The organism is Candidatus Omnitrophota bacterium, from assembly GCA_028716565.1.
Taxonomy (GTDB): Bacteria; Omnitrophota; Gorgyraeia; order Pluralincolimonadales; family Pluralincolimonadaceae; genus Pluralincolimonas.
The window spans coordinates 57,672-115,342 of record JAQUPL010000003.1; the positions used below are offsets into that span (position 1 = coordinate 57,672).

Genomic DNA, 57,671 nt, shown 5'->3' on the forward strand with positions numbered 1-57,671 from the left:
TCCGATCTCGGGATAACGCCGGTGAACGACGGGAAGCTCATCCGCCTGCAGATACCGGACCTCTCGAAAGAGCGCCGCATCGAGCTGGCCAAGGTTGTAAAGAAGATGGCCGAGGACGGCAGGATATCCGTAAGGAATGTCCGCCACGCGGCGATAGAGCATTTGAAGAAGATCGAAAAAGAGAAGATCATCACGGAAGACGAGAAGTTCACCGGCCAGGACGCTATCCAGAAGCTGACCGACAAGTATATCGCCAAAGTCGAAGAGCTATTGGCAGCCAAAGAAAAAGAGATAACAGAGATTTAGCAAGTGAGCCGCTAGCTCATCCGGTAGAGCAACGGCCTTTTAAGCCGTGGGTGCTGAGTTCAAGTCTCAGGCGGCTCACCAATTTTTTTACGGCGAACCAGACATGCTAGACTTAAAATTCATAAGAGATAATCCCGATAAGGTAAAGAAGGCCTGCGAAGAACGCGGCAAGCCCGCGGATATCGACGGTCTTTTGTCGCTTGATGAGAAACGCCGCAAGGCCCTTAAAGAGACCGAGGATATCAAGCGCAGCAAGAATATCGCCTCGGACGAGATAGCGAAACTTCTTCGCGAGAAACAGGATGCCAAGGCGACGATCGCCGGGATGAAGGCGATCTCGGAAAAAGAAAAATCTCTCGACGAGGAAATAAGGGTTATAGAGAAGGATATCCAGGCCGCGCTGTATAATATCCCGAATATCCCGCACGAGTCCGTGCCTGTCGGCAAGGACGCCTCCGCAAATAAGATAGTAAGGGCATGGGGCAAGGAGAGGAAGTTAGGTTTTAAGCCGCTCACGCATATCGAACTGGGCGAATATCTCGATATATTGGACTTCCCGCGCGCCGCGAAGATAACCGGGAGCAATTTCCCGCTCTTTAAGGGCGACGGGGCGAAACTTGAGCGTTCTTTGATAAATTTTATGCTGGACCTTCACACGAAGGAGCACGGATACAGGGAGATCTTCCCGCCGTTTTTGGTCAACCGCGCCTCGATGACAGGGACGGGCCAGCTGCCTAAATTTGAGGAAGATATGTACCGGCTGAAAGACGAGGACCTGTTCCTTGTCCCGACCGCGGAGGTGCCACTTACGAACCTTCACATGAATGAGATCCTCGATGAAGAGATCCTGCCGGTCTATTACACTGCCTATACGGCGTGTTTCAGGCGCGAGGCCGGTTCTTACGGCAAGGATACCAAGGGCCTGATGCGCGTCCACCAATTCGATAAGGTCGAATTGGTCAAGTTCGTGAAACCCGGCACGTCCTATGATGAGCTCGAAAAACTCGTCGTGAACGCCGAGAAGGTCCTCCAAAAACTTGACCTGCAGTACAGGATCGTCGCGCTATCTACCGGCGACCTGAGCTTTGCGGCGGCGAAATGCTATGATTTTGAGGCATTCGCCCCCGGTGTCAACGCCTGGCTTGAGGTCTCGAGCTGTTCCAATTTCGAGGATTTCCAGGCGAGGCGCGCCAGCATAAAATTCCGTTCCAAAGATACGGGCAAGTCCGAATATGTCCATACGTTAAACGGCTCGGGCGTGGCCATGGCGCGCACGGTCATCGCCATACTCGAGAATTACCAGAACAAGGACGGCAGCGTGACTATCCCGGAGGTCCTCCGGCCGTACATGGACGGAAAAGACAAAATAGTCCCGCCGAAAAAATAATGGGCCGCATTACAAAATTCATCGTCTCGATACTCGCCATACCGTTCGTCATCTCCGCCTCTTATTCGCTGTATCATGAGATAGGAAAGATCTATTCGGTCGACAGCAACCAGTGGTTTTTCCTGCTCGGCATCGTCGTCTACCTGATAATGCACACGGTGCTCTTCAAGCCGAATGTCGTATATATCTTCGGGCACGAGCTGACGCACGCGCTGGCGATGTTCGTCTCAGCCGGGAAAGTCAAGAGCTTCAAGGTCTCGAAGAAAGGCGGGGAGGTCAAGGGGACGAAGGCAAACCTGTTCATCAGCCTCGCGCCCTATTTCTTCCCGACGTATACCCTGGTGATGATCCTCATCTGGTACATCGCCAAGCAGATCTGGGATATAAGGGATTTTATCGGCGTCTTCCTATTCGCGGTCGGACTGACGCTGACTTTTCATTTCGTCATGACCGTCGAGTTCCTGAAGACGAAACAGCCGGACCTCGTGAAGAGCGGTTACCTATTTTCGATAGTCCTGATATACCTTATAAATTTAAGCATCGCGGCGGCCATACTGAATTTCGTGTTCTTTGATTTCTCGTTCAAGAATTACGCGATAAACGCTTACGAAGTCGGGAGGGATATGTACCTGTGGCTCTTCAGGCAGATGTTTTCCTTGAGGGGCGCGTAAACTATATGATATAGTTGTTGCATGAGATACTTTTGGATGTACCAAGGCGAGTACCCCGACGAATATGTCGTCGGGATCCTGCTTGCTACCACTAAAATAGAGCGAGCGGAGAGGTGGCTGAGCGGTTGAAAGCGGCAGTCTTGAAAACTGTTGTGGGTGTTATGCCCACCCCGAGTTCGAATCTCGGCCTCTCCGCCAGAGTCGTTAATTTCTAAGTGCGCGAGTATCCCGCGGAATATATCCGCGGGATCCGCTGCGCTTCTCCCATAATGTAGCTTGCGGAGAGTTGGCAGAGTGGTCGAATGCGGCGGTCTCGAAAACCGTTGTCGACGTAAGTCGACCGGAGGTTCGAATCCTCCACTCTCCGCCATCCTTTCCGGGTAACGGAAAGGATGGCGGATGCCGCAACGAGCGTAGCCGAGCGACAAGCGAGGCAGTGAGTGCAGCGCCGCCCAAGATTTACATCTGTCATATTGGTGTGCCCCGCTTGAAAACTGTACCACTTTTAGCTGGGGCAGTTCACTTTGCATATGAATCTGTTCAAGAAATTATTTCTACTAACAGGAGATAAAAATATGGACACGTCCTCTCACAAAAAATGGCCCGCCAGGGTATTCATTTTGTTTATTTCCTGCCTATTGTCCTTCTCTGCATCGGCTAATGCTACTGATATCACCGTTCCTCCGGCAACCGCTCCAATTAATCTTCCCACGGGAAGTCCCCCGGATACAGTTACTATTAATAGCGGTTCTACTTTAGCCGCCACAGGTACTACTGAGGCAATTCACGGCCCATCGGCAAATGGCGTAACGGTGACCGTGGGAGGAACAGTTTCGGCTGAGGGGGGGAGTGGCAACACGGCAGCATGGGCTATTGATCTGGGAAATAATGCCAATGTCACGGTGCAAAGCGGAGGAGAAGTCAAAAATTTAGGATATGCCGTCAATGCGAATGGCGATGCCATCCATACCGGGACCGGTGCCATAGTCGATGTGGCCGGTACCATTAATGTCCTTAGGCAGGGTAGCGGTTATAGCAACTGGTCGAACGGCATTACTGCAGGATCCGGTTCAGCCGTTACTATTGAATCAACGGGACATATTAATACTTATACGTTTGGTAGCGCCGCTGTTTCTTTGGCGAACGGCGGGACCGTAACGAATCACGGCACATTGACCACAACCAACGAAGGCGGATTGATTTATGGTGTGGTTTCCATAATGTCCGGTAACAGTAAGATAATCAATAACAATACTATAACAAACAATGATGGTACTTATGCGATCTATATGGGCACCGGTTCATCTTCTACCGGCAACGAGCTTGATTTATACGGAAATTCGGCGATCACGGGGATCTTGTATAACGCCGGCGCCGCGGGCGGCGCTACCGTGAATTTCGGATATGATGGGACTGCGGCCGATGCCACAGCCAACACGGTTACAACCGGAAATATCGGCAGCTCTGGCAGTGCCTGGAACGGCCGGGTATGGGGTGGAGCGAATCACGTTACGGGCACCTCCACATTTAACACTCTACAGGTTGACCTGGACGCTGCTTTGACCCTTGACGGGGCATCCGTGACTACAGGGAATCTTACAGCCGATGGTATGCTGAATATTGCCGGCGGCGCGACAGTAGGTTCACTTTTCGGATCGGGCACCGTTGCTAACACAGGAGCGATAGACAGGACCCTTACGGTAGGAGACGATACTTCAACGACATTTTTCGGAACCATTGCAGATGGCGGAGGCGCAGGTAAGTTATTCCTTACTAAACAGGGCGCGGGAACCCTTACTCTTAGCGGCACAAGCACCTACACCGGAGCCACGACGATTAATGGCGGTGTAATAGATATCACGGCGGATAATGCTCTCGGAACCGGCGCTGTGACGATAAATGACGGGACTGCTCTCTTGTTTGGAACAGTGGGATACGACGCAGGCAGTGTAGAAATATCGAATAGCATCAATGTGGCAGGCGCGGGTGATACCGGCATAGGGGCTATTAATAATGCCGGCGGGAATAATACCATCAAGGGCGCAATTGTTACGACCGGGGACGCGTCTATCGGTTCAATCAGCAGTACGTTGACCATAACCGGTAATATTACCAGCGCGGACAATTATGACCTTACCTTTACCGGTGAAAGCAACATATCTGTAGAGGGCGTGATAGGTATCGGATCCGGCTCCGTAATAAAGGAAGGGACCGGTGGTCTCTACTTGTCGGCGGCCAATACCTATACGGGTAACACTACCATCAATACAGGGGGTATTATTGCCAGGAGCAGCGATGCGTTGGGAGTGGATAGTGATATAACCGTTGCCGACCGCGCCACGCTGGTCCTTGAAACTGATTTGACGGATGTAACCATAGCTAACAATATTATTTCGGTACAGGGAATAGGCCCGGGCAACTACGGCGCAATCGTCAATTCGGGCGATAATAATACCATCTCGGGCTCAATTACCCAAGCCGGCGATACGACCATTTATTCGGATAACGGTAAGTTAACGATAAGCGGGGCCATTGGCGGCGTCCATGCCCTTACGCTGGCGGGCGACGGCGATATCGATATTTCAGGCGTCATAGGTGAAGTCACCGGACTTACCAAAGACGACGGAGGCATTCTTACCTTAAGCGGCGCCAACACCTACACCGGCGCAACTACGGTAAATGCCGGTATTCTTGAGGCAGGTGTCGCGACCCAGGCGTTCGGCGATATATCGGAAGTGACGGTTGCCACAGGAGCGACGCTGTCTTTGAATAATTTTGACGAAACCATAGCTTCACTTTCCGGATCGGGGACGGTAAATAACGGAGGAGCGGCGGATAAGACCCTGACAGTAGGGAATATCCCGTTAGCGCGCGGCAATACCTCAACGACATTCTCCGGGCTTATCGCTGATGGCGGCGGCGGAAGATTTGCGTTGGTCAAAGACGGGATCGGCGTTCTTATCTTAGATACCGCCAACACCTTCACCGGCGGAACGACAATTACCGCCGGCACCCTACAGGTTTCTAACGCCAATGCCGTCGGCACAGGCGACCTTACCAATAACGCTACCTTAAGCGTCGGCACGACCGGTCTTTCGGTCGACGGTACTTATACCCAGAACGCGGGTTCTGCATTAGATCTTACCGCGAATTCCTCCTCTGCCTTCGGTAATATTACCTCCCTGTGCGATGCCGTTGTAGATGCAGGAAGTACGGTCAACGTCACCGTCGGCGGCTACATGCCCAATAACACCACCCTTAAGATAATCAACGGCACCGGCGGACTCAACGTAGCTGTCCCGACCACTATCACATCCTCTAATCCCAAATATACGTTTACGGGTTTGAGCTCAAACGGCGACCTCATCCTGACCGTAAGTCGCCTGGGGACAGGATTCGAGCCTGATGGCCGCGATCCCAACGGCAAGAAGGTAGGTAAGGTCTTAGACGATGTCGTTGACCCCACCCCCGATATGAGAGACGTCCTGGATACCCTGGACTCAATGAGCAATACAGACGTCGGCCAGGCACTTTCAACCTTCACCCCGGTCGTAGACAGCGGTGTAACCAACGTCAGCAATACCGCCATCGTCCAGTTTATCGGCGCCTCAGAGGACAGGCTGGTAAACCTCTACGCCCAGGCGCGTCAAGCGGAAGAGACCGGCGTCTCTACCGGAAGCAAAGGGTCAAGCGGCTTTGAGGCCTGGGGCAGGGGATTCGGCCAGGCCGCCCACCAGGATGCCAGGGGTAACAGTAACGGCTATTCCGCCACCATCTGGGGCACAGCTTTAGGCGGTGATATCCCCGCTTTTCACGAGAAGGTAAGGTTCGGCGGAAGCGGCGGCTATGCGGCATCCAACGTAAATTCCAAAGACAACAGCGGAAAGACCTACATCAACAGCTATCAGTCGACTTTCTACGGCGGATACATCGACCCGGAGAAGCCCTACTACGTAAATGGCGCTTTTGCCTTCGCCTATAACACATATAAGTCAAAAAGGGATATCGCCGTAGGCACGATAGCAAGAAGGGCCAACTCCAGCTATAGAGGCCAGCAGTACTCGGTCCTTTTTGACGGCGGCTATACATTTAAGACTAAGCATGTAAACATAACACCTATCGCATCATTACAATACCTCCACCTGCACCTTCAGAAGTATACCGAGACTGGCGCCGACGCCCTAAACCTAAGTGTTGCGAAACAGGACTACGACATGCTCCAGTCAGGCCTGGGCGCAAAACTCGACCATCCATTTGAGTTCGGCTACGGCACATTAACCCCCGAGGTCCACGCAAGGTGGCTCCATGACTTCATAAACGATAACCAGGATACGACCTCGACCTTCGCAGGCGGCGGCGGCTCATTCGCCACTCAGGGGTTCACCCCTGCGCGCGACGCCTTAAACGTCGGCGGACGTCTTACCCTCGTCACTAAAGGCAATTGGAGCGTCGATGCCAACTATGACTTCGAATACAAGCAGGACTACACCTCCCATACGGGTTGGGCTGATATAAGGTATAAGTTCTAAGGCTTGTGCGCCCGCTTGAAAACTGTACGATTCCTGTATAGCGGATGGGTTGCATAATCGTAACTTATTTATTATAATGCCATTGGGAGCGGAGGCATTATCATCCCCCGCTCTCCGCCATCTTCATTAACTAAAGGAGAATATAATAGATGACTGAACTTGCGTTGACGGCGCGCGCCGCACTCTTCGGAGATGGTTTTAATTGCAGGATCAAGGGGTTTTATGGCAGGATAACCAGAAAGTTATCTTCGCGTATCTCAAAGGCCATTTCATCGAACAGTTTCAGGTTTTCTGTTATTGCGGTTATGTTCCTGTCCCTTATCTTGGCAAGGGTAGCGGTGCACTCTTTCGGCGTATCCCTGGGTTATCTCTATTTGATCGTGATATCGCTTGCCGGCATCTGGTTCGGGTCTGTCGGAGGGTTATTTGCGGCGGCGGCCTCCGTACTGATATTCTCCGCGGAAATAATCATTTTCAGGGACTGGCCATTCAGGGACCTCGTACTGAATGGGGCATCTTTCAGGCTGTTAGCTTTTTCCCTCGGGGGCATCATAGTCGGCTACATTTCCGAGATGGAAAAAAGGCTGAAAGAAAGATTAAAGGAATTAGCCTACAAGGACGAGCTTACCGGCTGCGTAAATTACAGATGGACCATGCAAATACTCGAGAACGAGATAGAGCGCAGTGAACGTTATCAAAAAGAGACATCGATAATAATAATCGACATAGACCACTTTAAGGACATTAATGACACGTATGGCCATCAGGCCGGAAACGATATCTTGAAGGCTTTTGTGGATGCGCTCAAAAACAACATAAGGGCTATCGATACCGTAGGCAGGTACGGAGGTGAGGAGTTTATTATCATCTTTCCCGAAAAGAATCCCGAGGAGGCGCTCGTAGCCGTGGACAGGATAAGGGAGCGGCTCTCCGGGCTTCATATGGCGGGCCGGCACTTCAAGCATGGCTTGGATATCCGGTTGACGTTCAGCGCCGGCGTCGCATCTTTCCCCTCAAACGGCAAAAACCTCGATGTCTTGATAGATGCAGCCGATAAGGCGCTTTACAGGGCTAAGAATGACGGCCGCAATCGGACGACCATCGAAAAAAGGAGGTGGATGAGGTTCGATCCCGCCCGCAATATCAGGGTCGAGATCCTCGAACCGTCAGGGAAAGATCGCCTGCAGCCGCTGAAAATAAAAGATATTTCCCAAAAAGGCATGTTGCTTATCTTTCCGAATGATATCCCCGCGGGGGAATTACTGCTGAAGGTCCGTTTTCCCGAAGAAGAGGTTATTTCGGAATTTAAATGTAAAGTGGTCCACAAGAAGAACGAAAAAGGCCTCTGTTATGTCGGCGTTAATTTCATAGATATCCCGGTTGAAGTAGAAAATAAGATAGCGAATTACGGCGCCAGCCCTTAAAAATTTACCCATAAAAAGCAATTTAATTTCCTTGATAAAGCCCGCTTGCATGGTAAAATAGCTTCTATAGTTAAGATGTAACTCGGATTAGCTCTGGTTTTGTATTTTTTTTCCTCAAGATTGCCCTTGTGGGCAAAATAACCGAAATTACCGAAAAATGAAAAAGACATATTTTCTCGTATTGATTGTTGGACTGATCTTTTCCCCGGCATCTCCGGCGCACGCCGGCAATTTGCTGGTCAATCCCGATTTTGAGATGTGGGGGCCATGGGGCGCAGGCGGCGCAGAGGTTCCCGCAGCTTGGTGGAGTATGTTCAATGACCCAAGCGTGATCGGAACAAAGGAATCCGCTATCAAGTGGAGCGGATCTTATTCCGCAAAGGCAGAGTTTGCGGGTACTGCCGGCACATGGGGCGGCTGGGGCCAGAGGATACCTTTTACGGCCGGAAACAAATTATATGTCCGTCAGCCCCTGAATATACCGGCGCCTTTGGGAGGCAACCATTCGCTGGCGACCCTGGAAATAGCGTTTGAAAGCGCGCCTGACGTTACCATAGGCTCTCCGGTTAAGGGATCGGTATCTGAGGCATACGGAAGCGAGTGGGGCGCTTGGTGGTGGGAGACAGTTGCTCCGGCAGGTACGACTTCTATCAGGTATGCCGTTCTTTTGGAGACATGGGGAAACGGCAGCGGCACTGCGTATTTTGACGATTGTTATGCCGGTGATACTCCATGGGCGCCAATTCCGGAACCGGCGAGCATGTTATTGCTAGGCTCCGGCTTACTAGGATTATTAGGTATCGCAAAAAGGAAAAATTAGAGCAATAAATAGACTCCCCGCCGGTATCCCCGCCTAAACGGTTCCCGACTCATTGACTTCTCGACGGTAATATCGTAGTATATTAAGATACGGAGAGCTAGAAAGCCGCCCTCGTTTAACATCGATTTAAATAAAAGGAGATAAGATGAAAAAGCCGGTAATTATTGCCTATGTCTTAGCTTTGGTTTTAGCGGCCGTAATAATTTACCAATTAACGGCGGCCAAACTTCCCGTAGATAATGTCCTTCCCTCCGGCGCAATAGCGTATATCCGGATCACGGATGTGGAAAAACAGATCAATGAGTTCAAGGGCACGCGGCTTTGGAAGAACATCAAAAATATCGATATAGGGAAGTTGATGGAAAAAAGCGGCGCGAGCAAGAAGGACATGGAGGAATATCAGGACGCGAGGAAATGGCTCTCAAGCGCCTTCGGCGGCCAGGCGATAAATGAATTCTTCGGAAAAGAGATGGTGCTCGCGGTATATCCGGGCAACATCAAGGAGATAGGCCCCGGGGCGATACAGGACGCCGCGTCAAACGCTGTCTTAGTGACGAGGACCAGGCCGGAGGCCGATTTTATCGAATTCGTGTCAAAACTCATAAACAGATCGGAAAAAAAGGTTGCCTTATCCGAGGAGACCTATAAGGGCAGGAAGATCACGATCGTCAAGATCAACGATAATACCGATCTTGCCTATACGAATATAAAGGACCTGTTGATAATCGGTGCCGGGAAGAAAGCCGCTGCTTCCTGTATCGATGTCGTCAACAAGGACAGGCCTTCCCTTTCCCAGGACAAGGACTACATCTCTACCATGTTGAAGCTTTCAAAGAACGCGAGCGTCGCTGTCTATGGCAATATCGGATCACTTGTTTCCCATGTCAAACAACCCGCTGCGGCAAACGAGCAGATCAGCAAGATGCTCGGGTTGTACTCGGGTTTCAAGACGATGGGTTATGCCTATTTCGCGGGGAATAAAAAATTAGAAGCCGTATTTTTTTACGATAGAGCGAAGATGATCCCCCTCTATGCAAAATTATACTCCCTTGCGCCCCGGAAGGACGAAACCGTCAAGTTTGCTCCGGAAAATGCCATCAGCTACCAATGGGGAACTTTCGACTTTAAGTCGTATTGGGAATACATCAGCTCCGAAATGGAGCGGCAGTCCGCCCAGGCCGGCCAACCCGATAAGGCATTTCCGCTAAAAGGCCTTGTCTCCGGGTTGGAAGCTAAGATCGGGATGAGCCTTGATAATGATTTGATCCCCGCGCTGGGCGATGAAGCCGCTTTTATCCTTATGGACATCAACGTAGAAGGCCTGCTCCCCATGATGGAATTCGTCGCTTGTTTCAAAGTGAAAAACAAGGCGACCATCGAAAAGGCCCTGGATTCCCTGTTGAAAGACGGCGAAATCTCCCTTCAATCGGAAGGATATAAAGGCGTCGACCTGAAATATATCAATCTGCCCTTCGGAACGGACCTGCAGCCGTCATACTGTTATATGGGGGATTATCTGCTTGTATCGCTGGGGCGAAAACCCATAAAAGCGTCGATAGACACGTCGAAGGGCGACTTAAAGTCTCTCCTGGAGAATGAGGATTTCAAGGCCGTTAATCACGGTCTTACAGGAGAGTGCAATTCAGTATATTTCCTTAAGGCCGACGTCTTGATGTTGAGGGCCAAAAGCATATGCGAATGGCTCTACGGATGGATGGTGATCGCGGAGAAGCAAGCCGAGAAATACAAGGAAATGGCAAAGGCCAAATCCGGCGCTTTGGCATCCGATATAGCCGAGGGCGAGGCGGACTTGGAAAAATCGGCAGCGATCCTTCAGGCGCTTGAAAAGGAGATAGAAGGCCTTAAAGCGCAAGGGGCTGATACGGCTGCGAAGCAAGCCGAATCGGACAACCTGAAAGAAGATATCGCGCTGAAGCGGAATATGCTCGATGAGGATAAGAAGAATCTTGAACAGATGCGGGCATCGGCTGAACGCAAGCCTTCGCAGAAGATGGACCTCCCGCTGGTAAAGCTTTATCTGGATGAGTTGGTTTACCCTGTCATGGACGGCCTGCAGTCCGTGAAGGCCGTGGGGTCAAGGGCCACTTTCGGGAATGATGTTACGTGCTCGGAGACCTTTTCTAAAGTAGTAGATTGACCCTATTGATTTCCCGTCGGGAATAATGTAATATATTGCTTCACGGAGAGGTGTGAGAGCGGTTGAATCAGCACGCTTGGAAGGCGTGTAGGTCCGTAAGGGCCTCCAGGGTTCAAATCCCTGCCTCTCCGCCATTTATTTTATGGCATATCGCGAAAAGAGCTTCCCTATGAAGAGAGTCCTGCTGGTCAATCCTCCTGAAAGCGGCATGGGAGAGCATTCTTCCGCCCCCGCAGGCCTTTTGTATATCGCGGGGGTATTGCAAAAACATGATATCCCGGTAAAGGTCGTCGACGGGTTTTTAGAAGGATGGAAAGGCGTAGAGGAGACGATCAGGGATTACCGGCCCGATATCATAGGTATCACCTGCCATACTTATGCCAGGGCCAGGGCGTTAAAGATCGCCAAACTGGCGAAAGATATCCTCCCTGAAGCAACGGTAGTTGTCGGCGGGGCGCATCCTACGGTAATGCCCAGGCAGATGCTCGAGAATTACCCCTTCATAGACATAGCGGCTATAGGCGAAGCGGATTATGTCCTGCGGGATGTATGCGAAAATAAAAGCTATTCGACTATCCCCGGGATAGCGTACCGCGAGAACGGCCGCGTTGTCATAAATCCGAGGTCAGACGTTATCGCGGACCTGGACACCCTGCCGTTCCCGGCTTGGAACCTCCTCGACCTGAAACGCTACCCTCCGGACGGCCAAGGCGTCTACCGCGGCATAGACCTCGCTAAAGAGCCGCGCATCTCCGTGGTATTTTCAAGAGGATGCGTAGGCGACTGTAATTTTTGTTCCAACAGGCTGATGTGGAAAAGATGGAGGCACCGTTCCCCGGAAAACATGCTCGGGGAGTTGGAGCTTTTGAATAAGACCTTCGGCATAAAGCACATCCATTTCAATGACGACTGCTTTTCAGTGGATAAGAAAGCGGCTATAGGCCTGTGCCGCGGCATCGCGGACAGGAAACTGGATATAGTCTTTGACATCGTTACGCGCACGGATTGTGTCGATGCCGAAATATTACAGGCATTGAAAGACGCCGGCTGCTATAGTATCAGTTACGGCGTGGAGACGGCCTCTCCGATCCTGCTTAAGATCATGGGAAAACCGATAAATACAAAAAAACAGGAAGAGGCCATAAAATTAACAAATTCGTTCGGGATAAGGACCCTGGTCCTCCTCATTGCCGGCTGCGTCGGAGAGACGTGGGAGACGATCAACGAGACCGTGGATTCCATGGACCGGGCGCAGCCCTCGGCGGTCGGCATAGCTAACGGACTGATGATATTCCCCGGCACAAAGGTCTACGATATAGCCAAGAAGAACGGCGTGATCGATGACAGTTTTTGGCTGACAGATTATGCCTGGAAGATGTATACTTTTGAAAACTCCCCTTTATGGCTGGATATCTTCAGCCGCGCGCTTGAGACGAGGCGGAGGTTGTCCCGGTCCCGGATCGTTAATTTGATCAGGAACCACAGGTTCGTCTCGCGCCGGATCGGGCGCAGGATAAAGGACCTTCTTATGGGATTCGGACTGGCGAAACAGGGAACGGCAGGCGGCAAATACAAGGTGGTCCGGTAGAAGCCGCCAATCGCTTACTAAACGGAGGATACATGAGATATATCAAGGTCGTGATGGTTTTCCTGGCGATAACGGTCCTGGCGGCAAATATCTCTTATGCCGCAGGCGCGAACAAAAAAATAAAAGTCGGCGTAAGCGTCGCTACGATGAAAGAGGCGGTATATTCTTTTATGAAGAAGGCGATGATGGATAATAAGGATAAATATAACGCGGAGATCTACTGGGTCGCGGCAAATAACGACGAGATGGCCCAGGTTGCCAATGTCGAAGACCTTCTGGCGCAGGGCATCGACGTCCTGATCCTGCACCCGGTCAATACGGTCGCGGCCGGGAGCCTCGTTGAGAAGGCGAGAAAAGAGAACGTGCCGGTAATCTCGATGGACAGGCTGCCGGTCAACGCCAACGTAAATTGCCACGTCACCGCTAACAGCTTCCTCGTCGGGCAGACGCAGGCTAAGTATCTCGCGGAAAAGCTTAACGGGAGGGGGAACGTCGTCATCCTCGAGGGAGAGTCGGGTAACGATGTTGCGAAGGAGATAACCGCCGGAAATAAAGATATCCTGAAGAATTATCCGGGCATGAAGATAGTCGTGGACCAGACGCATAAGGCGTGGTCGAGGAACCTGGCGATGGCTACAACCGAGAACGCGCTGACGAATTACAATAACGATATACAGGGTATATCGGCCAACAACAGCGGAATGATAATGGGCGCGGTCCAGGCTATCCTCGCCGAGGGCCTGAAAGGCAAGATAATCACGGTCGGCTCGGACGCGGACAAGGACAGCTGCCAGGCGATAATCGACGGCACGAACAGCGCCGATGTCGACAAGATGCCCTATCATCTGGGGTTGATCAGTTTTCAGGTTGCCATCAGCATCGCCAAAGGGGCAGAGATTGAATCCGATGCGATGGTCCAGAACGGAAAATATAAAGTGCCGGTAAAATTCACGCCGGTCCGCCTCATCACAAAAGAGAACGTCAAAGAGATGAAAGACCGCTGGCCCGATCTGAAATTTTAAGGTCATCAAATTGGAAAACCCGGTTATTTTAGAGACTAAGAACATCACGAAAGACTTTCCCGGCGTCCGCGCCCTGGACAGCGTCTCTTTCCAGCTTAAGAAAGGCGAAGTCCTGGGATTGGTCGGCGAGAACGGTGCCGGTAAATCTACCCTCATGAAGATATTCAGCGGCGCGTATCCCGCCAACACTTACGACGGCGAGATCTCCATAGAGGGCAAGCGCTGCATTTTCAACGGCCCGAAAGATTCCCAGGGCGCCGGCATAGCCATCATCTACCAGGAATTGAACCTCATCCCCGAGCTTACGGTCGCGGAAAATATATTTTTAGCCCGCGAGCCGACGGTCGGAAAGACAGACATCGTCGACCGTAAAAAACTTTTCAGCCAGGCAAAAGACCTGCTCGACCTGCTGAATATCCCCATACCCGCCCAAGAACAAATAAAGAACCTGAGTATCGGCAAGCAGCAGATGGTCGAGATAGCAAAGGCCCTCTCCTACCAGGCGAAGATCCTTATCCTCGATGAGCCGACGAGCGCCCTGACCGAGCAGGAAGTCGAAGTCCTCTTGAAATTGATAGATTCGCTGCGCGCCCGCGGCGTCAGCATGATATATATCTCACATAAACTCGACGAGATATTCAAGATCACCGACACCGTGACCGTGATGCGCGACGGAAAGACCGTTGCCTCCAGGCGCACCCCTGAATTGGGCCGGCAGGAGATGGTCGCGCTCATGGTCGGCCGGAACATAGAAGATATGTATCCCAAGAAAGCTGCCGCGGAAGGCGATGTAGTCCTGGAAGTGAAAAATCTGTTTGTTTCCCACCCATTCCTTGCCGGGGAAAAAGTGGTCAAAGATGTGAGTTTTAAAGTGAGAAAAGGGGAGATACTCGGGATATCCGGCCTGATGGGCTCGGGCAGGTCTGAATTGGTCACTTCGATCTTCGGCGCATTCCCCGCGGATTCAACCGGAGAGGTGCATATCGGGGGCAAACAAGTCAAGATACGCTCCCCGTATGAGGCGATAAATTACGGCCTCGGGCTGGTGACCGAAGACCGCAAGTTATTCGGCCTCGTCCTCGGAATGCAGGTAGGGGAGAATATCACGCTCTCCTGCCTGGAAAAATTAAGCTGGCGCCAGATAATAATGCGGCGCCGGGAAAATGAGTTGATAAACAAATATATAGGCGCCTTGAGGGTAAAGACGCGCAGTTCGGAGACGGTAGTCAATACGTTGAGCGGCGGCAACCAGCAGAAAGTCGTCATCGCCAAATGGCTCGCCACCAATCCCAAAATTCTTTTACTGGACGAGCCGACGCGCGGCGTGGATGTCGCCGCGAAAGCCGAGATATACCAATTGATGACCAATCTTGCCGGCGAAGGATTGGGTATAGTCATGGTCTCCTCCGACCTTCCCGAAGTAGTGAGCATGAGCGACAGGATACTGATAATGCACGAGGGCCGGATGGTAAAGGAACTGCAAAAAAATGAAGCCACGCAGGAGAAGATAATGTTCTACGCGACGGGGGGCAAATGAAAAACCAGGGTAAAAGCGGCATCGGCCGGGTCATCATCGGGAAATACGGCAATTTAATAGGCCTTGTTGTTTTGATAGTCCTGACGACGATATTGACGAACGGCATGTTCTTTACCCAGAGGAACCTTATTAATGTCCTGCGCCAGGTATCGGTGAACGGCATACTTGCCGTCGGCATGACGCTGGTCATCATCACCGGCGGCATCGACCTGTCTGTAGGTTCTGTGGTGGCCCTGACCGGCATCATCGCGGCGTTGCTGCAGCCGCAAGGGACCGCGGCGGCGATCGTCCTTACCCTGTTGGCAGGAGCGGCGATCGGAGGATGTAATGGTTTCTTCGTAACGAAATTCAGGATACCCTCATTTATCATTACCCTGGGCATGATGACGATCGCCAGGGGCCTTGCCTTGGTATTTTCAAAGGGCGAGGCGATATCAGGGCTTAACGACAGCTTCTCGGCTATAAGTGAAAGTTATATTTCTCCGTCCGTCTCCCTTACGGTCTTTGCCTTTCTAGCTCTCCTTACCGTATTCTTATTTGTTAAAGAAAGAAAAAGCTCAGGATACGAAAGAAAAATATTTACTTTCAATTTTATCGGCGCGATGAGCATCCTGTTTATTGCGGCTGCCGTCGCCGTCCTGGTATGGCTGATAGGGTTCCGCGGCATGCCCGCCGGTGTCGCGGTGTTTTTAGGTATAGCGTTCCTCGGCGCTTATACGCTTAACCAGACGAGGTTCGGCCGTTATGTATATGCTATCGGAGGCAATGAAGAGGCGTCGCGGCTCTCCGGCATAAACGTCAAACTGGTCAAGTTCCTGGTCTTTCTCATCATGGGCGTCCTGGCCGCGGTCTCGGGCATGGTCCTGGCCGCGCGCCTTAATTCCGGCGTCCCGACTTCGGGAGTGATGTTCGAATTGGACGCCATCGCCTCGGTCGTCATAGGCGGGACAAGCCTCTCCGGCGGTTACGGCAGCGTCGGCGGCTCGATAATAGGCGCTTTTATAATCGGGACGCTGAATAACGGGATGCAGCTATTGCACATAGATCCTTTTTACCAGGAGATCGCCAAGGGCGTCATAATCATAGGCGCGGTCCTGATGGACAGGAAAAAGAAGTAAACCTTTTGTTCCGCCCCGCGTCTAATTTAGCAGGAAAAGGGAAGATTACCACACCTGCTAAAAGGAGGCGGAGATGAAGAGCATAGCGATAGCGTTAGCGGCAGCGGCACTTTTAAGTTTTTCGGCGACGTCGTTCGCGAGCAGCTGGGATATGGTCGGGAAGGTCCTGACCGGCATCGAAGGGGCGAGGATATTAACGGGCGGAAAGTTCGATGTCATCGGCAGCGTTATGGATGTTACCAACATCAGGCAGGACCGCGGCGCGACCGTTGTCGAAAAGCGCGTTTATGTGGTCGAGCAGCAAGCCCCATGCAAACGTGTCTGGGTACCGACGTATTCTTGCAGGGAAGAGTGGGTCCCGGCCCATTGGGAGCGCGACACGAGAAAAGGAAAAATCTTCATCGAAGGCCACTATGTGACGTATAAAGTCGAGAACGGCGGGTATTGGGTGAATGAATACCCCCGGCAGGAGAGGTACGCGAGACAGGGCAGCAGGGGCTGCCGTTAAGAAAAAGCATATATAGTTCTGCAACGGGCCGGATCTAACCATCCGGCCCGTTTTGTTAAGGCCCATAAAAAGCTGGATATGGCCGGAAAAATAAGGTATAATCTGTGCTCTTCTAGCCAAAGGTGAACCCATGGGCGTTTTATCCAATATATTAATAAGTGTTTTTATCGTAAGCGCTATTTCGCTTATAGGTATATTTACGCTGCTGTTCAAGAACAAGTCGCTCGACAAGTTATTCTTCGTGCTGGTGAGTTTTGCTACCGGCTCGATGCTCGGTGCGGCTTTTTTGGACATTCTTCCGGAGGCGGTGGAGAAGGCCTCGCCGGAAATGGTATTCGGGAGCGTGCTTCTCGGCATAATGGTCTTTTTTTTGATGGAGAAGTTCCTCTATTGGTATCACTGCCACGAAGGGGAATGTGATGTCCACCAGTTCACGTATTTGAATCTTGTGGGCGACAGCATACATAATTTCCTCGACGGCGTGATCATAGCAGCGGCCTTCTTAACGAGCACGTCGGTCGGCGTCATAGCGACAATAGCGATAGTGATGCATGAGATACCGCAGGAGCTGGGGGATTTCGGTATACTCGTCTACGGCGGCTTCAGCAAAGTCAAAGCGCTGATATATAATTTCATCACCGCCCTTACCGCAGTCGTCGGGGCGGTAATAGCGTATTTTTTCCTGGACAAGATAACGGGCTTTACGCCTTTCATGCTTGGGATCGCCGCGGGAGGCTTTATCTATATCTCCTGCACGGACCTTATCCCGGAACTTAACAAAGAAAGAAAGGTTACCAAGTCTGCACAGCAATTCGTCTTAATGCTGCTCGGAATGGGACTTATACTGGCCGGTAAGATATTCTTCAAAGAATAGCCTCCGCCTTAACCCAATAAAAATATGATAAAACAGGAAAACATAAGGAACATAGCCATCATTGCGCACGTCGACCACGGTAAGACTACGCTTGTCGACGCCATATTGAGGCAGACGCACGTCCAGCGCAACATCGAGGAGATGGGCGAGTGCATCATGGACTCGATGGACCTGGAGCGCGAACGCGGCATCACGATACGCGCGAAGAACGCGAGCGTCACCTATAAGGGAGTGAAGATCAACATAGTCGATACTCCGGGCCACGCGGATTTCGGCGGGGAGGTCGAGAGGATCCTGCGCATGGTCGACGGCGTCCTGCTCCTGGTCGACGCGAAAGACGGCCCTATGCCGCAGACGCGTTTTGTCCTTCGCAAGGCCCTGGAGCTCGGCCTTAAGGCGATAGTGGTCATCAATAAAGTCGACCTTGCCGACGCGCAGATAGATGACGTGCTCAACAGGACATTCGACCTTTTTGTGGAACTTAACGCGAGCGACAAGCAATTGGATTTCCCGATAATTTACGCTTCCGCCATAAGGGGCACCGCGACCGTCGACATGAGGCTCCCCTCGGAAAATATTTCTCCGCTTCTCGATACAATAATCAAGAAGGTAGACCCCCCGAGTGTCGATCCGAAGGCGCCTTTACAGATATTGATCCTGGCCCTGCTGGGAGACTTTTATAAAGGGAAGATGGGGATAGGAAAGATCACCGGCGGCTCGTTAAAGGTCGGCAGCAATGCCGCGCTGATCCGCAAGGACGGCAGTAAAACAGTATCCAAGATCACGGCGATCCTGACATACGAGGGCCTCGAACGCATCGAACGCGAATCCGCCATAGCCGGAGAGATCGTGGCCGTCGCGGGTTTTAACGATATAGGGATAGGAGATACGATCACCGACCCGGAGAACCCCGTGCCGCTTACCCCTCCGGAGATAGACGAACCGACGGTCCAGATGACCTTCGGTGTAAATAAAAGCCCGTTCGCCGGAAGGGAAGGCAAGTTCGTCACTTCCCGCGCGATACGCGACAGGCTTTTCAAGGAGACCGAGACGAATGTCTCGCTCAGGATCAATGAGACTGAGGCCTCGGACACTTTTCTTGTATCCGGGCGCGGGGAGTTGCATCTCGCGATCCTGGTCGAGCAGATGCGCCGCGAAGGATTCGAGCTCCAGGTATCGCAGCCCGAGGTCATTTACCATGAAAAAGGCGGCATAAAACAGGAACCCTTCGAATTTTTGGCCATTGAAGTACCTGCGGAGTACCAGGGTTCGGTGATAGAAGAGGTCGGCCGCAGGAAAGGGAAATTAAAGCATGTCTCGCAGAGCGCGACCGGTTCGCTCCATCTAGAATACCAGATATCCACGCGCGGGATCATAGGGCTCAAGGGCGCGCTTATGACCAAGACACGCGGCATGGCGGTCATAAACCACGTCTTCGACGAATATAAACCAGTAGAAGAGGGAGCGTTCAATACGGGCTCGCGCGGCTCGCTGGTCGCTATCGAACCGGGCGTATCCACGGCTTATGCTCTGGAGAACGCGCAGCAGCGGGGCGAATTATTTATCGGTCCCAATGTAGAGGTCTATGAGGGGATGATAGTGGGAGAGAACCCGCGCGGCGAGGACATGCCGCTCAGCCCCTGCAAAATGAAAAAACTTACGAACATGAGGTCTTCCACCTCCGATATCGCGGTCGTGCTTACGCCGCCGAGGGAGTTGACCCTTGAGCTGGCTATAGAGTATATCGGGCCTGATGAACTTGTTGAAGTCACCCCGAAGAGCATACGCCTGCGCAAGAAGATACTGGATACGCTGGCCAGGAAACGCGCCGGCAGGGACAATAAGGAGTAGAGAGATGGCCGCGAATTTTTCTTTTGATATCGTCTCGGAGATAGACCTGCAGGAAGTCGATAACGCCGTAAATCAGGCGAAAAAGGAGCTCTCCCAGAGGTTTGATTTCAGGGGCAGCAAATCCTCCATCGATTATAACCGCGAAGAGAAGAAGATAACCCTTATCGCGGACGACGACTTTAAACTGCGCTCCCTCCAGGATATACTTAACGGCAGGATGATAAAACGCAACATCTCGATCAAGGCCCTTACCTATAAGGAGCCGGAGAAGGCGTTCGAGGGGACGTTCCGCCAGGTGATCGAGCTTGTGAGCGGGTTGGAGCGCGAGAAACAGAAGGAACTGGTGAAAATAATCAGGGACTTAAACTCCAAGATCCAGACCCAGATAGAAGGCGAAAAGATAAAGGTCTCTTCCCCGAAAAAGGACGACCTTCAGACAGTGATAAGCCACCTGCGCAGCATCGATTTTCCCGTCGCCCTGCAATTTACCAATTATCGGTAGTGGCAGACAACCCTGTTTTTGTGATATAATTTCATATTACGACGCGCCCGTAGCTCAACTGGATAGAGCGTTGGTCTACGGAACCAAAGGTTGGGCGTTCGACCCGCCCCGGGCGCGCCATTCTTATTTAAAAATGAGCAAGATCGACGAAATATACATGTCCGAAGCCCTCAAGCAGGCCTACGAGGCGTTCGAGGCCGACGAAGTGCCTGTCGGCGCCGTCATAGTCCACGAGGGGCGGATAATCGCGCGCGCCCACAACCAGATAGAGATGCTCAAGGATCCCACCGCGCACGCGGAGATGATAGCCATTACACAGGCCGCCGCGTATCTCAAAAGCGTGCGGTTGCCCGGATGTTCCATATATGCTACAATTGAACCGTGTTCGATGTGCGCCGGAGCGCTCGTGCTCGCGCGCGTGAAACATATATATTACGGCGCGAAGGACCCTAAGACAGGGGCTTGCGGCTCGGTCTTCAATATCGCAGGGGGCAAGAAACTGAACCACAGGGTCAAGGCTACCGGCGGGATCTTGGCCGAGGACTGCGGGTCATTATTGACGGAATTTTTCAGGAAACAAAGGAAAAAAGGGAAGAAATAGCTTGCGCTATCCCTCGGGACATACCCTCGGGATCCGCTGCGCTTCCTCCAAAATTTAGCTTGCGGAGAGGTGGCTGAGTGGCCGAAAGCAGTCGCCTGCTAAGCGATTGACCCGCGAAAGTGGGTCCCTGGGTTCGAATCCCAGCCTCTCCGCCAGTTTTTGAAGTGAACCGTCCGACGAGAACAGGTGGCGGTTTTGATCTGAGTTGTCATGGACGCGAACCCTAAAGATAATAGGAATCAGCGATGAAGCAGTGGTACGAGTCATTATTTGAAAATTACGCCAAGAAATACGACAAGGAATGCTTTGTCCAGGGGACTGTTGGCGAATGTGATTTTATCGAGCAGGAAATAAGCCGGGATAAATCGCTAAAGATCATCGACATCGGTTGCGGCACTGGTCGCCATTCGATCGAATTGACAAAAAGAGGATATAGCGTAACTGGTGTTGATTTATCCGAGTCACAGCTTATAAGGGCAAAGGAAAAAGCAAAAGAACTTGATCTGAACATTGATTTTCAGAAACATGACGCCAGAAACCTTCCCTTTGAAGGCGAGTTCGATCTGGCGATCATGCTCTGCGAGGGTGGTTTTTCTTTAATGGAAACGGATGAGATGAATTTTGAAATATTAAAGAACGCGACAAAGGCGTTAAAAGATAAAGGCAAGTTTATATTCACGACATTGAACGGGTTATTTCCGCTTTTTCATTCCGTCAAAGAATTTTATGAGTCCGAGGCCAAAGAAGGCAATTCAGCGTGTAAAAATTGTTCTTTCGATCTGATGACGTTCCGGGACCACAACACCGTCGTGTTCGAGGACGATGCGGGAGCTAAAAAGGAATTAACCTGTAACGAGCGCTACTATGTGCCAAGTGAACTCACATGGCTTTTAAAGACGCTGGGGTATAAAAAGATCGATATTTTCGGCGCCAAGCTCGGGGCGTACTCAAGAAACGACAAGCTGACGACAGGGGATTTTGAGATGCTTGTTATTTCTCAAAAGTAGAGATTATTGTTCCGTAAGCATCAATGAAAAGAAGCAAAACAAGAGGCATTTAAGATATTTCTTTGGAAATTAATTATTGATGGGGCAGTCTAATGATATTTTCCAGCCCATGCTTCGCTTGCGGTAGATTTTTATAAGTAACTGTATTTCAGGTAGTTGTAGGGTTCGCATTTCGTCCACGACTACCCGCCAGTTTTGAGGATCAAATGAAAAATTACGCATTCTGCAACACCTGCAAGGATGTAGTTCCGGTAGAGCACGTCGAAAAGGACGGCAAGGTCTACCTCCGGAAAAGCTGCCCCAAGTGCGGCACCGAAGAATACCTTATCTCCAGCGACGCAGGCCTCTATAACAAAAAACGCGATTTCATGAGCATCGAATGCGGCGCCTGCGCGCTCAATTGCCCGTCATGCAACAAGCACAAAGAACCGGACATCGTATTCATAGACACGACCAACCGCTGCAACATGAATTGCCATATCTGCCTAAACAACGTCCTTTCGATGGGGTTCAAGTTCGAGCCGAGGATGGAATATTTCGACAGGATATTCAAGCATTACGCCCACCGCGACCCGAAACCCTACATACAATTATTCGGCGGCGAGCCGACGATGAGGAACGACCTCTTCGATATAATAAAGCTCGGCAAGTCATACGGCTACTCGATGAGGGTGGTCACCAACGGGCTCAAGCTTGCCGACGAGGAATATTGCAACAAGCTTGCCGACCTCGGCGCGATGATAAACATCGCTTTTGACGGCCTCAACCGCGAGATGTACACGAAACTGCGCGGGCATCCCGAGGCGCTCGACCTGAAATTAAAGGCTCTTGGGAACCTCGCCAAGCGAAAGAAGGCCAAGGTCGTCCTGATGAGCGTCGTAGATAAAGAACTGAACAAGAACGACATGGGCGAGTTCCTCAGTTACAGTCTTAAGAACCAGCATGTCATCAGGGGCATATATTTTATGCCTTTGATACACATGTGGGACGCTAAACAGCTCGATTACGACCCGGAGAGGACAACGCACGAGGATGTCGAGCATATGGTCGAGGACGCGGTCGCCGGAGGTAATGTCGAGTTCGTGCCGCTCGGCTCGCTCTTCCTGACGAACCTCTACAAGATCTACGGTATCAAGAATATGCCTTTCCTCGGGGTCCATCCGAACTGCGAAAGCATAACTTATCTTATATCGGACGGCGAGAAATACGTATCTTTCTCGAAGTATCTCAAGACGTCGCTCTTCGCCCTCATAAACGACCTCAGGGCGCTTGAGAAGTTCGCCGCGGGAAAATATAAAGGCGGCAAAGCCGGCTTCTCCGGGAAACTGGCCCTGGACATGAAACTTTTTAATATTTTCAGGAAACACCTTAATTTCGGCGCTATCGTAGGGAAAAAGGGCCCGGCGGCTTATATCAAATGGGCCGGGATGATAGGGAAGCTGCTGACAGGGAAGAAGGCGAAAGAGGTATTAAAGAACGACACCAAACTAAAAGGCGTCCTGCAGATAATGATCCTGCCGTTCGAGGATTCCAAGACGACAGAATCGGAGAGGCTCTCGATGTGTTCCTCGTGTTTTGTTTATGTCGACCCGGACACAGATAAGATCAGGACACTGCCCACCTGCACGTGGGAAAAATACAAGAAACCCATCATGAAGAAGGTCGCCGAGAAGTTCAATGTTTAATAGGACCGTAAAGACTATATGCCCCGCCTGCAACAAGGACCTCGACGGGAAGTATTACGAGGAGGACGGCAAGATCCTTCTCGAAAAGATATGCAGCGAACACGGTAAGGTGGTCGACCTCGTCTCTTCCGACGCAGAGATCTTCAAGGATAAGATCAGCCTCTTCGACCATCTTAAAGATTACGGCTGCGGCATCCCCAAATGCCGCGAGGGTGTCTTTAAATGCGCGGTCCACCAAATGCGCAAATCCGAGCTGTCATTCATCGAGATAACCACCCGCTGTAACATGAAGTGCCCGGTCTGTTACGCCGATGCCGATTCCAAAGGCAAAGACGTCCCGTATGACGACATCGTGCGCATGCTCGAGACGATAGCGAAAGAAGACAAGGATACCCACGTCATACTGACAGGCGGCGAGCCGACGATACATCCGGATTTTTTTAAGATAGTCCAAAAAGTGACAGAGCTCGGGCTCCTGAGGCGTACCTTCATTGCTACAAATTGCATAACAATTGCTAATAAAGATTTTTGTAAAAAGGTATACGACGCCGGAATAAGGAAATTCTACTTAGCCTTCGACGGGACCGACCCGGAGGCCTGTATAAAATTAAGGGGAAGCCTTATCGCGTACGAATCCGTGCGCAAGGCGCTGCAGAATATCCGCGAGTTGGGCAAGGCATGGATAATACTTTCGTTTACCACATCGAAAGAATGGAACCTTAACAATCTTCCGGAAGCGATAAAGTTCGCGATGGACAACCAGGACGTCGTCAAGCGCGTTATGGTGACGACCGAGTGTTATTCCGGCCGCGTTACTGATATAAAGGACCTGGTCAATAAAAGGCTTACCGGCGACTGCGTGGAAAAATTCCTCTGCGAAAAGATCGGAGCGAAGGCGATCACTTTTCCGCTCGCTGCCATTTATATTTTGATGAAACCGCTTAAATACGCGGGACTAATAGATGCGGGTAAATCGGCCTCATCGAATTTCAGCCCGATGTGCGGGCAGATGGGCATGATAATTTCGGAAAAAGGCAAATTATATTCGATGGTCGACCTCGTGGTGAACGACCCGCGCAAAAATATTTACAAATGCGGAAGGGAGATAGACGCGCTCGCGGAAAAGATGGAAAAAGCAAACCGCCTGGCGGTATTCCTCTGGTACCTGCCGGCATATTTCTTCACTTTATTAAAATACATCAACAAGAAATTCCTTTTAAAGGCGATCGGGGCTTCGATCGCGTGCGGATTCAACTCCAAGAAGATCGCGAAGGCCATCCTCGGGGAAAAAAGAGTGGAACTTTATTACCTTTTGGGTTCGGATAAATATAATTTCGTTTGGGACAGGATGCCGTACTGCGCGACCCACCATTACCGCATCCACCCGACGACAAAAGAGATCATAAAAGTCCCCGGATGCCTTGTTTTCGCCTTCAGGGAAGAGCTCCAAAATTATTAATTGACTAATCTATTTATTAGGATTACAATTTAGGCTGTTACTTGTCATCATAAGGAAATTATTTTAATGTCTTATATAGTCTTCGCACGCAAATGGCGGCCGAAAGACTTCGATAGCGTCCTTGGTCAAGAGCATGTCACGACCACCCTCAGGAACGCGATAGCCCAGAACAGGGTCGCCCACGCGTACATCTTTTCCGGCCCTCGAGGTGTAGGAAAAACTACTACCGCGCGCATATTCGCCATGGCCCTGAACTGCAAGAACGGGCCCACGAAGGAGCCGTGCGGCGCCTGCGACTCCTGCAAGGAGATATCGAACGGCACGAACCTCGATGTCATCGAGATAGACGGCGCCTCGAACCGCGGCATCGACGAGGTCCGCGCCCTGCGCGAAAATATCAAGTTTGCCCCGACCCGCGGCAAATATAAAGTCTACATCATCGACGAAGTCCATATGCTCACCGAGGAGGCCTTCAACGCCCTGTTGAAGACGCTCGAGGAGCCGCCGGCGCACGCGATATTCATCTTCGCGACGACGCGCCCGTATAAAGTCCCCTCGACGATATTGTCACGCTGCCAGAGATTTGACTTCAAGCGCCTTACCGTAAACGAGATCACAGGAAAACTTAAAGAGATAGCAAAGAGCGAGAAGCTCGAGATAGAGGAAGAGGCGCTTTACACTGTTGCGCGCGCCGCCGAAGGCGCAATGCGCGACGCGGAATCGATGCTCGACCAGCTCGTATCTTTCTGCGGGAAGAAGATAGACGCGGAGAGCGCCACCGCCGTATCCGGGACGGTGGGCCATGAGGTCCTCTTCGATTTCACCGAGAAGGTGATAAATAAAGATACGGCCGGGATATTGAAACTCGTAGACAGCGTGATCGCCAGCGGCAAAGATATCCCGCAGTTCGTGAATTCCCTGGTCGTGCATTTCAGGAATATATTGATCGCCAGGACTTCCGACGACCCTGAGGGGCTTATAGACCTCCCTAAAGAGATGATCGGCAGGCTGGCCGTCCAGGCGAAGTCTTTTTCCAACGAGACGCTGCTTTACATCCTCACGGTCCTGATGGGCGCGCAGGATTCGGTAAGGCGCGCGATATCGCAGAGGATCCCGCTCGAACTCGCGGCGATCCGCCTTACCCGTCGCGACGACCTGGTCTCGCTTACCTCGATGCTGGACAGGATCGAACAACTTGAGAAGAAGCTGGGGAGCGGGGCCGGTAAACCCGAATCGAAAGCAGCGCCGCAGCCGCAGCATAAAGGCGAAAAGATATCCGAACCGGCCAAAGACGCGGAAAAGAAAGAGCATTTTGATGTAGAAGTAGAGGTCGAGGCCACGGGACTTTCATTCGAAAGGATATGTGAAGTCTGGCCGAACCTCCTGCGCGAGATCCTTTCGAAGAAGATGTCGCTCGCCTTATTCCTCCAGCCCGGACAGCCGCTGAAACTCCAGGACAGCGTCCTTACAATAGCTTTTTCCAGGGAACACGTGTTCCACAAGGAGGCGCTTGAGACGAACGGCAACAGGAAGATGATAGAGAACGCCTTGAGCGGTATCCTGAAGCATAATGTGAGGATCGACATGAAGGTAGTCGAGGCGCTTGAGAAGAAAGTTTCGGTAGAAGACCTCCTGCAGGAAGAGCGCCAGGAAGAGACCCACGAAGTCGTGAAGTCCGCGCTCGAGATATTCGGCGGAAACCTCAAAAGAAACGATGCGTCACACCTGACATAATCTAACGCATCCCGCTAAATCAAGGTAATCACATGCCCGGTTACACCAGGACTATGGAAAAATTGATATCCGAGTTTACTAAACTGCCCGGTATCGGCCAGAAATCCGCGGAACGCATCGTCATGCATATCCTCAAATCCCCCCGCGAGAACGCGGCCGCCCTCTCCGAAGCGATAATAAAACTCAAAGATACCATCGTTTTCTGCAAAAGCTGTTTTAATTTAAGCGAAAGCGATACCTGCCACATCTGCGGCGACCCGATGCGCGATAAAACGAAGATACTGGTGGTGGAAAGCCCCAAGGACATCCTCGCCATAGAAAAGAGCGGGGCATACAGGGGCCTATACCACGTCCTCCTGGGAGCTATCTCGCCCCTGGACGGGATAGGGCCGGATGAGCTTAAAATAAAGGAGCTTATGCGCCGCGTAAAGTCGGATAAGATAAAGGAAGTGATCCTCGCGACCGATGCCGATACCGAGGGCGAGACGACAGCCCTGTATATTTCGCAACTCCTTAGGAATCAAGGCGTTAAGACGACTCGCATAGCCTACGGCCTGCCTGTGGGATCCCATCTCGAATACGCCGACCAGGCGACCCTCGCCAGGGCGCTCGAAGGCCGGAATCAAATTTCTTGACACAAACCCCCGCCTCTGGTAAAATTTAGTCCTAACCTACCCGTTTTCATCCAATAAGGAGGCCTTTTTGAGGGTCATTAGGGCGGTTGGCCAGGGTTTAAGCATAACCCACAGGGGATGGCCTATAATAGCGGTTATTTTTATCTTTTACGCAGCCGTTAGGTTCTTTGCGGCCCCGAACGACGCCATCCCTCCTTATATGAAAAAAATGGGGGATTGGGGAGCTACCGTAGTCATCTTCGCGGCGCTGGTGCTGGGCTTCAACTATCTTCTCGCGGGCGCGCAGATATTCGCGAGGGACGCGATAAGAGAGAGGCGTTTCGGGTTTAATGGGTTCTTCGGGAATTGCAGCAGGTTTTTCCTGGGGCAACTCGGCGTAAGCGCGGTCCTATGGATACCGGCGTGGATATTGGCGCTCGTGATGGCCGTCCTGATGGGCGGGGCCATGATGGAATCGAAGCTATATCCGTTGACCGCGGCAGTCCTCGGGGCCTTCTCGGCCGTCGTGGCGCTCCTGCTCGCGGTATTTTACGCCCTTATCTGCTTGTCGTGGGCGATAACCGCGGCTGACGGCAGGGGCATTTTCAGGAGCATATGGAGGAGCGTCATCTTCTGCGGAGAAAGATTTTTCAGCGTATTCGGCCTCCTGATACTGTTCTTTGTTTTGATGATCGTTATCTCCCTGGTCGTATGGATAGCTTACGCGTTCGTGGTACAGGGCCTCAGGCGTTTGGGGCTTGACGGCCATATAATAATTTTACGCGAGGTCACCGGCTGCATGCTGAACGCCTATTTTTTCTTGTTCCTGACCTCGACGTTAATGTCGTATTACTTAAACAACAGGAAGGAAGATGAAAGGTATAACTGAAGTAGTCTGGCACGGAAGAGGCGGGCAGGGCGCCGTTACCGCGGCAAAGCTGCTGGGTGAAGCGGCCCTCCGCGAGGGGAAGAATCTCCAGGCGTTCCCGGAGTTCGGCGCTGAACGTACCGGCGCGCCTGTAAGGAGTTTTACGAGGTTAAGCGATAAGCCCATCACGATCCACTGCTCGATAACGGCGGCGGATTGCATCGTGGTGCTCGACCCGACGCTCATAGATGTCGTCGACATCACCGAAGGGATGAAGGACGATACGTCGATAGTCATCAACACCGTCTTCTCGCCGAAAGAGATACGTTCAAAGCTCGGCATAAAGGGCGGAAAGATATTCACGGTTGACGCGACGTCGATATCGGTCGCGAAGCTCGGACGGAACATCCCGAACATGCCGATGGTCGGGGCGCTGATCAAGGCGACCGGGGTCATTAAGCTCGAGAACCTGACCGAGACGTTCAAAGAAAGTTTCGCGGCAAAGTTCACGCCTGAGGTCATCAAGGGCAACCTTGAGGCGATCGAGCAGGCGTATAAAGAGGTAAAGGCGGAATAAAATGGCAAAAACGGAAAAAGTAAAAGCACCCAGTTGGAAAGAAGTGGTCATAGGCGGAATAAATCCGGACGCCGGCAGCGCGATGAAGTACAACAGCGGCACATGGCGCACGTTCAAGCCGGTCTGGTCGGAGGAAAAATGCATCCAGTGCAGCCTGTGCTGGATAAATTGCCCGGATTCATCGATCATGATAAAGGATGGCAAGGTCTGCGGGATGGACCTGGTTCATTGCAAGGGCTGCGGGATCTGCGCTGCGATCTGCCCGGTGAAACCGAAGAAAGCCATAGAAATGGTCAAGGAAGAAAAATGAGCAAAAAACTATTAGCTTTGACAGGTAACGACGCGGCAGCGTACGCTATGAAACAGATAAACCCGGATGTCGTTGCGGCATATCCGATCACGCCGCAAACGTCGCTGATGGAGAAGTTCGCGCAGTTCGTGGCCGACGGTGAGTTAGATACCGAAATAGTATTGGTAGAGTCCGAACACTCCGCGATGTCGGCATGCGTCGGCGCATCGTGCGCGGGAGCGCGCGTGATGACAGCTACATCATCGCAGGGCCTGGCGCTCATGTGGGAGATAGTCTATATCGCCTCGAGCTACCGCCTGCCGATAGTGATGCCGTTGGTGAACAGGGCGCTTTCAGGCCCCATTAATATACATTGCGACCATTCTGACGCGATGGGCATCCGCGATTCGGGCTGGATACAGCTCTGGGCCGAGAACGCGCAGGAAGTCTATGATAACCTCTTGCAGGCGATAAGGATAGCCGAGAATTCCGATATCCTCCTGCCTGTAGCAGTAAATTACGACGGCTTCATCATCAGCCATGCGATAGAGAACATGTATCTATATGACGACGCAGAGGTCAAGAAATTCGTCGGAGAGTACAAACCGAAATACACGCTGCTCGACCCGAAGAAGCCGACGACATTCGGAGGTTTCGACCTCCCGGATTATTATTTCGAGCACAGACGCCAGATGGCTGACGCGATGTCAAAATCGGCGAAGGTAATAGCCGATACGGCTAAGGAATTCTCGAAAATATGCGGCCGCGAGTATAAATTCATCGAGGGATACAAGCTCGAGGACGCGGAAGTCGCTATAGTCGCGCTCGGGTCGACGGTCGGGACGGCGCGCGCCGTCGTCGACGAACTCCGCGAGAAAGGCGTCAAGGCGGGCCTGTTGAAGATCCGCATGTTCAGGCCGTTCCCGGAGAACGAAATAGCGGATGCCTTAAAACACCTTAAGGCGATAGCGATCCTGGACCGCGCTGACGCGTTGAACGCGGTCGGCGGGCCTTTATTCGATGAGATAAGGGCTGCGCTTTACAAGAAGTCGACAATGCCGGTCGTCAATTACGTATACGGCCTCGGCGGGCGCGACATGGGCCTCGTCGAGATAAATAAGGTATATTCGGACCTGGCTGAGATAGCCAAGACCGGCAAGGCCAAAGACCTTGTGACATACCTGGGGGTAAGGGAATAAATGGCAAACTTAAAAGAACTTAATAAGAGAAAAGAGCTACTCTCCGGCGGGCACAGGATGTGTGCGGGCTGCGCATCTCCCATAATCGTAAGGCAGATGGGCCTGTCACAGGAGATGCCGTTAGTTGTGGGAAGCGCTACGGGCTGCCTCGAAGTCTCGACGACGCCGAATCCTTTTACGGCATGGAACTCGAGCTTTGTGCATTGCGCTTTCGAAAATTCCGCCGCCACCGTTTCAGGAGCTGAAGCGGCATACAGGTCGTTAAGGCGCCGCGGCAAGGTAAAGGAAGAGATGAGGTTTGTCGCGCTCGGCGGCGACGGCGGCACGTATGATATCGGACTGCAGTCGCTTTCGGGCATGCTTGAGCGCGGCCAAAGGATCTTGTATCTTTGCTACAATAACGAAGCTTATATGAATACAGGCGTCCAACGTTCAAGCGCCACGCCTATGGGAACCCAGACGACAACAGCGCCGGTCGGCAAGCAATCCATCGGGAAAAAACAGTTCCCGAAGGACTTGACAGGCATAGCGGTAGCGCATAGAATACCCTTTGTCGCGACGGCGAGCCCCAGCCACTGGAACGACCTTATAACAAAGTCGCAGAAGGCGCTTTCGGTAGACGGGCCCGCTTTCATGAACGTCATATCGCCGTGCCCGTTAGGGTGGGCTTATCCGTCGGATAAGACGATAGAGATAGCGAAACTCGCGGTCGATACATGCTTCTGGCCGCTCTACGAGGTTGAGAACGGCAATGCCTGGAAGCTGAGCTATAAGCCGGCCGCCAAGAAGCCGATCACGGATTACCTCAAAGCGCAGGGCCGTTTCCGCCACCTGTTAAGGCCGGAGAACGCTTCTGTGGTCGAGGAGATCCAGAAGAGGATAGACGACGATTGGGCCGCGCTGTTGAAACGCTGCGGCGCTGAGGCATAATATAGAGCAGCACCGTTCTTTGTGAAATATCCGCTCCCCTGCCCCGAATGTAGTGTTTCGTGGTAGAATATCTTCGGGGTGCCGAAGCGAGAACATCTATGAGCTACTTCATTCGGCATAGCTCAGTTGGGATCATTGGAAATATGCATTATGTTTACATATTAAAAAGTAACAGCTCTGGAAGATATTATATTGGTGAAACAAGTAATATCGATAGAAGATTATCAGAGCACAAAGAGAAGAAGAGTAGTTTTGGTAAAAGAAATTGCGATTTAGTTCTTGTCTATAGCAGAGAATTTCACAACAGGACAGAAGCTCGTAAGTTTGAGAATTTCCTGAAACGGCAAAAGAGCCGGACGTTCATTGAAAGATTAGTTTCAAATAAAATATCCGCTCCCCTGTAGCTCAGTTGGTAGAGCAGTGGACTGTGCAAGGCGCAGCTTCTACAGGAAACTGTAGTTGAAAAAGCAGGAGAATTGTCCGCAGCGTAGTATTAGCTGACGGAGCGCCGCAGATGTGGCGTCTGGAAGCCCCTCTGGGGTAATCAGCAGCCGAGCCCTTTAGAAATAAAGGGAAGGTTCAGAGACTATGCACCTGCCTCCTAAACGTAAAGCCGTAGGAGATGATATAGTCCAAGTCCGGTAGCAATACCGGGTCACTTGTAATCCACGTGTCCCTGGTTCGAGTCCAGGCGGGGGAGCCAGTTTGAAGACCCTCTGCAATTAAACATTGCGGAGGGTTTTTGTTTATTAGGCGCGATTTTAGAGTAGAAATGATATAATAGTAAAAAGTGAAGTCGTTTTTTGTTTATAGGGAGAGAAGCAATGAATCAGCAGACAAGAAGAATAGATTATGCTTGGGCTAGATTTTGGGCGAGATTCATAGACTACTTTCTTTTCGTTTTCATATTAATTGGGATATTTTATTTTATTAATGATTCTATCTATGGTTTTCCAAGCACTAAACCAGGATTTAGATTTGCAGAGCTATTCGTATGGGTTTTTATAGAATCTCTCTTGCTTTCGACGTGGGGCGCTACGCCTGGCAAATGGCTCTTAAATATAACCGTCAGAGATTCAAATGGACAAAAACTTAGATATTTAGCTGCATTAAAAAGAAGTTTAAAGGTTTGGATAATTGGGCTTCTAACGGGATTTAGCTTTCCACTCAGTTTTTTAGCAATGTTTTTTAACAATCAAGCGATTAGCAATAAGGGAGTTACAATTTGGGATCGTGAGGGGCAATTTGTGATCTTGCATAGAAAGTTTAGCCCATTTAAGTTTTTCCTGGTAGCCGTATTTATAGTTATAGCCGTTTTAATTTATTTGTTTCTGTTTCTTTGTGACAATTGGTCAATGAGGATTACATAGCTTCATCAGAGTGTAACCAGTTGCGAAATTCGTCCAACACAGGGAGCCATCTTTGAAGAAAAACCCATCCATTAAGGATGGGTTTTTTATTGTCGAGCCCCCGCTTTCGCAGAGAAGCTGCAGTTAACCATTGAAACTCGGCAATCCAAAGCGTATAATTTAAGCCAGTAAAGTGCCCCCTTTTAGGACGGCACTAAAATGGTATAAAGTTTATGATCGGAAATCAATAAGGGGCAAGTTTAAACAAACATGAAAAGCGATTTTAAATCCCAGATCCTGAAAGAAATCGAAGACTGGCAAAAAGAAGGTTTGATTTCGGCTGAACAAGAAAAAAATTTAACTTCAAGATATAGCCTTCCGGAAATAGCGTCGGAAAAATCCGCTTTGGCGAAGATCATTACTTTTTTGTCTATTTTCGGTTCAATTTTAGTGGGGATAGGGGTAATTTTATTTTTTGCTTCAAACTGGCGGGGGATTTCCAAGCCGGTAAAATTATTACTGATCTTATCAAGTATTTTTGCAGCTTATTCAATAGGTTACACCTTAAGCTACATCAGGGAAACTTATTCAAAAACCGGAAAAGCGATTATTTTATTAGGCTCGATCCTTTTCGGGTCCGGGATATACTTAGTGGCCCAGATCTATCATTTTCCGGCCAATTATCCCGCCGGCGTGTTATTTTGGTCCTTGGGCATATTGCCGCTCGCCTATATCTTAAGATTAAACCCGATTTTATTTTTGAGCAGTATTTTATTGATACTGTGGAATATTTTACGTTTAACGGGACTAGATCAACCGAATTATTTTTACCTGATATTTCTTGGTTTAATTTTCTATCTTACTTATAAAGCAAAGTCCAGCCGCATAATCTTTACCAACCTCGTGGGTTTTATAATTTGGTTGATGTCTTACCTTTATTTTTGGAATCGCGGATTTGATACACATGCCAGCGTTGTAGTGCTTCTAAATCTTGGAATTTTATTTTATATTTTAGGCAGAGTCCATGAAACAAATCTTAACCTAGGCAGGCTTAAATATTCTTATAAGTTCTTAGGGATCGCTCTTATGTTTTTCAATACTTACCTTCTGACGTATGATAATGTTTATGAGGCCCATTACTCGATTCTTGGCCGTGAGTTCCCTGGAATTATGGTCGTCAATTTTGCCATCGTAAGTTTAACTTTCACGGTCTTAGCGGTATTTTCTTTTAAGAACTGGGGAAAAAATAAAATCGTCCGTTATGAATCCTGCGCCCTTTTGATCGTTATATTACTAAGCATGACGACTTTAATCTTTCCCGAAGCCTCGATGAGACACAATCATTACAGAAGCGAGGAATTTTTATTCTATCCTTTTATCTTTAATCTTGTTTTATTATTAGAAATAATCGGGGTGATCGTATTGGGTTATTTGTTTAAAGAAATCAGTTTAGTAAATTTAGGCATTTTATTTTTTGTTATTCAAATATTAACACTCTATTTTAGCGTTTTTTGGAAATTGATGCCGCGGTCGCTATTCTTTATTTGCGGAGGTTTAATCCTTTTATTGGGCGGCGGCTATTTAGAAAAGAAACGGAAAGATATCATTATTAAGATTAAATCCGGAGAAGCATCATAAATGAGCCAGAAACTTAAATTCTATATTGTTGTTGCTATGCAGATCAGTTTTATTCTAGGAATGGTTATTTTCCATCAGTTAACAATAGTATCAGGCCAAAAAATATTTTTAAAGGCTACCCCTGTAGATCCTCTGGACTTATTTCGCGGATATTATGCGCATATTAATTATGATATCTCCAGGGTTTTAATAAGCCAGATAAATATAGATAGGGAAGATCTTAGGAACGGGGAATATATTTATGCTATTTTAACTAAAAACCCGGAAGAGAAATTTTACAAAGTTAGCGCTATAAGTCATAAGAAACCTTCGCTAAAAGCAAGTGAAGTCATTGTGAGGGGCAGGATCCAATATTTTCATAATAAAACCACAAGCAAGATTTGGATGCAAACAGAAGAAGGAAAAGTAAGGGAACGCGAGGAACCATGGAAGTCATACCTTAGACCCGGTGATGAGGTAGTGATCTTTTTAGCTGAAGACGGACAAATTAGATATGTTTCCCGCAAAGAAAAAAATTTTGTACCTCCTAAGAACCAGAAAGTCGAATACGGTAAAGTAATAAGAATCGAAGAAAAGAAAGACATGGAGTTAAATATTAAATACGGTATTGAAAGTTATTTTGCCGAAGAAACAAAAACGTTGGAAATCTCGCGGGCACGAAGAGAAGCAGATCTTTATGCGGAGATTTCCTTGAGTAAAGAAGGCCGCGCCTTGATCAGTCGCATTTTCTTAAACGGCGAACCCCTCTAAATATTGTGCGTCAATGGTTATCGTCTAAACAGAAAGGACCAGCCATGGCAAAGAAAGTACTATTTTTCGTATTATTGGTAATGTTGTTAATGCCGCAATTAGCGAAGGCCGAAGGAGAGAAACCTATCCAGATAGCGGTATTCGACCCTATCCAGCTCGTCCCGGAGGATGAGTCGATAAAAGGCCTGAGCCTTAGCCTTATCTATGGCGCCAACCAGGATGTCGGCGGCATAAGCCTCGGCCTCATCAACCGCACCAAAGGGCGCGGTGTCGGCCTGCAGTGGGGCGCCGCGAATATCACGGAAGGCGATTTCAGCGGAGTGCAGTTGGGTTTTGTGAACTGGGATGAAGGATTTATGCACGGCCTCCAGTACGGGTTCCTGAACGTTTCGAAAGGCCAGTCCGCAGGAATGGAGCTGGGTATGGTTAATTATAACGAAGGATCGTTCAAGGGCCTCCAGTTCGGCGGATTTAATTATGCCAAAGAAATGCACGGCCTCCAGTTCGGATTTGTCAATTATACGAAATCCCTCGACGGCCTCCAGATAGGCCTCGCCAACTACAACGGCAATAAGAAGCCGATGGAGTTTATGGTCCTTGTCAACTGGTCCTTCTGACACGCGGTTATGTGGTATATTTATATATTGAAGTGCAGGGGAGGGACTTTATACACGGGCATGACCAAAGATCCGGAACGCCGCTTCAAAGAACATCTGAGCGGGAAAAGCCGTTACACCAGCTACAACCGGCCCGTATGTTTAGTATATAAAGAGGAATATCCGACCAGGTCCGCGGCGGCGAAACGCGAGGTCGAGATCAAGACCTGGCCGCGCAAGAGGAAGCTCGCGCTCATTAATAAGGATAAGGATCTCAAGGAGGCAGGGATGAAAAAAATAATGGCAGCGGCCGCGATATTATGCCTCACGGCGAGTTGTTTCGCGGTAACCCCTTCCCAGCAAAAAATGGAACGTGAAGCTTTGGTGGGAGATGATCAGTCGGCAGGGCTTTCCGGGGAAGAGGCGCCCCTCGTGACATTGGCCGGTGAAATAGTCTCGATCAAGAGGTCGCTCAATAAGATCACGGTCAAGGACCAGAATACGAGCACCGAGAAGGAATTTACCGTAAAGTCTGAAGATATCAAGTCGTTCAAGCTCGGAGATACTGTCGAGGTCAAATACAGGCCCGGCTCAGGCGTTGCCGAGAGTATTACGGCCGCGAAACCCTTGCAGCCGTTACCGGCGTACTAATAAAATATGTTGCGTTGGGTTTTAATTTAAGGTAAAATTACATCAAAGGTGGTTGTTAATAAAAAGGAGGTAACATGGGGTATCAAGGTGGTGGTGGCGGTGGTGGGTTCGGCGGCGCGCCGAGAGAGATGCATAAAGCGACTTGCGCGGATTGTAAGAAGGAATGCGAAGTCCCCTTCAAACCGAGAGATGACCGTCCCGTATATTGCAAGGACTGTTTTTCGAAGCGCAAGAACGAAGGACGTTAAAGAGACTCGATAGAAAGATCAAAGGTCCCCTGCAATTTATCTTGCAGGGGATTTTTGTTTGCCGTAGAATAACACCATGCCAAAAAAGATACTGGTTCTCAACGGAAGCCCTAAAAAGAACGGGAACACCGCAAAGCTTTCCGGCTGGTTCGCGGCCGGCGCGCGCTCTAAAGGCGCCGATGTCGAGGTCGTAAACGTCGCTTTCCTCAAGTACAAGTCCAGCGGCTGTACATCCTGCAGGACGTGCCAGAAGATCAAGGAATATGAGTGCGTGATAAACGACGGCGCTAAGGCCGTCCTCAAGAAAATGGCCAAAGCGGACGTCATTGTTTTTGCGACGCCGCTCTATTTCTACGGCCCCAGCGCGCAGCTGAAGGTCATCATCGACAGGATGTTCTCCCTATACAAATGGGATAATACGACCGATACGTTCGAATCGCCGCTGAAGGGGAAGACGATGGCCCTGCTGCTGAGCGCTTACGAGGATATAGGGCTGGATAACGTTGAAAGATCTTTCAGGATCATAGCCGATTACAGCGAAACGAAATTCAGGTCCTTCCTTGTCCCTAATGCCCGCGAATCCGGGGAGATCGTAAAGCTGAAGGGCATCCGCAAGAAAGCGGCCGCGTTCGGCAAAAAAATAGCTTTTATTGCTTTAAAAGAGTAAGATAATTTTCCGCAGAGTATGGTAAAATAACCAAAAAGGAGACGGGACAATGAAGAGGATTTTTGCCTTAATTGCCGTTCTATTTTTTGCAATAACCGGCACTAACATCAACGGAGGCCTTTTTGCCATGGACGACCAGGTCGTTGTATTAGAGACTAACCAGGGGACTATCGAGATAAAACTTATGCCCGAGGTAGCGCCGAAGGCTTGTGAGAATTTCACCACGCTGGCCGGGAAAGGGTATTATAACGGCCTGATATTCCACAGGGTCATAAAAGGTTTCATGATACAGGGCGGAGACCCGACAGGGACGGGCACGGGCGGGCAATCGTGCTGGGGAAAACCGTTCGCGGACGAGACCGACCCGAAAGTCCAGTTTGACAGCCCGGGGCTGCTGGCCATGGCGAACGCCGGGCCCGGCACTAACGGGAGCCAGTTCTTTATTACTACCGCCAAGACCCCATGGCTGAACGGGAAACACACCATATTCGGCAAAGTGGTATCCGGCTATGACGTGGTCGAAAAGATAGAGAACTCGCCCATAGGCAGGAACGACAAGCCTAAGACCGAGCAAAAGATCATCAAGGCATATCTGAAGGCCGCCAAATAAAAGCTTAATTAACGGCCGTAAATTTTTCCTCGGGAGCGGCACAGATAGGGCAGACCAAAGGTAAAATATGACTATGGCTAAGACCTTCCCTGAGATAACGGAAAAAGAAAGCGAGCGCAGGCAGTTATCCGCCGCGAGCGTATCATTCTGGGGTTCGATAGCGCTGTTCGCCATTTCGGCGTCGGCGGGTATTGCGGTAGATTCCATAACCCTTATATTGGACGCCTCCGCAAGCCTTGTCATACTGGTCGTGGCCTTCCTCATGAACTCCACCATAAAGAAGATACACAGCCCGCCCGACGAGATCTTCAATTTCGGTTACGAAAAATACGAGCCGTTCACGGTCGTATTGCAGGGCGCCCTTATAATCATGACCTGCCTGATAAGCGTTAAATTCGCGATCCAGGACATCATCCATTCGGAAGATATAGAGAATTACCAGATACCTGTTCTCGCGGCATGCCTGTCAGTCGCGATAGGGATATTTGTAAGCATATTCATCAAGGCCGCCGCGCGCAAGACACACTCATCGATGATGCATACGGCGAGCATGCATTGGTTCATAGATACAGGCATGTCGGTCGGCATACTCGGCGGGTTTTGCGCGGGCTGGGTACTGAAAGAGAAGGGGTACACCAATATCACGCGTTTCGTCGACCCGGCCATGGCCATCATACTGGCGCTGGTCTTCATTATACCTCCCGCGAGGACGATAAAAAGACATTTTATGGAGCTTTTGGATGCCGTCCCGTCAAAAGAGATAAGGGACAAGGTAAGGAAGGTAGTGGATGAATATAAACCCAGGATGTTCGGTGTCAGCAGGGTCAGGACAAGGAAAGCCGGGGATAAGATCTTCGTAGATATCTGTTTTGTCGTGAAGGAAGATATGACCGTCAGGGAGGCCGAAGCGGTTGCCGTGGATTTCGAGAAGGACCTTAAGACCCATTTGCACCATCTTGACATAGTGGTATATTTTAGGCCTATGAAATAATCCCATGTCAAAAAGCCGGCTTGAAAAGAAGATTTATTACCATGACACGGATTGCGGCGGCGTCGTTTATCACGCCTCGTATTTAAACCATCTTGAAGAAGGCAGGACCGAACTTCTTCGCGAAAAAGGTGTCGATGTCGGAGAACTCGCCTGCAAGGGGACGATCTTTCCGGTCGTCCACGTCGAAATCGACTACAAATACCCCGCCGTATACGGTGACACCATCGAAGTGCTCACCTCGATCGAGAAGGTCGGCCACGCCTCCATAAATTTCGACCAGGAGATAATGAAGGGCGGCACCCTGCTGCTGAAGGCGAAGGTCGTATGCGCGTGCGTGGATACGGACCTGAAGGCAAAGCCTATCCCTGAAGCGGAACTTTCCAAACTGAAGATTGTCTAAATGAGTGAAAAGAGCATAAATTTCGACGAGCTGGTCCTGGAGCATAAGGACAAGGTGTTCAATTTATGCTATCGTTTCATGGGCGATCACGGCGAGGCCGACGACTGCGCGCAGGAGACTTTCGTCAAGGTATACCGGTCGCTGAAGGATTTCAGGCGCGAGTCATCAGTATCGACGTGGATCTACAGGATAGCGGTAAACACGTGCAAGAACAGGCTCTCTTCCGCGCAATACCGCAGGAACAGGTATATGGTGCGGCTCGACGAGCCAAAAGATACAGGGGAAGGCGAGCAGCCGGTCGAGATAGGCGGCAAGGCCCTTTCCCCGTCGGCGGAGCTGGACAGGAAAGAAAAGGGAGAGACGATACAGGAGGCGATAAATTCACTTACCGGCGACCACAGGTCGGTTGTCGTGCTCCGCGATATCGAAGGGCTCTCATACGAGGAGATATCTGAAATTATGGGTTATAACCTCGGCACAGTGAAATCGAAACTGGCGAGGGCAAGGCAGGAATTAAGGGAGAAGCTAAAGGGGCTGGTCTAGATGGAACGCGAAGACAAGAAAGACATGATGCCGGAAGAAGAATACTTAAAGCAGATGAGTTCCCTGCCTAAGGTAAAGGCGCCCGGGAATTTTCTTCAGAAGGTGCGCGAGCGCATCGAAAGTCGTTCGGCCTTCGAGAAGATAATGCGCGCCTTGTTCGTGCCGGTAAAGATCAAAGTCCCGCTGGAACTTGCGGCGATGGCCGCGGCGGTCATACTGATCGTCTCTACGGCAGGCATAAAGAAGCCCATGGAACAACTTGCGTATGCACCGAAGGCAAAAATGGCGACCGGAACAGGGGTCATTATGAAAAGTGAATTGTCTGCCGGCAGCGGGTCGGCAGTAGCCGAAGAGGACAAGAAGACAGGCGGGCTCTTTATTAACAAAGGATTAAACGATTCCGATAGCAAGCCTATTGAGATCGCTCTTCTCATCAGGACAGAAGAGCCGGTCAAGGCGCGCGATGCGCAAAAATCCGCAGAGATGGACAGTTTTGACTCGAGTAAATTTAAAGAAGCGTATGCCCGGGAAGAAAAAGCCGTCCGTCACGAAGCGGAAACGGCCATAGGCCTGAAACCGTATTTGACCGAAGCCCTTTCGAAGGTAAAGAACCAGGTAGAGCTGGCGCAGGGCAAAATCACAAAGACCGAGGTAAATAAAGATACCGGTATGCCCCAATATGTCGATGTCGAGATACCCACGGCCGGTTATGCGAAATTCGTAGAGAGCCTGTCAGGCATCGGCACCCTCCGGGAACCCATCCTTAAAGAAGCGCCCCAGGGCCGGGATATCGTCCGGGTCCGCATCAAGCTACTATAGGATATGTTGTCTTTTTTGAGGCGTCCCCGAATTTTTACTGGATAATTCGAGGGGCGCAATATATACTTAATGTTGTGCCCCTTTTGTATAAATGAGGAGGAAAAATAATGAGGGTTTCTTTTTGTTTGGCGGTCATGCTGGTCCTGTCGCTGGCCGCGGCCGTCTTCGCGGTGGACTTTTCGGCCGATGTAGTCACCACCCAGTCGGGCAAAACCTTCAACGCCAAGGTTTTTGTCAGCGGAGAAAAGAGCAGGATGGAAGCCCCCGAGAGCATATCCATATCGAGAGTGGACAAGAAAGTCGTCTGGGTGCTGATCCCCGGGCAAAAGATGTATATGGAGCAGGCTTTTGACGCCAAGAAGATGATGGCCGCCTCGGATAAGGTAGAAGGCGAGCTTGAGCGCACTCCTCTCGGGAAGGACACGGTGGACGGCAAGACGGCGGACAAATATAAGGTAACCTACGAAATAGAGGGTATCAAGAACGAGATGTTCCAATGGGTAGAGAGCGGTTCAAACCTCCCGCTTAAGTCTGCCGCTTTGGACGGAAGCTGGAGCGTAGAATACAGGAATATCAAGACCGGACCGCAGCCTGATTCGTTGTTCGAGGTGCCGTCCGATTACAAGAAATTCTCCATGGAGATGCCTGACATAGGCAAAATGATGAAAGGAATGGAAAAAAATGAATAGGCCCGGGATCTTTCTGCTCTCACTTGCCTTATTTCTTTTGTTTTCGGCTGCGGCTGTTTACGGCGAGGACCAACAGGCGGAAAAGAAGATCGATGAATTGATAAAAAAGATGACGCTCAGCGAGAAGGTGACCCTTATCGCGGGAAACGAGATGGAGACGTATCCCATCGACAGGTTGGGTATCCCGAAATTGAAGTGTTGCGACGGCCCGGTCGGCGTCGCCAGGAGCGGCCCGGTGACGGCATTCCCGTCGTCCATATGCATGGCCGCGACATGGGACCCGGACCTGATCTATAAAGTGTCGGCGGCGCTTGCCGAAGAAGTCAAGGGAAAGGACAGGAATATGTCCCTCGCGCCGTGCGTGAATATCCACAGGGTCCCGATGGGCGGAAGGAATTTCGAGAGTTTCGGAGAAGACCCGTATCTCTCGTCGCGGCTGGCTGTAGTATATGTGAAGGGCCTTCAGGACAATAAAGTCGTCGCGACAGTAAAACATTACGCCTGCAACAACCAGGAATGGGAACGCGGCACGATAGATGTGGTCATCGACGAGCGGGCGCTCAGGGAGATATACCTGCCGGCATTTGAGGCGGCGGTGAAAGAAGGCGGTTCATGGTCCGTAATGGCCTCCTACAATAAAGTGAACGGCTATCATTCGAGCGAGAACGACCGCCTGCTAAATGAGATTCTTAAGAAAGAATGGGGATTCAAAGGGTTTGTCGTCTCGGACTGGGGGGGAACGCACAGCACGGTCAACGCGGCGAATTACGGCCTCGATCTCGAGATGCCGAGAGGGGATAATTTTAACTCGAAATTGGTGAGCGCGGTCAATAACGGCCAGGTAAAGGAAGCCGTGATAGACGACAAGGTAAGGCGGATCCTAAGGGCGATGTTCTGGCTCGGCCTCTTCGACGCCAACCCGGCGCCGAACCGCGGGTCCCTTAATACGGCGGCACACAAAGAGGCGGCCTTCCTGACGTCCAAGGAAGGGATAGTCCTGCTCAAGAATACCGGCGGTGTCCTGCCTATCGACATAACCAAGATAAAATCGATCGCGGTCATAGGCCCCAATGCCGCTGTCAACAGGTTCGGCGGCGGAGGCAGTTCAGAGGTGACGCCTGCCTATAACGTGAGCCCGCTCGACGGACTGAAGAAGAGACTCGGCAATAAAGTCGCAATAAATTACGCGTTGGGATGCAAACTTGAAGGCGAAGTAGTGCCGATCGAGACGTCGGCTGTCCAGACCGTCTTCAACGGGAAAAAAGTAAACGGTTTTCTGGGGGAATATTTCAATAACCAAAGGCTCGAGGGCACTCCGGCCGTGAAAAGGGTCGACAAGAATATAGACTTCTCATGGGGCGATGGGCCGCCGGCAGACGGCATACAGAAAGACCATTTCTCCGCCAGGTGGACGGCGAAACTCACGCCGCCGAAGACCGGCGAGTACGAGGTGAACCTGCGGAGCGACGACGGTTCCCGCCTCTTCATAGACGGCAGGGAGATCATAGACAGCTGGAAAGACCACGGCGAAGAGACTAAAAGCACTACGATGAAGTTTGAGGCGGGCAAGGAGTACGACCTGCGCGTCGAATTCTATGAGAACGGCGGAGGAGCGGTTGTTAAGTTGGGATGGGATATTCCCCGGGAATTGGCCGCAGAGGCCGCCGAGGTCGCGAAGAAATCCGATATTGCGATCGTATTTATCGGTCTCTCCGGGCGCTTTGAGTCAGAAAATTTCGACAGGAAAGATATAAACCTTCCTGATAGCCAGAACGATCTCGTCAAGAAGGTCGTCGCGGCGAATAAAAATACGGTCGTCGTATTGAATTCCGGGGCCGCGGTCATTATGAATGAATGGGTAAATGACGTCCCTGCGATCCTCGAGATGTGGTATCCTGGACAGGAAGGCGGCAATGCTATCGCGGATGTGCTGCTCGGATATTACAATCCGTCGGGCAAACTGCCCACAACCTTCCCGATCAAATGGGAAGATTGTTCGGCGTATTCCACTTATCCGGGCAAGAACGGCAAGGTATATTATTCGGACGGCGTCTTCGTAGGCTACCGCTACTTCGACAAGCAGGGGACAAAGGTCCTCTTCCCGTTCGGCCATGGCCTTTCTTATACCACCTTTGAATACAGCAACCTTACGATAACGCCCGGCGCGGTGTCGGACGGTAAGATCGATATCACGGCCTCTTTCGACCTCAAGAACACCGGCAGGAGGGAAGGCGCCGAGGTCGCCCAGTTGTATGTAAGGGAGGTCGCTCCGGGCGTCGAGAGGCCCGTAAGGGAGCTTAAGGGATTCAAGAGGGTGAATCTTAAGCCCGGCGAAACGCTAAAGGTGACATTCAAGCTCGATAAGAGGTCCCTCGCGTTCTATGATGTCGATAAGAAGGATTGGACCGCCAAGCCCGGAGAATTCGAGATCGAGGTGGGCAGTTCGTCCAGGGATATCAAGCTCAAGGGTACCTTTAGTCTGCAAAAGGGCAAAATGCTCTGATGCTGATCCGGGAATTCGTTTCGCTCGGCGTTTTTCTCGCGTTTGTTCTCGCCGTATACATAAAAGAGGGCCAGCTGATATCCGGGCTGGTCCTCCATAAATTACGGCGCAAGGAAGGGCCTTCCGGTTTCCTGTCCAAGCCGGCGATAGCCGTCCATATCCTGGCGGCGGCCGGTATCCTTTGCTTCCTCTACGGCCTTTTAATAGAACCGCATTGGATAGAAGTCAAGAGAGTGGAGATAGAGAGCAGCAAATTATCCCGCGCCAGTCTCCGTATAGTCCAGTTATCAGACCTGCATACCGACCCCAAAGGCACGAACGAGAAAAAAGTTATAGAGGCGGTGAACGCGCTGAAACCCGACATCATCGTCTTCACGGGGGACGCGGTAAATTCCCCGAAGGCGCTGCCCGTCTTTAAAAAGACCCTGAAGAGCCTTAAGGCTAATATAGGAAAATATGCCGTGACAGGGAACTTCGATTACTGGTTCCTGCGCGGGCTCGACCTGTTCGGGGGGACCGGTTTCGATCCCCTGGACGCGAAGATCGAGAGGATAAACAAAGACGGGGATATTTTTTTCATCTCAGGCCTTAATTTCGAGCATGGCGGGTATTGGTTTCCGTTACTGAAGAATGTGCCGCGAGGGTATTACAGCATATTTTTGTACCATAAGCCCGACCTCATCGAGGACCTGAAAGGCGTAAATGTCGACCTGTATCTAGCCGGACATACCCACGGCGGACAGGTGGCGCTCCCGTTTTACGGCGCGATAATCACCCTTTCGAAATACGGCAAGAGATATGAAGCAGGGGAATACAAGGTCGGGAACACCGTCCTTTACGTGAACCGCGGCATAGGGACCGAAGGGAAGGCCGGTGTGAGGGTCAGGTTCATGGTGAGGCCGGAGATAACCGTATTCGACATCAGGCCCCCGCGTCCCGTCGCAAAAAAATGAAATTGGCCGTTGAAAAATCCCCCCGTTTGTGGTATATATAGTCATCTTTCCAAGGAGGAAAATCAAAATGGATAAATCATTGAAGGGCACGAAGACCGAAAAGAACCTGCTTGCCTCGTTCGCGGGCGAATCCCAGGCGAGGAACAGGTATACGTATTTCGCCAGCGCCGCGCGAAAAGAAGGCTATGAGCAGATAGCGAATATATTCACCGAGACCGCGGAGAACGAAAAGGAGCACGCCAAGGTATTTTTCAAGTATCTTGAAGGCGGAGATGTCGAGATAACGGCCGCTTACCCGGCCGGTAAGATAAATAATACGAAGGCGAACCTTGAAGCCGCGGCCGCAGGAGAGAAGCTGGAGTGGACTACGCTGTATTCCGATTTTGGAAGGATAGCCAAGGATGAAGGATTTCCCGAAGTCGCCAGCTCCTTCGAGCAGATAGCGAAAGTTGAAAGATTCCACGAGTCTAGATACAGGAGGCTCATCAACAACATAGCTAACGGCGAAGTATTCAAGAAGAAGGCGCCGGTCAAGTGGCATTGCATAAACTGCGGCTATGTGTTCGAAGGGGCAGAGGCCCCAAAAGAATGCCCGGCCTGCAAACACCCCCAGGCATTTTACGAGATCCTCTCCGAGAATTTTTAGGGGTCCTGCTCCAGCCTGAAGAGATGCCGCCATGACACAGAAAGCGCAATACCCGTCTTTTGATTATATCGGCAGCCCGATCGAGGAGATATTTTCCAAGCTTAAGACCTCCCCGAAGGGCCTCTCTGAGAAAGAAGCGCAGAAGCGGCTCGAATATTACGGTTTCAACGAACCCGCCAAAAAGAAGAAGAGGACCGTATTAACCGAGATCCTCTCCAAATTCCTGAATCCCCTTGTTATCGTCCTGGTCATCATCGGGTCGTTTTCCCTTTATTTCGGCTCGCAAATAAGCGCGCTGCTTGTCTTCATGATGATAATATTGAGCGTATTCCTTTCGTTCATACAGGAACACCGCTCCGAGAAAGCCGCGGAAAAACTGAGCGAGATGGTCCGTACGACCGCGACCGTTTACAGGAACGGCAGGCCCAAAGAAATAAATATCCGCGAGATAGCGCCGGGCGATATCGTCGACTTGTTCGCGGGCGACATGATACCGGCCGACTTGAGGATAATCTCCTGCAAGGACCTCTTTATTAACCAGGCCTCGCTGACCGGCGAATCTTTCCCTATAGAAAAAGTCTCGGGGGCGGTCCAGGTAAAATCAGCCTCGATCTCGGAATTGCGCAACATCGCTTTCATGGGCTCAAGCGTGGTAAGCGGGACTGCGCTCGGCGTAGTCGTAAAGACAGGCATCGCGACGCAATTCGGCGAGATCTCGCGCAAGCTCGCCAACATGAGGATCGAGACGAGTTTCGACAGGGGAGTTAACAGCTTTGTCTGGCTTATGATCCGGGTGATGTTGATAATGGTGATGGCCATCTTCGCGATAAACGCGATGCGCGGGCGCCATTTTATCGATGCGCTCCTTTTCTCCCTAAGCGTCGCGGTCGGCCTTACGCCTGAGATGCTGCCGATGCTTATCACCATCAACCTCTCAAAAGGCGCCATAGCGATGTCGAAGAAAGAGGTGATAGTCAAGCGCCTGAACTCCATCCAAAACTTCGGCGCGATGGATGTCATCTGCACCGACAAGACCGGCACGCTGACCATGGACCAGATCATACTCGAGAAGCATTGCGATGTGGTGAGGAAAGAGGACCAGGACGTCCTTAAATATGCCTATATAAACAGCTATTACCAGACGGGCCTGAAGAACCTGCTCGATAAGGCCATACTCAAGCACGAAAAGATAGCGGTTAAGAAGTTCAGGAAAATAGACGAGATGCCTTTCGATTTTTCAAGGAAGATCATGTCTGTCGTCGTCGATATGGACAATAGGCACGCACTCATCTCGAAAGGGGCCCCGGAGGAGATATTCAAGCGCTGCACGCATTACGAGCTCGACGGGGAGATATTCGAGATGGAGCAATGGCTCCTGGCCGACTTGCGGGAGGAGTATGACAGGTTAAGCGCCGACGGTTTCAGGGTCCTGGCCATCGCGTATAAGGATAGCGACGCGAAGAAAGAGGTATATTCGAAAGACGATGAGCAAGGGTTGGTGCTTAAGGGCTATGTCGCTTTCCTCGACCCGCCGAAGGCGGACGCGAAAGAGGCCATCGAGGCGCTGACAAAACAAGGCATACAATTCAAGGTCCTGACCGGGGACAACGAGCTCGTCACCCAGAAGATATGCAGCGAGGTAGGCCTTGGGATAACCGGTCTCGTGCTTGGCGAGCAATTGGAAAAGATGCCTGACGCCGGGCTTCAGGCTGCGGTGGAGACGGCGAACGTCTTTGCCCGCATGTCGCCCCTCCAGAAGGAAAGGGTGATCAGGGCGCTCCATAAGAATAACCATATAGTCGGTTACCTCGGCGACGGTATAAATGACGCCCCGGCGCTGAAGGCGTCGGATGTCGGCATCTCCGTGGATAACGCGGTAGATATCGCGAAAGAATCGGCGGATATAATCCTGTTGAGGAAAAACCTCCTCGTCCTCGAAGACGGCGTGATCGAAGGCAGGAAGACATTCGGGAATATCATCAAATATATAAAGATGGGCTCTAGCTCGAATTTCGGGAACATGTTCAGCATGACAGGGGGAAGCATCTTTTTGCCTTTCCTCCCTATGCTTCCCATACAGATACTCCTCAATAATTTCCTCTATGACGTATCGCAGGTGGCGATACCCACCGATGAGGTCGACGGGGAATATCTCATGAAACCGCGCCCGTGGAACATAAAGGCCGTGAGGAATTTCATGGTGATGATCGGGCCGATAAGCTCGATCTTTGATTTCCTCACGTTCGGCGTCATGTTGTATGTCTTCAATACCTGGAATAACCCCGCATTGTTCCGCACCGGGTGGTTCATCGAATCGCTTTGCACCCAGACGCTGGTAATACACGTGATACGCACCGGAAAAATCCCTTTTATAGAAAGCCGCCCGAGCAAGCCGCTGGTATTTATGTCGCTGTTCATAGTCGCGGCAGGCATTTTAATAGCGCTTTCCCCGGTGGGAAGCCATTTCGGGTTTACCGCGCCGCCGCCTTTATATTTCTTTTTACTCGCGGGGATGGTCCCGGCTTACCTGTTGTCGGTGCAGGCCGTGAAAACACTATTCGTAAAGAAATTCGGATATGATTAGGAGTAGATATGCAAAAGATTAAAAGATACCTCGGGATCTCGGCGGTGCTCATCATTGTTGCGGCCACGGCGATAACGCTCTTTTGCGTCTTTTTTGACCAGGCGGTCTTCGTGCGAAAATCCACCGTCTTCCGCGTCAAGACCGATGAGAAGGTCGTGGCCCTGACTTTCGACGACGGCCCTTCGCCGGCATGGACGCCGCTGATCCTCGACGAGCTTAAAAAAGCCGGCATCAAAGCGACCTTTTTTATGGTGGGAAAACACGTGGAGCGGTATCCTGAGATCGCCAAGCGCGTCGCTCGCGAGGGGCACGATATAGAGAACCACGGATACGACCATAGGGTCATGATCTATTATAAAATGGACGAACTTAAGAAAGAGATAGACGAGACGGAGAAGATCATTAAGGACGTAACCGGCCAGACGACAAGATATTTCAGGCCTCCCAAGGCCTGGCTTAACGATACGGAAAAACAAAAGATCAAGGAGATGGGATACGGGATCGTGCTGTGGTCCTTGAACTCCAAGGACTGGGTGACGTTCCACGATAAGCAGATCACATCATATATTTCAAGGCATATCAGGCCGGGAGACATCATCCTGTTCCATGACAGCGGAGGGGTATTCAGCACCGAGGGAGGGGACCGCAGGCAGACCGTCAAGACCATTCCGCGGCTGGTAAGGAAACTGCAGGAAAAAGGCTACAGGTTCGTGACCGTATCGGAATTATTAAGCGGCAAATTCTAGAATTTGTAGCAGCTTTTCAACTGGAAAAAATGGCCTTTTGGCGCATTTTCGGTGAAGGCGTCATAAAGATAACTGAAGTCAAAACTCATCCCCGAGAACTTCGTGTAGAATTCCGCCCCGACCGAAAGCGTCTGGCGGGCGCTGTCAGGTACCCTTACTCCGTCCACACTCTTGTCCCGGCTTAGCATCCAGTTTACCGACGGCCCGAGCTTTATGTCTTTCGTGACGTTGTAGCCGAGAAGATATTGGAGGTGCAACTCGTCGCCGGGCGCGATGTTCTTGTCGTTCTCCAGCCTGAAAAAATATTTCGCTGCGGCGTCCATGCTGAAATCCTTTACTGTCTTGTGGAAAAAGACGACGGGCCTTATGTCAACCTGGTGCGTGCCGTAGTTGGTGCTCTTGTCCGAGGCGTATTCACCGGTAGGCGCCTTCACGAAGAGCATCGGCAGGATATCGACTTCCTTGACCGGCAGGAACCACCCGCCGCCTATCGAGGCGTCGCCAAGGCCGAAGGAATTCTTGTCCGTCGACCCGACGTGGACGCCTCCCGCGGGCAGGAGCGCCGTGAACACGAAATCGGGCGAATAGTAGCAAAAACGCAGCAGCTCCTCGACCTTAAGCAGGTCGTAATCCTTTATGGCCGTCCTGCCCTTGGAGTCGGTCACCTTGTCGGCGGCATAGACGGTGGAGTAGGTGAGGAAGTAGAGCCCCTTGGCCGCCCGCACCCCGTCATAGAAGTTTACCGCAGCCGCGGTATTTGGTATCATGATAAGTGAGGCAAAGGCCAGGGCCGGGAGCAGTGAACGCATTGTAAACCTCCATTAGATTTTATGGTTTACAATTATATATGAAATATAATATAATGCAAGAGAAAAATAAAATGACGCCTTCATTGTATATACACATACCTTTTTGCGCGAAAAAGTGCGGTTACTGCGATTTTTACAGCATCAATTATAAAAGAGGCCCGGCGTCCGTTTACGTTGACGTTTTGGGCGGCCAGATGGAAGCTATCCGCGGCCCGGTCTCGACGATATTCATAGGCGGCGGCACCCCTACGGCGATGGATACGCCGTTATTGAGGAAGCTTTTGCGCGGCGCAAGGAGATTGGCCGCTGAAGATGCCGAGTTCACGATTGAGGCGAATCCGGAGAGCCTTGACGCCGGAAAACTCGACCTCTTTTTGGATGAAGGGGTCAACAGGTTGAGCATAGGCGTCCAGTCCTTCAACGACGCGAAATTAAAAAGGCTGGGCAGGATCCACAGCGCAAAGAAAGCGGTGGATGCGGTCATGCTGTCGAGGAAGAGAGGTTTCAAGAACATCGGCATAGATCTTATATTCGGCGCCCCGGGAGAGACGCCCGAAGACTGTTCCGCCGAAATGGCGCGGGCGGTAAAATTGCCGGTTACTCATGTTTCATGTTACGGCCTGACCTACGAAAAGGGGACGCCGCTTTACAAGGCGAGAAAAAAAGGCGAGGTCATCCCGGCCGATGAAGGATCTTCGGCGCGGATGTATTCCCTGGCGCTCGAATATCTTCCCGCGCACGGTTTCCGGCATTACGAGGTATCGAACTTCGCAAAAAAAGGCTTTGAATGCAGGCACAACCTCAATTATTGGCGTAACGGCGAGTATATAGGCCTCGGGCCGTCGGCGGTCTCGTATATCGGAGGGGTCAGAAAAAGACATCTGGCCGATGTCCGGGAATATGTCAAAAGGGCCGAAGCAGGGAAAAGCACGGTAACCTCTTCCGAACGGCTTACCCGGGACCGTAAGGCGAAAGAGACCGCGGCGGTGAAGATAAGGACGGCCGAGGGGATAGATTTCGGCTGGTTTAAGGAGAAGACCGGGTTCGATCTCAGGGAGCTCGAGGCGGATGCCCTGCGGAAACTTTCCGGCACAGGACTCATTAAATATAAGAAGTTCGCAGGCAAGGGCGCCGGCGTAGCCCTGACGAAAAAAGGGTTCCTCTTTTGCGATACGGTTTCAAGTGAGTTGATATAGGGGACACTTTTCCGATTGTCTCAAGAACCGTCCCTGTGTTATAATTGTAAACAACAAAATAAACGGAGGTAGACGATGAGTGCGATAACTTTGGGCGAAAGATACGCAAAGACAAGATACGAGATATTCAAGTGGAGATACCACCTGGCCGAGGCCGAAAAACTGACACTTGCCTTTTTGATGGTCGGCCTTATGGCGGTCCTCGCGCAGGTGAGGATACCATTGCCGTGGACGCCGGTCCCGATAACGGGCTCGACGTTCGCCGCGCTATTCGCAGGGGTCCTGCTCGGCAATGTCTGGGGCGGGATAAGTATGCTCTTATATATCGCCCTCGGCGCGGCAGGCCTGCCGGTATTCACCGGTTTTAAAGGCGGCGCGGCCGTCCTGCTGGGGCCGACAGCCGGATATCTGCTCGGCTATGCGGTGGTCTCGTTTTCTATCGGCTATATTATGGATAATTACGCGAAGGCAAGAAAGTTCCTGCCTCTATTCAACATAATGCTCGTCTCAAGCGCCGTCATCCTCGCGTTCGGCTCGGCATATCTCGCGATATGGCTGGGCGCGGTAAAAGGGCAGGGCGCCTCTTTAAGCGAGGTCCTCTGGATGGGTTTCATTCCGTTCATCCCGGGAGACATATTCAAGTCCCTCATCGCGGCACTCATCGCGACCTCGATCATGCCAAAAGAAAATTATAAGTAATCAAGCATATCCTCCGCAATTAAATTGCTATAGGACAAGCTGTCACCATAAGTAAGAAGGGCGGTCCGAAAAGGACGGCCCTCTTTTTTTATTGACAAGGTATTGTGATTATGATAAGTTTGATAACAAGCATAAATATTATAGTTATTGTAACTATGATAAGTGGGGGTTTATGAAGAAGGATCTCATATCCGCTAAGGAGATAGCCCGGAAACACAACCTTACCTACCAGACCGTCAACCATTATACTAATTTCGGCTTGATAAACGTCGTCTCGAAGAAGGGGAATGTCCGTCTTTATGCCGAGGAGGATACCGCCAGCCGCCTGGCCAGGATAACCCAGCTTATAAACGCGGGCCTTCCTCTGCGCGTTATCCGGAAGGCCCTGGATGAGGAGCTAAGCGTAAAGGTCTTGAATAACGATACGGGTGCCGCATGACCCGCTGTAGGATTTTGGAGCGCTTTCGTCTTGTTTCAATCGGGGAGATGAAGGCGCTCCTACGTTTTTCCCGGGTGGAAGGGAAGGATCCGGCTCCGGTGGTGGAGTTTCAATTTGTTACTTCTTCGGTTTTCTGAAACTCCACCTCGGCGCTTATAAGACCGCTCGCCATCATTGACATTTTGGATGTTTCCTAGTATACTTGTCAACAATTCGGGTAGGGAGCCATACTAGGGAGAATCGATGGCTAACGAGACAGTTTTCAAGCGTTACAGAGGCAATCCTATTATAACGGCGAAAGCCGTTCCCCGCGCTAATTCCATCCATAATAGCGCTATCGTCCGTTTCGGTGATGAATACAGGGGCATATTCCGGGTCGACGAGATCGACCTGAACTATACCCTTCATCTGGGCAGGAGCAGGGACGGGGTCAAGTGGGATATAGAAGCCGATCCCATAAAGATGAAGAGCGGCGATCCCGAGGTCTTCGTTACCGACCACAGCTATGACCCGCGCGTCACGAAGCTCGGTGATACCTATTACGTCACATGGTGCAATGCCGGCGCCCAGGGGCCGTGCATCGGACTTGCCACCACCAAAGATTTCAAGGCGTTCAAGCAGCTGGAGAACCCTCTTCCCCCGGCCAACCGCAACTGCGTCATCTTCCCGGAGAAGATAGACGGCAAGTTCGCGATGCTCCACAGGCCGAGCGACAGGGGGCACACGCCGTTCGGCGACGTATTTTACGCCGAAAGCCCTGACCTGGTCCACTGGGGCCACCACAGGTTCGTATTAGGGCCCAAAGGCGGCTGGCAGTCGACCAAGGTAGGCCCGGGGCCGCATCCCATAAGGACTAAAGACGGTTGGCTGCTCATATACCACGGCGTATGGACGAGCTGTAACGGCTATATCTACTCGGCCGGCGGCGCGCTCCTCGACCTTAAAAAGCCGTGGAAGGTGCTTTACAGGACGCGCGATTACCTGATGTACCCGTCCGAGATCTACGAGCGAGTAGGCGATGTGCCGAACGTCCTCTTTCCGAGCTCTGCCGTGGTCGAGGGCGACCGGCTCAGGCTTTATTACGGGTGCGCCGATACCTGCATAGGCATGGCAGAGGCGAGCGTTTCCGAGATCGTGAAGTTCATAAAGAAACACAGTTTCAAATAATCGGTTGACAAAAAACGGAAGTTAAGGTATTATTACATAGTCATGGTTTCAGGGTTAAGAAGCGTTTTAAGAGCGAGTGAGGGTATAGAAAGATTGAGCCGTAAGGCAAGATAGTCTAACCTTACGGCTTTTTTTTGTTCTGCCCTTATCTACAATTTTTATCGAAAGGAGGTAATGCAGTGGCGACAGGCAAGGTGAAGTGGTTCAGCAACCAGAAGGGTTATGGTTTCATAACCCCTGAATCGGGTAATGATGTGTTCGTGCATTATAGCGCTATCCAGGGCGACGGTTATAAGACTCTGGAAGAGGGCCAGGCAGTCAATTTCGACATCGAAAAAGGCGACAAAGGCGAACAAGCTAAAAATGTAACAAAGGCGTAAGACCCGAAAACAACGGGCCCGCGTCCAAAGCGCGGGCCCTTTTCTATTTCGGGCGGAAGGAATAGGAGTAAGATGAAGATAGTATTTATTGAACCGCGCTCGACAGAAGCGAATGTATACAGCAGGATATCCATGCCCCTTTTGGGACCGATATATCTGGGTACCATACTTAAAGCCCGCGGGCATGAGGTCGAGATATATAACGAGGACATATTCAAGCCGGATTACTCCAAATTGGAGGCGGACCTGGTAGGGATCTCGATCCTGACCTCGACCGCGAAACGCGGCTACGAGATAGCTGCCCAATTTCCCAGGGAAAAAGTGATAATGGGCGGAGTGCACGCCAGCCTTGTCCCGGAAGAGGCCATAAAATACGCAAGGCAGGTGGTCATCGGCGAGGCCGAAGAGGTCATCGTTGATATCGCCGAAGGCAGGACCACGGAGCCGATCGTGAAGGGGAGGCCCGTAAAGGACCTCGACGCCCTCCCATACCCGGATTTTTCGTTGATAAAGGGCGACAGGTCGCGCTGCCTGGCGACGCCCATTTCTACCTCGAGGGGCTGTCCTTACGACTGCAGTTTCTGCTCGGTCACGAAGATGTTCGGGCGCGAATACCGTTTCAGGAGCGCCAAGAACGTGATGGGAGAGTTAAAGGATAACAAGAAGTCGATATTTTTCTGTGATGACAATTTCGCGGCCAAGCCTTCGCGCACATACGAATTGCTAAGCCTCCTGATCAAGGACAAAATAAGGGGTTGGTCGTGCCAGGTCCGCTGTGATGTCACCAGGGACGACAAAATACTTGAACTCATGTCCAGGGCCGGCTGCGGCTCCGTATGCGTCGGTATCGAGTCGGTGAACGAGAAGACCCTTGCCGCCTACGACAAAAAGCAGACGGTGGCCCAGATAATAAACGCGATCAGAGCGTTCCATAAAAACAGGATCAAGGTCCACGGGATGTTCGTCATCGGCGGCGATGACGACAATATAGCGACCGTATGGGAGACGCTCAAATTCGCGATAAAACAGAAGATCGACACCATACAGATGATGGCGCTGACACCGTTCCCGGGGACAAAGGTCTACAAAGACCTCGAATCCCAGAAAAGGATATTCACCAAGGACTGGAGCCTCTATGACGGGCAGCATTTCGTATTCAAGCCCAAGCTCATATCCGCGAAAGAGCTGCAGTTAAGCGTACTTAAGGCGTACACGGAATTCTACTCGCTTTCCAGGGCGTTCTCCCTGCTGTTAGGGTTGCACATCAGGAATGCCTTGCACTGCCTAATGGGTTATTCCATCGTCAAAGAGTGGAAAAGGAACAACCGCAAGTTTTCGTGGTTGTCTTCCGCGCCGGTTTAAGATATAATCCCTATCTATGAAGATCGGTATTATAGGCCTGCCCCAGACCGGCAAGAAGACCTTATTCGAACTGCTGACAAACCACAAGATCTCGGAGAAGGACCTTGCCTCAGGCAAGAACATCAAGAGTATAGCCGAGATCAAGGACCCCCGCTACGACAAGCTCGTCGCGCTCTATAAGCCCAAAAAACAGGTAAGGGCAAGGATAGATATAGAGCTCCTCCCCAAGATAGAAAAAGACGCCATAACCAAGGGCGACATCTTCAAGGACATCGCAGAGACCGACGCCATATGCCATGTGGTAAGGGCCTTTAAGGACGATTCGGTCTACCACATAAACGGCACGGTCGATCCCAAACGCGATATAGACAGCGTCAATTCCGAACTCATCCTCCACGACCTGATATTCGCGGAGAAACGCCTCGAGAAGCTGGACCTGGACCTCAGGAAAGCCAAAGACGAGGCCAAGTCGAAGGAGAGGGAGGTCGTGGCGCGCGTAAAAACCCACATAGAAAAAGAACTGCCCCTCAGGCTGCTAGAGCTTAAGCCCGAGGAGAAGAGGGTAATCGCCAGTTATCCTTTCGTGACATTAAAGGAGATGATACTGGCGGTAAATGTCTCGGAAGACGACCTTAAAAACAAGGCGCTCCTGGACGACCTCAAGAAAAAATATGAACATTTAAAAATAGAAGTGATGCTCGTCTCGGCCAAGGTCGAGTCGGAGATCGCCTCCCTCGAGACGGAGAAGGAGCAGCAGGAGTTCCTTTCCGCGCTCGGGATAGAGGAGCCGGCGATAAATGTGCTCAGCCGCCTCTGCATACAGGCGCTAAACCTCATATCGTTCTTCACGGTGGGCGAAGACGAGGTCCGGCAGTGGCCGGTAAAACGCAACTCATCGGCGCCGGAAGCGGCAGGAGCGATACACTCAGACCTGCAGAAAGGCTTTATCCGCGCCGAGGTCATCAAATTCGCGGACCTCGAAAGGCTCGGCAGCGAGGAGAAGGTCAAAGAAGCCGGCAAACTCTACCTCAAGGGCAAAGATTACATAGTAGAGGACGGCGATATAATAAACATAAGATTTAACGTCTAGGCCGGTCCCGCAGCAGTTCCCCTCCTTATCAAATAATTTTCGTGACATTCCGCGGTTTTATGGTATAATTAATTAGATTGTGAAAATCGTAACAAACTAAGTAATGCCCAAAACTAAAAAGTACATTCCCCAGGATACAGCAAGCCGTTTAAGCCTATACCTCAGAAGCTTAAGGATGCTTGAGAAGAAGAGGGTGGACGTCGCCTCATCAGAGGACATCACCGAGTTCCTCAATGTCTCGTCAGTCCAGTTCAGGAAGGACCTCTCTTATTTCGGCGGCTTCGGAAAGCGCGGTGTCGGCTATGGCACAAGCGCGCTTAAAAAAGAGATAGAAAAGATCCTCGGCACCGACATGGAGTGGAAGATCGCCATCGTTGGGACCGGCAAGCTCGGCTCAGCCCTCCTGGGATACCCCGGTTTCACGGAATTCAACCTACGGATCGCCGCCGCATTCGATAATGACCCCGAAAGGATAGGCAAGGTCCGCAAGGGCATAAAGATAGAGGATGCCAAGGTGATGAAAGGCATATTGAAGGAGAAGGGGATAAAGATAGCCATCCTCGCGGTCCCTGCCGATAAAGCGCAGGAAGTCGGCGAGGAACTCGCCGCTTGCGGCGTAAAAGCGATATTGAACTTCGCGCCTGTAAACCTCATGTTGCCCAAAAGGATCCCGGTCTCGAACGTAGATATGGCCTCAGAGCTTCAGGGCCTGATATATAAATTAAAAGGAGAACATGCATGAAAGCAGCTTTGGAGAGGGATGTAGATACGAAGTCGTTGGACAGGATAATCGAAAAATATAAGGGCGGGCCGGGCGATGTCCTCTGTATCCTCGAGGAGGCGCAGGAGCTCCACAGGCATAAATTCCTCCCGAGAGAGACGCTCCAATACATAGCCGAGAACCTCGACCTGCCGGCCTCGAAGATCTACAGCGTCGCCACTTTTTACGCATTTTTTAACCTTAAGCCGCAGGGCGAGCATTCGATAATAGTATGCAGGGGAACGGCCTGCCACACTAAGGGTTCGAAGGCGCTATTAGAGCACCTCGAAGGCATATTGAAGATAAGAGGGGTTTTTGACGAAGGCGAGTCGTTCTATACCACGCCCGACAACAAGTTCACGGTGAGGACGGTCGCCTGCTTCGGCCAGTGCGCGCTCGCGCCGGTCGTAGTCATTGACGGCAAAATATATGTCCATATGGACACGGGAAGATTATCAAGGATGATAAAAGAGCTCAGCCGGGAAGGAAAGAAGAAATGATAATAGCTGATCTGGAACATTTAAACAATGAAAGGGATAAAAGGTTAAGGCAGATATTGTCGCACAGGCCGCGGATCTCCGTGGGCATGGGCACCTGCGGCATCGGGAACGGCGCCGACGAGGTATATAAAGAACTCGAGAAGTCACTGCACAGGAAGAAGGCTGAGATATCACTCGGAAAGGTCGGCTGTTTCGGTTTCTGCGCCGACGAGCCGGTGGTAAATATTTATATGCCCGGGAAGCCGCTTATCGTACTCTCTAAAGTCAAGCCGAAGGACGCCGCGAAGATTGTCGAAAAGACGATGAAGGGTGATATATACAGGGAAAGGGTCTTATGCAAGATCGAGGAATGGGACCACATCACTGGAAAGGTGATATACGGGCGCGGTTTTCCCGGAGTCCCGGTTTGGAACGAGGTGCCGTTCTTCAGGGGCCAGAAGAAGATAGTCCTTAGGGATTGCGGCCTCATAGACCCCGAGAACATAGACGATTACATAGCGGTCGGCGGATACCAGTCATTATATAAGGCCATTACGAGCATGACCCCGGAGAAGATCATAGAAGAGCTCAAGATCTCGAAGTTGAGGGGCAGGGGCGGCGCGGGTTTCCCGCCGTGGAGGAAATGGGA

At 51.1% G+C, this 57,671-nt stretch carries 55 protein-coding genes, 6 tRNA genes and 1 pseudogene (2 of these 62 cut by a window edge); 60 read left to right on the forward strand and 2 right to left on the reverse strand.

From position 1 onward, the window contains the following. The 6 genes from frr to PHO67_04825 all read left to right on the forward strand — a co-directional run. Positions 1–306, forward strand: partial view of a ribosome recycling factor gene (frr, locus tag PHO67_04800; GenBank protein MDD5546459.1) — the 3' portion only. It extends 270 nt beyond the left edge of the window; 306 of the gene's 576 nt are visible here — the last part of the coding sequence; the start codon falls outside the window, past its left edge; it ends in the stop codon at positions 304–306. A 5-nt stretch (positions 307–311) separates the two neighbouring features. After that, positions 312–387: transfer RNA gene (locus tag PHO67_04805), tRNA-Lys, on the forward strand. A gap of 22 nt (positions 388–409) precedes the next feature. Continuing rightward, positions 410–1,693 carry a serine--tRNA ligase gene (gene serS / locus PHO67_04810; protein ID MDD5546460.1) on the forward strand — a complete coding sequence of 428 codons (1,284 nt, stop codon included), beginning with the start codon at positions 410–412 and terminating at the stop codon, positions 1,691–1,693. Continuing rightward, the gene (locus PHO67_04815) at positions 1,693–2,364 is read left to right on the forward strand and encodes a hypothetical protein (GenBank protein MDD5546461.1); all 672 of its coding nucleotides are present in this window, start codon (positions 1,693–1,695) and stop codon (positions 2,362–2,364) included. Before serS ends, PHO67_04815 begins: the two co-directional genes overlap by 1 nt. A gap of 107 nt (positions 2,365–2,471) precedes the next feature. Next, positions 2,472–2,562, forward strand: a tRNA-Ser gene (locus tag PHO67_04820). 82 nt (positions 2,563–2,644) lie between these two features. Then, a tRNA-Ser gene (locus tag PHO67_04825) sits at positions 2,645–2,734 on the forward strand. 219 nt (positions 2,735–2,953) lie between these two features. On the opposite strand, the gene PHO67_04830 is transcribed toward PHO67_04825, so the two are convergent. After that, positions 2,954–3,130, reverse strand: a complete 177-nt coding sequence (locus PHO67_04830; protein ID MDD5546462.1) for a hypothetical protein — start codon at positions 3,128–3,130, stop codon at positions 2,954–2,956. Positions 3,131–3,182: 52 nt separating this feature from the next. Between PHO67_04830 and PHO67_04835 the strand changes: the two genes are divergently transcribed. From PHO67_04835 to PHO67_05050, 44 genes and pseudogenes are all read left to right on the forward strand, one after another. Further along, positions 3,183–6,893 carry an autotransporter domain-containing protein gene (locus tag PHO67_04835; GenBank protein MDD5546463.1) on the forward strand — a complete coding sequence of 1,237 codons (3,711 nt, stop codon included), beginning with the start codon at positions 3,183–3,185 and terminating at the stop codon, positions 6,891–6,893. A gap of 149 nt (positions 6,894–7,042) precedes the next feature. After that, the gene (locus tag PHO67_04840) at positions 7,043–8,317 is read left to right on the forward strand and encodes a diguanylate cyclase (protein MDD5546464.1); all 1,275 of its coding nucleotides are present in this window, start codon (positions 7,043–7,045) and stop codon (positions 8,315–8,317) included. A 157-nt stretch (positions 8,318–8,474) separates the two neighbouring features. Further along, a complete protein-coding gene (locus PHO67_04845; GenBank protein MDD5546465.1) occupies positions 8,475–9,137 on the forward strand; it encodes a PEP-CTERM sorting domain-containing protein in 663 nt (220 codons plus the stop codon). A gap of 145 nt (positions 9,138–9,282) precedes the next feature. Continuing rightward, complete coding sequence (locus PHO67_04850) at positions 9,283–11,295, forward strand: DUF3352 domain-containing protein (GenBank protein ID MDD5546466.1); 2,013 nt, start codon at positions 9,283–9,285, stop codon at positions 11,293–11,295. Between the two features lie 44 nt (positions 11,296–11,339). Then, a tRNA-Ser gene (locus tag PHO67_04855) sits at positions 11,340–11,429 on the forward strand. A 35-nt stretch (positions 11,430–11,464) separates the two neighbouring features. Further along, positions 11,465–12,883: a cobalamin-dependent protein gene (locus PHO67_04860; protein ID MDD5546467.1), complete on the forward strand. Its 1,419-nt coding sequence runs from the start codon at positions 11,465–11,467 to the stop codon at positions 12,881–12,883. A gap of 32 nt (positions 12,884–12,915) precedes the next feature. Next, on the forward strand, positions 12,916–13,905 hold the full coding sequence (locus PHO67_04865) for a substrate-binding domain-containing protein (protein ID MDD5546468.1): 990 nt from the start codon (positions 12,916–12,918) through the stop codon (positions 13,903–13,905). Between the two features lie 10 nt (positions 13,906–13,915). Then, complete coding sequence (gguA, locus tag PHO67_04870; GenBank protein ID MDD5546469.1) at positions 13,916–15,442, forward strand: sugar ABC transporter ATP-binding protein; 1,527 nt, start codon at positions 13,916–13,918, stop codon at positions 15,440–15,442. Then, positions 15,439–16,560, forward strand: coding sequence for an inner-membrane translocator (locus tag PHO67_04875; GenBank protein ID MDD5546470.1), 1,122 nt, complete (start codon positions 15,439–15,441; stop codon positions 16,558–16,560). The genes gguA and PHO67_04875 overlap by 4 nt, the downstream gene beginning before the upstream one ends. A gap of 73 nt (positions 16,561–16,633) precedes the next feature. After that, on the forward strand, positions 16,634–17,068 hold the full coding sequence (locus PHO67_04880; GenBank protein ID MDD5546471.1) for a hypothetical protein: 435 nt from the start codon (positions 16,634–16,636) through the stop codon (positions 17,066–17,068). 130 nt (positions 17,069–17,198) lie between these two features. After that, positions 17,199–17,942 carry a ZIP family metal transporter gene (locus tag PHO67_04885; protein ID MDD5546472.1) on the forward strand — a complete coding sequence of 248 codons (744 nt, stop codon included), beginning with the start codon at positions 17,199–17,201 and terminating at the stop codon, positions 17,940–17,942. 24 nt (positions 17,943–17,966) lie between these two features. Beyond that, entirely contained in the window at positions 17,967–19,793 is a 1,827-nt protein-coding gene (gene typA, locus PHO67_04890; GenBank protein MDD5546473.1) for a translational GTPase TypA, read from the forward strand. Between the two features lie 4 nt (positions 19,794–19,797). Then, the gene (locus PHO67_04895; GenBank protein MDD5546474.1) at positions 19,798–20,295 is read left to right on the forward strand and encodes a YajQ family cyclic di-GMP-binding protein; all 498 of its coding nucleotides are present in this window, start codon (positions 19,798–19,800) and stop codon (positions 20,293–20,295) included. Positions 20,296–20,338: 43 nt separating this feature from the next. Further along, positions 20,339–20,415 (forward strand) — tRNA-Arg (locus PHO67_04900). 13 nt (positions 20,416–20,428) lie between these two features. Then, positions 20,429–20,896: a tRNA adenosine(34) deaminase TadA gene (gene tadA, locus PHO67_04905; GenBank protein ID MDD5546475.1), complete on the forward strand. Its 468-nt coding sequence runs from the start codon at positions 20,429–20,431 to the stop codon at positions 20,894–20,896. A 63-nt stretch (positions 20,897–20,959) separates the two neighbouring features. Then, positions 20,960–21,051: transfer RNA gene (locus PHO67_04910), tRNA-Ser, on the forward strand. 90 nt (positions 21,052–21,141) lie between these two features. After that, complete coding sequence (locus tag PHO67_04915) at positions 21,142–21,903, forward strand: class I SAM-dependent methyltransferase (protein MDD5546476.1); 762 nt, start codon at positions 21,142–21,144, stop codon at positions 21,901–21,903. 206 nt (positions 21,904–22,109) lie between these two features. Next, a complete protein-coding gene (locus tag PHO67_04920) occupies positions 22,110–23,588 on the forward strand; it encodes a radical SAM protein (GenBank protein MDD5546477.1) in 1,479 nt (492 codons plus the stop codon). Then, positions 23,581–25,047 carry a radical SAM protein gene (locus tag PHO67_04925; protein ID MDD5546478.1) on the forward strand — a complete coding sequence of 489 codons (1,467 nt, stop codon included), beginning with the start codon at positions 23,581–23,583 and terminating at the stop codon, positions 25,045–25,047. The genes PHO67_04920 and PHO67_04925 overlap by 8 nt, the downstream gene beginning before the upstream one ends. Positions 25,048–25,113: 66 nt before the next feature. Continuing rightward, on the forward strand, positions 25,114–26,781 hold the full coding sequence (dnaX, locus tag PHO67_04930; protein ID MDD5546479.1) for a DNA polymerase III subunit gamma/tau: 1,668 nt from the start codon (positions 25,114–25,116) through the stop codon (positions 26,779–26,781). Positions 26,782–26,813: 32 nt separating this feature from the next. Continuing rightward, the gene (recR, locus tag PHO67_04935) at positions 26,814–27,416 is read left to right on the forward strand and encodes a recombination mediator RecR (GenBank protein MDD5546480.1); all 603 of its coding nucleotides are present in this window, start codon (positions 26,814–26,816) and stop codon (positions 27,414–27,416) included. Between the two features lie 67 nt (positions 27,417–27,483). Beyond that, entirely contained in the window at positions 27,484–28,284 is an 801-nt protein-coding gene (locus PHO67_04940; GenBank protein ID MDD5546481.1) for a hypothetical protein, read from the forward strand. After that, positions 28,268–28,840 carry a 2-oxoacid:acceptor oxidoreductase family protein gene (locus PHO67_04945; GenBank protein ID MDD5546482.1) on the forward strand — a complete coding sequence of 191 codons (573 nt, stop codon included), beginning with the start codon at positions 28,268–28,270 and terminating at the stop codon, positions 28,838–28,840. Before PHO67_04940 ends, PHO67_04945 begins: the two co-directional genes overlap by 17 nt. A gap of 1 nt (position 28,841) precedes the next feature. Beyond that, on the forward strand, positions 28,842–29,150 hold the full coding sequence (locus PHO67_04950) for a 4Fe-4S binding protein (GenBank protein MDD5546483.1): 309 nt from the start codon (positions 28,842–28,844) through the stop codon (positions 29,148–29,150). Then, entirely contained in the window at positions 29,147–30,328 is a 1,182-nt protein-coding gene (locus PHO67_04955; GenBank protein ID MDD5546484.1) for a transketolase C-terminal domain-containing protein, read from the forward strand. Before PHO67_04950 ends, PHO67_04955 begins: the two co-directional genes overlap by 4 nt. Beyond that, positions 30,329–31,258: a thiamine pyrophosphate-dependent enzyme gene (locus tag PHO67_04960; GenBank protein ID MDD5546485.1), complete on the forward strand. Its 930-nt coding sequence runs from the start codon at positions 30,329–30,331 to the stop codon at positions 31,256–31,258. Positions 31,259–32,082: 824 nt separating this feature from the next. Continuing rightward, positions 32,083–32,628 (forward strand): RDD family protein, encoded by a 546-nt coding sequence (locus PHO67_04965; GenBank protein ID MDD5546486.1) that lies wholly within the window; start codon positions 32,083–32,085, stop codon positions 32,626–32,628. 249 nt (positions 32,629–32,877) lie between these two features. Continuing rightward, entirely contained in the window at positions 32,878–34,245 is a 1,368-nt protein-coding gene (locus tag PHO67_04970) for a DUF2157 domain-containing protein (GenBank protein MDD5546487.1), read from the forward strand. Then, positions 34,246–34,995, forward strand: coding sequence for a GDYXXLXY domain-containing protein (locus tag PHO67_04975; GenBank protein MDD5546488.1), 750 nt, complete (start codon positions 34,246–34,248; stop codon positions 34,993–34,995). Positions 34,996–35,039: 44 nt separating this feature from the next. Further along, entirely contained in the window at positions 35,040–35,612 is a 573-nt protein-coding gene (locus PHO67_04980; GenBank protein MDD5546489.1) for a hypothetical protein, read from the forward strand. Positions 35,613–35,621: 9 nt separating this feature from the next. Next, positions 35,622–35,849 (forward strand): annotated as a pseudogene (locus PHO67_04985) (GIY-YIG nuclease family protein). A 521-nt stretch (positions 35,850–36,370) separates the two neighbouring features. After that, complete coding sequence (locus PHO67_04990) at positions 36,371–36,490, forward strand: DNA-directed RNA polymerase (GenBank protein ID MDD5546490.1); 120 nt, start codon at positions 36,371–36,373, stop codon at positions 36,488–36,490. A gap of 76 nt (positions 36,491–36,566) precedes the next feature. After that, entirely contained in the window at positions 36,567–37,157 is a 591-nt protein-coding gene (locus PHO67_04995; protein ID MDD5546491.1) for a flavodoxin family protein, read from the forward strand. A gap of 127 nt (positions 37,158–37,284) precedes the next feature. Next, the gene (locus PHO67_05000; GenBank protein ID MDD5546492.1) at positions 37,285–37,767 is read left to right on the forward strand and encodes a peptidylprolyl isomerase; all 483 of its coding nucleotides are present in this window, start codon (positions 37,285–37,287) and stop codon (positions 37,765–37,767) included. 73 nt (positions 37,768–37,840) lie between these two features. Then, positions 37,841–38,758, forward strand: a complete 918-nt coding sequence (locus PHO67_05005) for a cation diffusion facilitator family transporter (GenBank protein MDD5546493.1) — start codon at positions 37,841–37,843, stop codon at positions 38,756–38,758. Positions 38,759–38,762: 4 nt separating this feature from the next. Further along, on the forward strand, positions 38,763–39,158 hold the full coding sequence (locus tag PHO67_05010; protein ID MDD5546494.1) for a YbgC/FadM family acyl-CoA thioesterase: 396 nt from the start codon (positions 38,763–38,765) through the stop codon (positions 39,156–39,158). Further along, a complete protein-coding gene (locus PHO67_05015; GenBank protein MDD5546495.1) occupies positions 39,159–39,701 on the forward strand; it encodes a sigma-70 family RNA polymerase sigma factor in 543 nt (180 codons plus the stop codon). It begins immediately after the preceding gene. After that, positions 39,702–40,520 (forward strand): hypothetical protein, encoded by an 819-nt coding sequence (locus tag PHO67_05020; protein ID MDD5546496.1) that lies wholly within the window; start codon positions 39,702–39,704, stop codon positions 40,518–40,520. A gap of 107 nt (positions 40,521–40,627) precedes the next feature. After that, positions 40,628–41,209, forward strand: coding sequence for a hypothetical protein (locus tag PHO67_05025; GenBank protein ID MDD5546497.1), 582 nt, complete (start codon positions 40,628–40,630; stop codon positions 41,207–41,209). After that, positions 41,202–43,712, forward strand: a complete 2,511-nt coding sequence (locus PHO67_05030; GenBank protein MDD5546498.1) for a glycoside hydrolase family 3 C-terminal domain-containing protein — start codon at positions 41,202–41,204, stop codon at positions 43,710–43,712. Before PHO67_05025 ends, PHO67_05030 begins: the two co-directional genes overlap by 8 nt. Continuing rightward, positions 43,712–44,665, forward strand: coding sequence for a metallophosphoesterase (locus PHO67_05035; GenBank protein MDD5546499.1), 954 nt, complete (start codon positions 43,712–43,714; stop codon positions 44,663–44,665). The genes PHO67_05030 and PHO67_05035 overlap by 1 nt, the downstream gene beginning before the upstream one ends. 67 nt (positions 44,666–44,732) lie before the next feature. After that, on the forward strand, positions 44,733–45,311 hold the full coding sequence (locus PHO67_05040; GenBank protein ID MDD5546500.1) for a rubrerythrin family protein: 579 nt from the start codon (positions 44,733–44,735) through the stop codon (positions 45,309–45,311). A gap of 31 nt (positions 45,312–45,342) precedes the next feature. Continuing rightward, the gene (gene mgtA / locus PHO67_05045) at positions 45,343–47,895 is read left to right on the forward strand and encodes a magnesium-translocating P-type ATPase (GenBank protein MDD5546501.1); all 2,553 of its coding nucleotides are present in this window, start codon (positions 45,343–45,345) and stop codon (positions 47,893–47,895) included. Between the two features lie 8 nt (positions 47,896–47,903). Then, positions 47,904–48,641 (forward strand): polysaccharide deacetylase family protein, encoded by a 738-nt coding sequence (locus PHO67_05050; GenBank protein ID MDD5546502.1) that lies wholly within the window; start codon positions 47,904–47,906, stop codon positions 48,639–48,641. On the opposite strand, the gene PHO67_05055 is transcribed toward PHO67_05050, so the two are convergent. Then, positions 48,638–49,450 carry a transporter gene (locus tag PHO67_05055; protein ID MDD5546503.1) on the reverse strand — a complete coding sequence of 271 codons (813 nt, stop codon included), beginning with the start codon at positions 49,448–49,450 and terminating at the stop codon, positions 48,638–48,640. The genes PHO67_05050 and PHO67_05055 overlap by 4 nt on opposite strands. 71 nt (positions 49,451–49,521) lie before the next feature. On the opposite strand from PHO67_05055, the gene hemW reads away from it, so the two are divergent. The 10 genes from hemW to PHO67_05105 all read left to right on the forward strand — a co-directional run. Beyond that, positions 49,522–50,646 carry a radical SAM family heme chaperone HemW gene (gene hemW / locus PHO67_05060; protein MDD5546504.1) on the forward strand — a complete coding sequence of 375 codons (1,125 nt, stop codon included), beginning with the start codon at positions 49,522–49,524 and terminating at the stop codon, positions 50,644–50,646. 75 nt (positions 50,647–50,721) lie between these two features. Then, positions 50,722–51,345 carry a biotin transporter BioY gene (locus tag PHO67_05065; GenBank protein ID MDD5546505.1) on the forward strand — a complete coding sequence of 208 codons (624 nt, stop codon included), beginning with the start codon at positions 50,722–50,724 and terminating at the stop codon, positions 51,343–51,345. A 172-nt stretch (positions 51,346–51,517) separates the two neighbouring features. After that, on the forward strand, positions 51,518–51,784 hold the full coding sequence (locus tag PHO67_05070; GenBank protein ID MDD5546506.1) for a MerR family transcriptional regulator: 267 nt from the start codon (positions 51,518–51,520) through the stop codon (positions 51,782–51,784). Between the two features lie 243 nt (positions 51,785–52,027). Beyond that, positions 52,028–52,951 (forward strand): glycoside hydrolase family 130 protein, encoded by a 924-nt coding sequence (locus tag PHO67_05075; GenBank protein ID MDD5546507.1) that lies wholly within the window; start codon positions 52,028–52,030, stop codon positions 52,949–52,951. 179 nt (positions 52,952–53,130) lie between these two features. Beyond that, on the forward strand, positions 53,131–53,331 hold the full coding sequence (locus PHO67_05080) for a cold-shock protein (GenBank protein MDD5546508.1): 201 nt from the start codon (positions 53,131–53,133) through the stop codon (positions 53,329–53,331). Between the two features lie 72 nt (positions 53,332–53,403). Next, the gene (locus PHO67_05085) at positions 53,404–54,693 is read left to right on the forward strand and encodes a radical SAM protein (protein ID MDD5546509.1); all 1,290 of its coding nucleotides are present in this window, start codon (positions 53,404–53,406) and stop codon (positions 54,691–54,693) included. 16 nt (positions 54,694–54,709) lie between these two features. Further along, a complete protein-coding gene (ychF, locus tag PHO67_05090) occupies positions 54,710–55,783 on the forward strand; it encodes a redox-regulated ATPase YchF (protein MDD5546510.1) in 1,074 nt (357 codons plus the stop codon). A gap of 103 nt (positions 55,784–55,886) precedes the next feature. Further along, positions 55,887–56,525: a redox-sensing transcriptional repressor Rex gene (locus PHO67_05095; protein MDD5546511.1), complete on the forward strand. Its 639-nt coding sequence runs from the start codon at positions 55,887–55,889 to the stop codon at positions 56,523–56,525. Further along, the gene (locus tag PHO67_05100) at positions 56,522–57,043 is read left to right on the forward strand and encodes an NAD(P)H-dependent oxidoreductase subunit E (protein MDD5546512.1); all 522 of its coding nucleotides are present in this window, start codon (positions 56,522–56,524) and stop codon (positions 57,041–57,043) included. The genes PHO67_05095 and PHO67_05100 overlap by 4 nt, the downstream gene beginning before the upstream one ends. Continuing rightward, a protein-coding gene (locus PHO67_05105) for an FAD-dependent oxidoreductase (protein MDD5546513.1) crosses the window boundary here: on the forward strand, positions 57,040–57,671 show its 5' end (the start). 2,512 nt of this gene lie beyond the right edge of the window; 632 of the gene's 3,144 nt are visible here — the first part of the coding sequence; it begins with the start codon at positions 57,040–57,042; the stop codon falls past the right edge of the window. Before PHO67_05100 ends, PHO67_05105 begins: the two co-directional genes overlap by 4 nt.

What these genes read in the sequence shown, in the direction of transcription:
- serS (MDD5546460.1), top strand. Translation starts at nt 410, where the DNA reads ATGCTAGACTTAAAATTCATAAGAGATAATCCCGATAAGGTAAAGAAG.
- PHO67_04815 (MDD5546461.1), top strand. Translation starts at nt 1,693, where the DNA reads ATGGGCCGCATTACAAAATTCATCGTCTCGATACTCGCCATACCGTTC.
- PHO67_04840 (MDD5546464.1), top strand. Translation starts at nt 7,043, where the DNA reads ATGACTGAACTTGCGTTGACGGCGCGCGCCGCACTCTTCGGAGATGGT.
- PHO67_04845 (MDD5546465.1), top strand. Translation starts at nt 8,475, where the DNA reads ATGAAAAAGACATATTTTCTCGTATTGATTGTTGGACTGATCTTTTCC.
- PHO67_04850 (MDD5546466.1), top strand. Translation starts at nt 9,283, where the DNA reads ATGAAAAAGCCGGTAATTATTGCCTATGTCTTAGCTTTGGTTTTAGCG.
- PHO67_04860 (MDD5546467.1), top strand. Translation starts at nt 11,465, where the DNA reads ATGAAGAGAGTCCTGCTGGTCAATCCTCCTGAAAGCGGCATGGGAGAG.
- PHO67_04865 (MDD5546468.1), top strand. Translation starts at nt 12,916, where the DNA reads ATGAGATATATCAAGGTCGTGATGGTTTTCCTGGCGATAACGGTCCTG.
- PHO67_04875 (MDD5546470.1), top strand. Translation starts at nt 15,439, where the DNA reads ATGAAAAACCAGGGTAAAAGCGGCATCGGCCGGGTCATCATCGGGAAA.
- PHO67_04880 (MDD5546471.1), top strand. Translation starts at nt 16,634, where the DNA reads ATGAAGAGCATAGCGATAGCGTTAGCGGCAGCGGCACTTTTAAGTTTT.
- PHO67_04885 (MDD5546472.1), top strand. Translation starts at nt 17,199, where the DNA reads ATGGGCGTTTTATCCAATATATTAATAAGTGTTTTTATCGTAAGCGCT.
- typA (MDD5546473.1), top strand. Translation starts at nt 17,967, where the DNA reads ATGATAAAACAGGAAAACATAAGGAACATAGCCATCATTGCGCACGTC.
- PHO67_04895 (MDD5546474.1), top strand. Translation starts at nt 19,798, where the DNA reads ATGGCCGCGAATTTTTCTTTTGATATCGTCTCGGAGATAGACCTGCAG.
- tadA (MDD5546475.1), top strand. Translation starts at nt 20,429, where the DNA reads ATGAGCAAGATCGACGAAATATACATGTCCGAAGCCCTCAAGCAGGCC.
- PHO67_04915 (MDD5546476.1), top strand. Translation starts at nt 21,142, where the DNA reads ATGAAGCAGTGGTACGAGTCATTATTTGAAAATTACGCCAAGAAATAC.
- PHO67_04920 (MDD5546477.1), top strand. Translation starts at nt 22,110, where the DNA reads ATGAAAAATTACGCATTCTGCAACACCTGCAAGGATGTAGTTCCGGTA.
- PHO67_04925 (MDD5546478.1), top strand. Translation starts at nt 23,581, where the DNA reads ATGTTTAATAGGACCGTAAAGACTATATGCCCCGCCTGCAACAAGGAC.
- dnaX (MDD5546479.1), top strand. Translation starts at nt 25,114, where the DNA reads ATGTCTTATATAGTCTTCGCACGCAAATGGCGGCCGAAAGACTTCGAT.
- recR (MDD5546480.1), top strand. Translation starts at nt 26,814, where the DNA reads ATGCCCGGTTACACCAGGACTATGGAAAAATTGATATCCGAGTTTACT.
- PHO67_04945 (MDD5546482.1), top strand. Translation starts at nt 28,268, where the DNA reads ATGAAAGGTATAACTGAAGTAGTCTGGCACGGAAGAGGCGGGCAGGGC.
- PHO67_04950 (MDD5546483.1), top strand. Translation starts at nt 28,842, where the DNA reads ATGGCAAAAACGGAAAAAGTAAAAGCACCCAGTTGGAAAGAAGTGGTC.
- PHO67_04955 (MDD5546484.1), top strand. Translation starts at nt 29,147, where the DNA reads ATGAGCAAAAAACTATTAGCTTTGACAGGTAACGACGCGGCAGCGTAC.
- PHO67_04960 (MDD5546485.1), top strand. Translation starts at nt 30,329, where the DNA reads ATGGCAAACTTAAAAGAACTTAATAAGAGAAAAGAGCTACTCTCCGGC.
- PHO67_04965 (MDD5546486.1), top strand. Translation starts at nt 32,083, where the DNA reads ATGAATCAGCAGACAAGAAGAATAGATTATGCTTGGGCTAGATTTTGG.
- PHO67_04970 (MDD5546487.1), top strand. Translation starts at nt 32,878, where the DNA reads ATGAAAAGCGATTTTAAATCCCAGATCCTGAAAGAAATCGAAGACTGG.
- PHO67_04975 (MDD5546488.1), top strand. Translation starts at nt 34,246, where the DNA reads ATGAGCCAGAAACTTAAATTCTATATTGTTGTTGCTATGCAGATCAGT.
- PHO67_04980 (MDD5546489.1), top strand. Translation starts at nt 35,040, where the DNA reads ATGGCAAAGAAAGTACTATTTTTCGTATTATTGGTAATGTTGTTAATG.
- PHO67_04990 (MDD5546490.1), top strand. Translation starts at nt 36,371, where the DNA reads ATGCATAAAGCGACTTGCGCGGATTGTAAGAAGGAATGCGAAGTCCCC.
- PHO67_04995 (MDD5546491.1), top strand. Translation starts at nt 36,567, where the DNA reads ATGCCAAAAAAGATACTGGTTCTCAACGGAAGCCCTAAAAAGAACGGG.
- PHO67_05000 (MDD5546492.1), top strand. Translation starts at nt 37,285, where the DNA reads ATGGACGACCAGGTCGTTGTATTAGAGACTAACCAGGGGACTATCGAG.
- PHO67_05005 (MDD5546493.1), top strand. Translation starts at nt 37,841, where the DNA reads ATGGCTAAGACCTTCCCTGAGATAACGGAAAAAGAAAGCGAGCGCAGG.
- PHO67_05010 (MDD5546494.1), top strand. Translation starts at nt 38,763, where the DNA reads ATGTCAAAAAGCCGGCTTGAAAAGAAGATTTATTACCATGACACGGAT.
- PHO67_05015 (MDD5546495.1), top strand. Translation starts at nt 39,159, where the DNA reads ATGAGTGAAAAGAGCATAAATTTCGACGAGCTGGTCCTGGAGCATAAG.
- PHO67_05020 (MDD5546496.1), top strand. Translation starts at nt 39,702, where the DNA reads ATGGAACGCGAAGACAAGAAAGACATGATGCCGGAAGAAGAATACTTA.
- PHO67_05025 (MDD5546497.1), top strand. Translation starts at nt 40,628, where the DNA reads ATGAGGGTTTCTTTTTGTTTGGCGGTCATGCTGGTCCTGTCGCTGGCC.
- PHO67_05030 (MDD5546498.1), top strand. Translation starts at nt 41,202, where the DNA reads ATGAATAGGCCCGGGATCTTTCTGCTCTCACTTGCCTTATTTCTTTTG.
- PHO67_05035 (MDD5546499.1), top strand. Translation starts at nt 43,712, where the DNA reads ATGCTGATCCGGGAATTCGTTTCGCTCGGCGTTTTTCTCGCGTTTGTT.
- PHO67_05040 (MDD5546500.1), top strand. Translation starts at nt 44,733, where the DNA reads ATGGATAAATCATTGAAGGGCACGAAGACCGAAAAGAACCTGCTTGCC.
- mgtA (MDD5546501.1), top strand. Translation starts at nt 45,343, where the DNA reads ATGACACAGAAAGCGCAATACCCGTCTTTTGATTATATCGGCAGCCCG.
- PHO67_05050 (MDD5546502.1), top strand. Translation starts at nt 47,904, where the DNA reads ATGCAAAAGATTAAAAGATACCTCGGGATCTCGGCGGTGCTCATCATT.
- PHO67_05055 (MDD5546503.1), bottom strand. Translation starts at nt 49,450, where the DNA reads ATGCGTTCACTGCTCCCGGCCCTGGCCTTTGCCTCACTTATCATGATA.
- hemW (MDD5546504.1), top strand. Translation starts at nt 49,522, where the DNA reads ATGACGCCTTCATTGTATATACACATACCTTTTTGCGCGAAAAAGTGC.
- PHO67_05065 (MDD5546505.1), top strand. Translation starts at nt 50,722, where the DNA reads ATGAGTGCGATAACTTTGGGCGAAAGATACGCAAAGACAAGATACGAG.
- PHO67_05070 (MDD5546506.1), top strand. Translation starts at nt 51,518, where the DNA reads ATGAAGAAGGATCTCATATCCGCTAAGGAGATAGCCCGGAAACACAAC.
- PHO67_05075 (MDD5546507.1), top strand. Translation starts at nt 52,028, where the DNA reads ATGGCTAACGAGACAGTTTTCAAGCGTTACAGAGGCAATCCTATTATA.
- PHO67_05085 (MDD5546509.1), top strand. Translation starts at nt 53,404, where the DNA reads ATGAAGATAGTATTTATTGAACCGCGCTCGACAGAAGCGAATGTATAC.
- ychF (MDD5546510.1), top strand. Translation starts at nt 54,710, where the DNA reads ATGAAGATCGGTATTATAGGCCTGCCCCAGACCGGCAAGAAGACCTTA.
- PHO67_05095 (MDD5546511.1), top strand. Translation starts at nt 55,887, where the DNA reads ATGCCCAAAACTAAAAAGTACATTCCCCAGGATACAGCAAGCCGTTTA.
- PHO67_05100 (MDD5546512.1), top strand. Translation starts at nt 56,522, where the DNA reads ATGAAAGCAGCTTTGGAGAGGGATGTAGATACGAAGTCGTTGGACAGG.